Source organism: Mucilaginibacter sp. McL0603 (genome assembly GCF_049992945.1).
Classification (GTDB): domain Bacteria; phylum Bacteroidota; class Bacteroidia; order Sphingobacteriales; family Sphingobacteriaceae; genus Mucilaginibacter.
Map to the genome: position 1 here is coordinate 4,608,110 of NZ_CP188251.1, position 57,671 is coordinate 4,665,780.

A 57,671-nucleotide genomic window follows, 5' to 3' on the forward strand; every position below is an offset into this window, starting at 1 on the left:
TAAGATATTAATGTGGCCTGTTTGTTGCCAATAGGAATTAAAAGTGACTGTATTGGCGTATTCAAGCCGAATAATGAAACTCCGATCTCTCTACCAAGGACAAACTGAAAGCGACCAATCTCAGTCGCTATTCCAGCCTGCCACGGAATAAGTCCCCCATTGCCCGCGGTTACGGCCATCTTAGTTAAGGTTTCGGGTGAGATAAGATATAAAATTGGCCCTGCAATCAGCAAATCGCCTGGGATTAGCCAGAAAGGAAGACGTAGTCTAAAATTATAGGCTGATTGTCCGGGAATAGCCGATGTAATTGAACTTTCATGGTTTTGAATACCCGGATTAACAAACTGGGTTGTTGATGAACCATTTATCTTCCAGCCAAATTGAATATAAACCAGACCATCGCCTGCTTCATTCAATACGCCCTCCAGCCCCAAACCGAAACGTATATTGGCCTCAATTCCTGCCATTGCGCCCGCCTGTGTCTGATTTTTACCAAAACCACCGGATATTGCGTCGCTGTTTAATGCTGAAGATACACCTATAAACGTGCCCATTTCTGAACGGAACCTGGGAAGTTCACCCAAGCCTGTTGCCAGTCCCGGTACAGGGGTTCTGGTTAAAATCTCCCTAATATATTTGAAATCTCCTGTATGAACTGGCATCACATTGTTTTTGCATATGTTTAAAGTATCAGGAAGATTAGTAGAAGAAATTTTATTGTTCTTGTAGTCTAATTGCAATTTACCGTTTGCAGCATCAAGAAACTGTTCAAGGCTTAACCTCACACTAGCAGAAGCAATCGCAGCATCTTCCGGGCGCATATATGCATCCCCCTTGAGGATCATTCTTTTCCCATTCCATGAAACAACCTCAATGCCTTTTTCATTGTAATAATCATGCGTTCCTTTACGAAGAGAAGCATTGCCCCATGTGCCTGCAATATGGCCTGCTGCGAAGGAATCCTCAAGAAAATGCAACGCAAATGCTTCATCAGCAAGAGCAGCCAGGATCAAAGCTTCTTTTTCATCAGCTGGCAGGTTCTCATTTGCATATCTTGCAGCCTTTTGGGTTGCACTGATATGAAACCATGAATAAGCGCCTAAGGCGTTAAGCGGGGCACCGTGTGAAAGACAGGCGGTAAGATATTCTTCCAGGTCGGTATCGAATTTTGGGCGGGCCAAAAGGAAATGAACATTATTGGAGCCGGCCCTTGTAGCATATTCCATATCTGCCCTTTGGAGCTTTATATCTGAATTACGGATGGCATTAATTTCCTGATACCTGGTTTTTGCATTTGCGAGATCTATTTTCAATTGCGCAGCAATATCTGCAACTTTTAATATCCAATCAGAATGTAAAATGGTGTTTAACATGAGCTGTGGCGAACAGCTATGATCTCCGCTGATGGCGGTCCAGGAGGCGTAATCAAGTTTTGCGGGTTTGATGCTTTGCCCCGGATCTATTACCGATTCTGTAAGCCGGTCTGAATATTTCTTACTCGCTTCGGTCCAAAGCCTGTCCAGGATAGCACGATATTCAGGGTTGAGATTTTGGATAGCAAGCAAGGCAATTTGCCTGTGTTCAGGGTAAACCCATCCATAGCTATTTGCCGAACCGAATAAAATAATTGTAAATACCAGGCCGATATAAGTTAGCCCTTTCAAAAAAAAAGTAAATGATCTGAGATACATTTTTTATCGATTTGTCAATGCGCACCGGAACAGCCGCATCAAATAACACATAAAATTATTGAACGGGTATTACAATAAGGGGATATGACAAGTAGGGAAGTGTTCCATATTTGAATATGGAACAGGTATGAATTATTCAGATTCGATTTTAGCAGGGCTTCCCTGTTCCAGGAAATTATAGATCAGCAAGTTTAATAATACAAGCGCCATCCCATAGAAAAAGTCTTCAATAGGAATAGTAAGTAAACGGACCCCGATCATTTCCTCTTGATCATACCAAACTACCGGCTCTGCCAGGCCCGTTCCAGTTAAAAGACCATTTACGATAAAAAAAGGCACCAGCAAAATGATGTAGATACAGTAAAAGCGTATCAGCCATTCAGCCTGTAATATAAAATGAGCAATGGCGATCAGGATCGCCAGGAAAATAAAAGTATAAAAAGTATATACCTGTTCATGGTAGAAACCCGCAAGGAGGACAAGGATAGATACAGCAGACAGATTGATCCAGCCAGCTGTATTTAGCGATAAGTTGACTTTGATATGTTTTATTAAACAATAAAAAGTAAATATGCAGGAAAAGGGTATGCAGATAAAAAACAAAACCTCTTCCAATGGCAGGTTTCCGAACATAATACCGGTAATATAGCGTTGGTTAAAGCCCCACACGCCCAAAAATGTGAAGTAGCTATCCCACATGGCAAAAAGCCATCCGGTAATAATTATGGCTGGAATAAGTGACTTCCAGGTACGATCAAATCGAACACCCGGATGAAATGAGAAAATGAACGGCACCAATACCGAGCAAAGGTCGATCAACAAATAAGTGTATTTCATTTGGCCGCTTTTTGACCGGGCTCCATATAATATTTAAATGGCACCCATAACATGCCAAAACATTCGCCATCGTGCTTATCCAGGTGTTTATGATGCATTTTATGTGCCCGGCGTATCCCTTTCAGATACCAGTTATCGGTATTCCTGAATATACTGAAGCGCTGATGAATAAAAATGTCATGTATCAGGAAATAGCAAAAACCGTACAGCGTGATCCCTATACCTATCCATAAAACCACAGAGACACCATAAGCAGAACCGACTGTAAGACAGGCAATACCGGGCAGTGCAAAGATCAGGAAGAAAAAATCATTACGCTCAAAAAAGCCCTGTTGTTCTTTGCGATGATGATCACGGTGAAGTATCCATAGCAAACCGTGCATCAGGTATTTATGAGTGAGCCATGCCACACATTCCATCGACAGAAAGGCGACTATAATCAAGCCAATATCTATAAGTATCTTCATGATCAAATCAATAAATGATAGGTGTTATTGACCCGACTGAAACATATCTTCAGCCACTCGCTGTATTGATCTGGTTTGCTAATTAATTTTTCTTCGAGCTCAGTCATATTCTGATAACAGTAAGCAGCTACTTCACCCGGATCAGGCACAGGAAGTACATCGCTAAGGCCAACGTACACATGGTCGTACTCATGCTCAATAAGGCCCCCATCCATTTCTACTTTATAGATAAAGCTGAACGCCTCATTCAGTTCACACTTTAATCCCATCTCTTCAAATAATCTACGGTGCGCAGCAGCAAGAGTGTCCTCACCCGAACGGGGATGACTACAGCAAGTATTAGACCATTTGCCGCCCGAATGATACTTATCTGCAGCGCGTTGCTGTAATAACAATTCTCCCTTGCTATTAAATATAAAAACTGAAAAAGCACGATGAAGTTTCCCCTGCAAATGTGCTTCCATTTTTGGCATAATACCGATCACCTGATCCTGTTCATCTACTAAAATTACATTTTCACTCATTGCTTCGGCATTTAATTTCGTCTTCAGCTTAATACTTAATGCTGGTTATATAACCCTTAATTGCATTTTTTAGTTTGGCAGCTTTCATAAGACATTAATTTTATTACGGATAAGAGAATCAAACATCAACAGGAATTTTTGTCCGTTAGATATCCTGAAACGCTCTGATAATATTTCCTTTGCGGTAGACTGCCGTATTTTATTGAAGAGTTTCCTGTAATAGGTGTAAGCCAGGTATACCCCTACTCTTGATGAAGCGGGTAATTGCCTGATACCTTTTAATGCTTCGGCGAATTCGTTTTCTATATCAGCCTCAATCTTTTGCTTTTCTATATCAGTAAAGCGCAATATGTCCACTCCCGGAAAATAGGTCCGGTTAAGCTGGGAGTAATCGGCCTGGGTATCACGCAGGAAATTCACTTTTTGAAATGCCGAACCCAATTTCATAGCCGGGACCTCAAGATGCTTATAAATCTCTTCATTGCCACCGGCAAATACCCGAAGGCACATCAGGCCTACCACCTGGGCCGAACCTAATACATACTCTTCATACTTTTTGGCTGTATAACGGCTTTCTTCCAGATCCATTTCCATACTGCGCAGGAACAGATGAATCAACTGATGATCAATTTCATATTGCCTAACCACGCGCTGAAAAGAATTAAGTACCGGGTTAAGGCTGATCCCCTGCTCTATCGCTTCAAAGCAATCCACCTTAAACTTTTCCAGCAGGTATGGTTTGTTGTAGTCATGAAAACTATCGACGATCTCATCCGCAAGGCGTACAAAGCCGTAGATGGAGTAGATGGGATCATGCAGCCTCCTGTCTAAAAAATAAATACCCAAAGAGAAGCTGGTGCTGTACCTCCTGGTCGTGATCTTGCTGCACTCGGCTGATAGCCGATCAAATCTTTCTTTCATATCGTGCCCTCCAGATGATTCAATAGTTGTCCCGCGGCTATCTGACCGGAAATAATAGCGGGCGGTACTCCCGGACCCGGAACTGTAAGCTGCCCTGCATAAAATAAATTCCCGATCGACTTATTTTTAACGGAAGGCTTTAAATGTGCGGTTTGCATCAGGGTATTAGCCAGCCCGTAAGCGTTGCCTTTGTAAGCATGATAGTCCTGTATAAAATCCTTAATACAATAACTCTTTTTATAATCCATAGAATTACGAATATCTTCAGTAGTATAAGCCTCCAGGCGGTCCATAATTAATTCAAAATAACGCTCACGCATATCCTCGCTATCCTCCAAACCGACCGCCAAAGGCATCAGTATAAACAGGTTTTCATGTCCTGCGGGGGCAACTAAAGGGTCAGTTTTAGAAGCACAGCATACATAAAATAATGGCTTCTGCGGCCAGTTAGGTTGCTTATATATTTCATATGCATGCTGCTGTAAATCCTCATCAAAAAACAAGTTATGATGCCTTAGCTTATTTATCTTCTTTTTTACTCCAACGTAAAAAATCAGGGCTGATGGTGCCATCACACGTTTGTCCCAATATTCTTCGGAATAGTTACGATATTCCGCACTCAATAGGTTTTTCTCCACGTAGTGATAATCGGCAGCAGCGACCACACCTGTATAAGATTTTATATGTTTTTGAGTTATCAGTCTCTTGATACAGGAGTCTTCGATCATTAACTTATCAACTTCATCATCCGTATGAAATACTACCCCTTGCTCTTCAGCCACCTGCTTCATCGCATCGATCACTTTTCCGAAGCCTCCTTGCGGGTACCAGGTTCCTAAACACAAACCTGCATAGTTCATCAAACTGTAAAGCGCAGGTGTCTGATCAGGCATAGCACCCAAAAAAAGCACAGGAAATTCCATCAGGGCGATCAGGCGCGGATCCTTAAAGTATTTTCTTACGTGTTTGCTAAACGATGTAAATACCTGGAGTTTGAAAAGTCCTTTGAATAGTGAAAAATCTGCAAATTCCCACAAAGACAATCCTGGTTTATAGACAAGCTTGCCCATTCCTGTTTTGTATTTGTAGGATGCCTCTGTCATGAACTTCTTTAGCTTGTCGGCGCTGCCCTTTTCAATGGACTCAAATAACTCTACTAACTGATCAAAACTTGCCGGAACATTCAGTACATCATTTTTACCATAAATTATCGAAAAACCAGGATCAAGCAGCTGCAATTGATAAAAATCCGATGGCTTATGACCAAAATCTGCAAAGAACTTCTCAAAAATTTCCGGCATCCAATACCAGCTGGGCCCCATATCAAAAGTATAGCCATTATTGGTATGATATTGCCTGGCGCGGCCACCTATCGTTGTATTTTTTTCAAAGACATCCACACTACAACCTCCTTTTGCCAGGTAAGCGGCCGCGCTGATCCCGGCGAAACCGGAACCGATCACCGCAACTTCAGGGCGTTTATTTTGCAGGTTAACTGGCATAAGCGATAGCATGAGTGCTTTGTTCAAAGTCAAACAAATTGCGGAGCCAATATACTGATTTACCTAAATCAAGGCCGGAAATCATCCTCGTATTACCAGAAAGATATATCGGACTATCATTAAACACATTTTTTAAGGCTTCAATATAATCAGCTCCTTCTTTCAGAAAACTGAATCTGTGCTGTATTTGCCAGGACGATATAAGCTTTGAAATCTCATAGATTATAAAATTTAATTTCAAGTTTTGGCAGACTGCCATTTACAGGCGACCTCTTGCCAGCCTATCATGAATAAAAGCGGTATTTTCACTATATCTAAAAGGATGTATATCCAGTGAATGTCTTTACCCTGCCGCTGATGCCCTGATATATATTGGGTTGCCCGGATATCTAATTGCGGTAACAGCCAGACAGTCTCTGCCAGGAGAATTATGCCAGCTATTATAATAAAATACAGTACCGGCGTACGCGGACGATCAACGAAACAAGTTATTACGATCAGCAACAAAAAGGCCCATTCGCATTTATTCAATACACTAAAAACGATCCGGCCTATTTGTACACCTTGTGCTACGGTGATGCCCGGTGCGGTGAATTTTAGTGGTGCTTCCATAAAGCTGATCGCCATAAAAAAGCCAAGCCAGAAAATAGCTGCTATTCCCCGGATCGCTTGTGATCGCTGGTTATTCATTCATTGTGATATTTAAACAATTACTTTATCGGGACCGCCACTCATTTTCCCTAATTTATAAACGAACATTGCTGCCATTAGTCCCGCCCTGTTTTTTGTATCCTCAGCCACCGGGCCTTCAAAATGGTTATCTATGGTTGCGGCAAATAGTTCAAGCCAGCGATCGAAATGTGGTTGCGCGATAGGCAGTGGTGCGTGTTTAGCAAATGGATTTCCTTTAAAACCGGCTACACCAAACAAAGCAGCATTCCAAAAGGCATACATTTTATCCAGATGAGGCTGCCAGTCGCCGGTGATCACTGAAGAAAACACAGGGCCTATCAATTCATCTTTGCGAACCTTGCTGTAAAATTCATCTACAAATAGTTTTATGTCTGTTATATCTTCAACGTCTTTCATATATAGAGTATTTTAATAGCTTTTTATCTTTTACGGAGGTAAAAAATTACTTCCTAAGCGAGGTAATGCTTATTCATTTGGTTTCATAAGTCAATTACCGGGAATAAATTAGTGACGATGCATCATTGGACCGGCGCTTATTTATCAAAAGACCAGTTATTAAGGGTGATCATCAGGTCCTGAATAATTTATTATCAGAAATAATTATTTTAAAGCAGCTAATGCGATATCGGCAACGTCATTTAACGCATTTTTATCAGCGCCGGAACGCGCAATAACTCTTAAAGCGTTGATGTTACCAAAAAGAAACCGGGCATAAGCACGGGCAGTATTCCTGGTTGAGAACTGTCCCATCTGTTGCCCTTTTTCTATTGTTGTTGTCAAAGCGTCCTCAACACTTTTATTATTATTGTGTACCAGCGCACCTATTTCCGCATCCTGCCCGGCCAGTTCAACAGCTGTATTCACCATAAAACATCCTTTTGCGGTAGTATCTTCGTTACTTTCTTTTATAAGAGCTGCAAAAACCTTTTTGATGGCCTTTTCAGGGTCATCAGCTTTAGCCAGCATAGTGATCACGGCAGCGGTTTGCTGCTCCTGGTATTTTTTGAGTGATTTTTGAAAAAGTGTTTTCTTATCCTTGTAGGTATTATACAGGCTGGACCGGTTGATCTTTAGTTCATCAACCAGGTCCTGCGCTGATGTAGCATTATATCCCTTTCTCCAGAAAAGGTTAACTGCCTTTTCTAATAACTCTTCTTCATCAAATTCTTTATTCCTTGCCATAATTCAATCCTCACAAATTTACATATCTGCACCGGCATTCGGGTTTTATTTAGCCAGGAAGAAATCAAGCAATGCCTGCTGCACCTGCGCAGTTTGTTCCTGTACTAACCAGTGACCAGCATCCTTAATTACAACTCCTGTTACATTAACAGCAGCCACCCTGATATGATCTGCAAAAAAACCACCGGTACTGTGGTCACCGCCCATTGCTAAAACCGGCATTTCCAGCTTGTGTTTAATTAGCTCGTGGTTGTCAATCACATCCTGATTAAAAGCGGCAAACCAATGGAAGCTTCCTGTAGTTGCACCAGGTTTTGAGTAGGCGCGGATAAACTCTGCAGTTTCTTCTTTAGTGAACGGATCTTTAACATAGCCTACAACCGGCCAGAAGTTAGTCAGGAACAAGCCTTCTCTCCCTTCAACCAATTTGCCTGAAGCGGGCCATGAATAAAAACCCCACCACCATGCTTTAGCCGAATACTCACTATAGATAGGTTCAACACCGGGTATAATGGCATCCAGTAAAGCCAGTTTTTTTACTTCTGTGGGATATTGTGCAGCATATGCATAAGCTACCATCATACCAATATCATGACCGGCAATATCGACTTTGTTATAACCTAACTGTTTTACTAATTCATGTATATCGCTGGCCATTGTTTTCTTGTCATAGCCGCTATCTGGTTTATCGGATTCACCTAAACCTCTCAGTTCCGGTGCGATAACAGTAAAGTGTTTTGAAAGTTCCGGTAACAATCGGTTCCACATGTACCAGTTTTGACCGAAACCATGAACCAAAACCAGGGGTTCGCCACTCCCTCCTATTACGTAATGAATGTTGATCCCATTTACATGGGCCGTTGCACTTTTAAAATTTGCCGGTGGCGATGCCGGTTTAGCATCAGATTGTGCATACGCATTGATGCTTAAAATCATTCCCACCAGGAATGATAAGCCGAGGATTGTTGATCTTTTCATTTTTTTTTAATTGTTTTAGAGTGAATGGATGTCCTTATTTGAAACGAATGTTTCAAATAAGGACAAAAAAATTAATATATTACTGCGTTTACTGTTAAGCCACCGTCGGCGGTAATTTCTGATCCGGTGATGAATGAAGATTCATCTGAAGCAAGGAATTTCACTACATGGGCAATCTCTTCGGCTTTGCCAAAACGGTTAAGCAATATCTTTTCACCTAATACTTTGCCGAAACCGTTTACCTGTTCTTCGCTCAGTCCCAATTTTCCATAAAGAGGCGTTTCAATAGGGCCAGGAGAAACAGCGTTTACACGTATTTTACGGGAAGCTAACTCGCGGGCCAATACTTTATTGATCGATAATACAGCGGCTTTGCTGGCTGCATAAACACTGCTATCGGGCATAGCCAGAACAGCATTTACTGAGGTATTGAAGATAATTGAACCGCCATCATTAATTATTGGCAGAAATTTTTGAACAGTGAAGTAAACACCTTTTACATTCGAGTTCATGATCTGATCATAGTGTTCTTCCGTAGCAGATTCAACAGGGGCGAAACTTGCCAAACCGGCATTTAAGAACAGGATATCCACCCTGCCAAATTTTCCTTTTACTTCAGCAACTAACTGATCGATCTGTTCTAATTTACTTTGATCAGAAACAATGCCTGTTACGCCAAGCTCGTTTGCCGCTTTTTCGATAGCTGTTTTGTTGCGACCTGTTATGATCACTTTTACACCTTCTTCGGCTAGTTCCTTTGCAGTTGCGTAACCTATACCGCTATTACCACCTGTAACTACGGCTACTTTGTTTGTTAAATTTTTCATTTTCTTTTAATTGTCTTTGATGATTGACAGTACAAAGGTATTATTTTGAAATGATCGTTTCAAAATAAATTTATAGTCTTATTGTCATATTGTTAATAGTTGTTTTTCATAGGTAAATAAATAGATTGTTATTACTCATTCGGGATGCTTACCGAATGCAATTGCTAAACGATTCCAGGAGTTCATAGCAACGATTGCCAGTATGATCTGTGCGGTAACTTTTTCGCCAAATAACTCAACTGCCTTGTCAAATACGGCATCGCTAACACCATGCTGTGAAATAAGCGTTATTTCTTCGGTAAGTTCTAATATTGCCTGATCTTTTTCACTGAACCAGTTTCGGGCTTCGCGCCAGGCACTCATTACAAATATTCTCTGCTGATGTTCACCATATTTAAGGGCGTTTTTGGTGTGGGCATTAAGGCAATAGGCACAGCCATTGATCTGCGATGTACGTATCCTGATCATTTCGTGCTGGATAGGATCCAGTTCGCTATCTGCCAATATTTTATCGAACTCTAATAAAGGCGTATAAGCGCCTGGCATTGCAGAAAGTAAATTAAACCTGGTTTTCATAGTATTGATACATTAAAGAAAGACTGACAGCTGAACTCAACAATACAAAGTTGCTTTAAATAACTTATTGTTTCAATGTATCAATTAAGGATTAAGTAGTATGGATCATATATCTGGTTGTTCTATTAACTCAAACAAGACATTAAAACTGAAGCATTTGAACAATGTCTAAGCTTATTCAGCGCTTTTTCCTTTAGTCTGCCTACATGTTCTTTTGTAATGTTGAACCTTTTGCCAATTTCCTCAAGGGATAGCGGAGAGAAGGTACCTAAACCAAAAAACAATACCAACAATTCTCTGTCGCGCTTACTCAATACTTTTAGTGAATGCTGTATTTCCGTCGTAACAGATTCATGCACAACATACCGATCTGTACATAATTCATTATTTTGCAGAATATCTAATAAGGTATGTTCGTCATCTTCTCTAAAAGGCTCATCTATGGATTGAAGATTGTAATTGGATTTGGTTAACATCTCCGCAACTTTTTCGGGAGATATTTCCAGGTATTCGGCCAACTCTTCAACGGATGGTTTACGGCCATGATCCTGCTCTAATTTTGCAAGTGCTTTATAAACCTTGCTCAATAATGTAAGCTGGTTATAAGGTAAACGTACCATCCGTGCGTGCTCGGCAATGGCTGTAATGATAGATTGACGTATCCACCATACCGCATATGAAATAAATTTGAATCCTTTTGTTTCGTCGTAGCGTTTGGCAGCGATCATCAGGCCCATATTGCCCTCATTGATCAGATCGCCCAAAGTAAGACCCTGGTTTTGATACTGCTTTGCTACCGATACAACAAACCGCAGATTAGTTTTGGTTAAACGTTCCAATGCTGCGTGATCACCCTCGCGGATCTTTTGGGCAAGCATTACTTCTTCCTGTGTTGTTATCAAATCTATCTTATCTATCTCGTTGAAATACTTATCCAACGACTTGTACTCCCGTTGGGTAATACTTTTTGATATAACTAATTGTCTCATAGTGAATGGATTTAATATAGGCTAAATGCTTTTATCTATATTTTGTATGCTTAATGTTTCCTGTACCATATACAGATGGGCTATGAATTGGGTGGTAATGTTTACCTAACAAATAAACCAGGCAAAATGTAATGGCAATAAGTACATTTCTTACTGCCATTTGTGAATTAAAAATGTGTTTTATAGTTTTCTTCTTTAAATAAACATGTCCTGTGCTGGTCATAAAGCAATTCATTTAATTTGTGGGTATCGCAGTTTACATCAAGACGTTATTTTTGCAAAAGCTTCTAAATAGCCTGCAGCTACCTGTATGGGTTTCGGATTTTCAGCATCGGGGATAGCCGGTTTCTTTTCTTCTTCTTCTTCATTCTTACTGCCGAATGCAATTGACATGTATATAATGCCAGCTGAGCAGATAATCATAACGAGGTGGGTAAAAACAAAAATCATTTCCATCTTTTTTTCGTTTAGCAGATCCCTATAATATTAACCTTCCCGCTCTTTCTTATGCCAAAGCAGTGCCATTATATCAACATATTGATTATTAATTATTTACAAAAAACACGAACTATATTTAATCGCTTTATTTCGTTAGTTCGCTAAAATTTAAACGAAATATGGTAGCACCGGAAGCTTTGTTTTTGCTTAACAATCACAATTTAGGCCCATACACGCCTTATAGGAGATCGTATAAGTTTTATAGGGTATGGCAATCATCAGGATATTATGTAATAGGAAGTGGTGATTTTTTGCAACAAAGGGTAATTTGGACTTACACCGCAAACGCTTCTTTGTTATATTTATTCCGATAGTCTAAAGGGGTTAATCCGGTGATCTTTTTAAACACCTCACGAAAAGCTTTCAAATCTGTATAACCTACGTCATACATCACTTCATTAATGGTTTTTCGACTTAGCTCTAATGCTTTTTTTGCTGCTTCTACTTTCGCACGTTGCAAATATTCAACCGGTGTATTGTAAGTAGCTTTTATAAAACGTCTGTCAAAATTCCTTCTGCCTACACCCAACCTGGCTGCCAGGTCTTCTATAGATACCTTTTTATCTACATTACTTTCGATAAATAATTGTGCTTTTTTTATTTCTTCATCCTGGTGGTCTTTTAACCCGGTAAACATTGTAAAGGTGGATTGGCAGTGACGGTCAATATCCACTTCAAAAACTTTTGAACAAAAAATAGCTACATCTCTGCCACAATATTTTTCAATTAAATATAAAAGCAGATTTACAAATGAAAGTGCGCCACCATTAGTATATATCCGGTGTTCGTCGGTAATGATCTTTTCAACAACAAGATTTACCTCCGGAAACATTTTTCTGAAGGTATCGGCTGCCATCCAATGGGTTGAGCAGCTTCTGCCATTTAAGAGTCCTGTTGAAGCAAGTAAAAACCCACCAACACACATACTGGCTACCTCGGAACCACGCCTGTAATGATCAACTATCCATGGTAATAAATGTTCATTGGCAGCTAAAGTTGCTGAGAAATTCCATCCCATAGCGGGGATAATGACCAAATCTGTTTTGGTTACCTGCTCCAAACTTACCTCAGGTTTAATTGAAAATATTCCGCCATCTATGCTTAGGGTCTTTGTGCCAACCAATTGAACGGTGAACATCGGTTTCCTGCCGTTATCCATCATATATTTATTGACCCTATTAAATGCTTTATAGGATCCAATAATATCGATCAGGCTTCCATCACCTTCGGGAACCAAAATAGAGACGTGTTTCATCATAAACAAACCTACCAAACATCCTTGTCCAAATCAACCCCTAACAATGTCTAATTTGCACATTACCAGTTGCTGGCAAAGGCAATACCTTTGTTTTATAACAAATCAAACAAAAACCAATAAGATGAGAAACACGATGTATTGGGTTGAAATACCTGCAAAAAACTTCGACAGGGCAAAAAATTTCTATGAAACTATTTTTGGCATAACAATGAATTTGGTGCCTATACCAAGAGGTAAGTATGCTATATTCCCCCTCGAGATGGAAGGACAGGGTGCGGGTGGTGCAATTGTTGAAGGCGATGGTTATGAACCCAATGAAAAGGGCGCAATCATTTACATGGACCGCGGTGAAGATCTGAGCATACCGCTTTCGAGAATTGAAAAAGCTGGTGGAAAAATTCTTCTTCCTAAATCAAAGAACGGTGCAAATGGCGAGTTCGGGTTTATTGCTCATTTTATTGACTCCGAAGGAAACAGGATGGGACTTCATTCAAATATTTAGGAATTATTGATCTTTGCTTTTAAACTAAGCACAAAGTAAAATGACCGATATAAAGAAACTTTCTCCTAAAGCAGTGGCCGACAGGGAAACAGGCATCATATTGGCAATGGCAGATGTTGCAGGATTACCAGAACAAGTTTTTAATGCGCTGATCACAGATGAAGTTGAGACATGGTGGGGATTACCTGAAGTTTACCTTATCAGAGACTGGAAGGCAGACCTCCGTGCAGGTGGTACGTGGACCTTAAATGTACTACTTCCGGATGGTACTGCATTACCTGCAAGCGGAGAATTCATTGAGCTTGCAAAGCCTCACAAAATTGTTATAACACGCAGGTACGATTGGGATTACCCGGTACTTGGCAGACGCGATACCAGGGTTACTTATCTCATCGACCCGATTGATAGTGGCACACGCTTAACTGTACGCCACGAAGGCTTCATTGGCTGTAACCAGGCAGCTTACGACCACACAGAAGGCTGGGAACGTTACCTCGAATGGCTCGGTGCTTACCTGAACTAAGTTAAAAGGAGTACCACCTTAAATACTGCACCCATTCAATTGCTTCCTGAAAAAGACTTATGAGGCAGATTAGGTAATTATTATAAATATTACAATAAATTAATACTGTGCAGCCTCATCAATTTCGGTAAAAATACTATTTTTACCCCCAATGCTTTGTCTTCAAAATATTTGTGAAAAATTGCAGGTCAAGTTTCGTTGAATTAAGGGAACGAAGGGGCTAAGAACGGATACAATAATTTTGTGAAATAGATTATCCCGGTTCCAATTTTCATGCCGAATTCCCGTCAAAATGGGTCGTGATTTATTATTGGTCTAATAAAATTTCATGCTGAATATCTGGCGGTGTGCCGATGAACTATAATTACTTTTTATAATATAAAACCCCTTCAGATGCTATTCAACAGTTTTGTTTTTGTCAAGTTATTCATAGTTACTTTTTTAGTCTTTTACATTCCACAATTAAAAAAATATCAGATACCCATTTTAATTATTTCAAGTTTGATATTTTATGGCTATAACCAGCCTATTCTATTGTTGCTTTTATTGTTCTCTGCTGCTATTAATATCACTACAAGTTACCAGGTTGTTTATGGTAAAGAGCGTTTAAGGAAGTTTTATGTGACCTCGGGTGTTATCATCAATATTGCTTTGCTTGCTGTTTTCAAGTATAGCCCGCTTATATCCGCTACATTTTTCCCTGCTACAAATGATATTGGTCAATTCCTTTTAACCATACCCCTACCTATAGGTATATCGTTTTATACATTTGAGGGGATCAGTTTATTGGTTGACGTTTACTCGAATAAGCATAAGGATTACCTGACGATTGATAAATCAGTTACAAAGCATTCGATAAAGACCTTATTTTTTATCTCATTCTTCCCGCATCTGGTTTCGGGACCGATATTAAAAGCCTATGAGTTTTATCCGCAGATAAAAGAAAAACATTTCCCGGATATCAAATGGGAAAGTGCCATAAAAACGCTGATCCTCGGGTATTTTTTGAAGACAGTAGTGGCAGATAATCTAAGCACGCAGACCTTCTGGATCACCTATCCTTACTTTATTGGTTATTCGCCGGTAAACCTCATCTTCATGTTATTCGGCTATAGCTGCCAGATATTTGCAGATTTTGCAGGATACTCCCTGATAGCGATAGGATTAGCAAAATTGCTGGGCTTTGACCTGATCCAAAACTTTAACTTTCCATATATCTCTACCTCGTTTTCCGAATTCTGGAGAAGATGGCATATCTCGCTGTCTACCTTTCTTAAAGAATATTTATATATCCCGATGGGTGGTAACAGGAAAGGGAATATCAGAACTTACGCGAACTTGATGATCACCATGATTCTAGGTGGATTGTGGCATGGAGCAGCCTGGAGTTATTTAGTATGGGGAACGTTCCATGGGTCGGCACTTGCGGTTGAAAGGTTTGTTGGCCAGGTAACCAAGCCGGTAAAACAAACCACCCTGCTAAAAATAGCAAAAGGCTTTATGGTATTTGGTTTTGTAACCCTTGCCTGGTTGCTTTTTAAACTGCCGAATTTTTCATATGCGTTAGAATATCTTAAGTCTATCGGGAAAAACAAGAGTATACCCAATGAGTATATCCTGCTGTTTTTAATCGTTATATATTCGCTTCCGGTTATCCTGTTTCATTTATTTTATGTATTTAAGGTCAATCAAACCAAAGTATTCTATAAATATCAGTACCTGATATACGGTTTTTTATTGTTCATGATCATTGTTAACAGCGGCCCTTCCGGATCATTTATTTACTTCCAATTTTAGTATGATAAAACGTATAGCTATTACCACACTGATATTACTGGTTGGATACACGTTGATTATTCATTTCCATAACAATGCCTTCAACGCAGGCCAGTACAGTGAACAACGAAATATTATGAAAGCCGAGCGCTACCTGTATGGTAATACCGATACTTTAAAAGGTGTTATTGTCGGCTCATCATTGACCGAAAGGGTATTGGTGGATAGTATCCGTGGAATATATAATTTATCTTTTGGAGGATATGGCCCCCAGGATGGTTTGAAGATACTGTTAATGAAAAAAAAGATACCACCATTTGTTTTCGTTGAAACAAATTTTTCGGCTAACCGTGTAAGGGAGGATTTTCAGAAAAATTTTGACCCCGCTTTTGAGTATCCCGAAAAATTACACATACCTATACTACGGTCAGAAAATCAACCTGTATCTTTTGCTTTAGGAGCGTTCAGAAGCAGAAAAAAAGCGAAGAAGATTATTGATATCAGCATGAATAATACGGAGAACAATCCTCTTTTTACGACTATGCTGAGTAAACAGGAGGATCTGTACAATCATCCGGATACCAACAAGATGAAAAAGACTTTTTTAGAATTAAAGGCTTACGTAAATGCAATAGAGAAAAGAGGTTCAAAGGTGTATTTTTTACAAATGCCTGTGAACAAAGCACTGCTTGATCTGCCGTTATCTAAGGCAATACGGGCAGCATATGCCCGTAATTTTCCGGATGCCAAATATGTCCCTATTCCTGACAGCCTGACTTCAAATTTTGAAACGGCTGATGGTATCCACCTTAATGAATACTCTGCCTGGGTACTTGCCAGGTATTTTAGGGATTATTTTTATAAACTGGAGAGTAAATAATTGATCAACGCAATTAGAACGCTGTGTTGCCGCCTAAAATTAAAACTGATTTATTTTTTCACCGACCCAATCCCGTCATTCACCGACTTCATTTAACAAGATCAAACAAGTCATCCACGCGGGTGCTGATCACAAATGATAAAGAAAAGATAGATGGTTTTTACAACCAAAGCTGGATGATGACCATAGTATTAAAAAACTATATCAACTTGCTTGAAGATCACCGTATATATTGTACTCATCTTATCGCTTATCTAAAAAAGAATTATAAGATTGATTAAAGGCAATTATTGTAAACAAATCATTATTGTACGATCTCGTCAGTTTCGGTAAAAATGTTATTTTTGTCCCTAATGCATTGTTTTCAGAGTGTTTGTAGAAATTTGATCTAGTACTGATAAACTACAATAGCTTATAACCTAAACCCCGTCGCATGCTATTTAACAGCTTTATTTTTGTTAAGTTATTTATAGTTACCTTCTTAGTCTTCTACATTCCGCAATTAAAAAAATATCAGATACCTATTTTAATTATCTCCAGTTTGATATTTTATGGCTATAACCAGCCCGTTTTACTTGTGCTTTTGTTGTTTTCGGCAGCTATCAATATCACTACGAGTTACCAGGTTGTATATGGTAACCAGGGGTTAAGAAAGTTTTATGTAACCGCTGGTGTCATTATCAATATTACTATACTCGCTATTTTTAAGTATAGTCCGCTTATATCCGTTACATTTTTCCCTGTTACAAACGATATTGGTCAGTTTCTTTTAACCATACCCCTGCCCATTGGGATATCGTTTTATACGTTTGAGGGGATCAGCTTGCTGGTTGACGTCTATTCAAATAAACACAGAGATTACCTCACAATTGATAAGTCCGTCACACAACATTCTATAAAGACCCTGTTTTTTATCTCATTCTTCCCGCACCTGGTTTCGGGACCGATATTAAAAGCCTATGAATTTTATCCGCAGATAAAAGAAAAACACTTCCCGGATATCAAGTGGGAAAGTGCCATAAAAACGCTGGTCCTCGGGTATTTTTTGAAGACGGTAGTTGCTGATAATCTGAGTACACAAACCTATTGGATTACCTATCCCTATTTTATCGAGTACTCGCCGTTAAACCTCATCTTTATGTTATTTGGCTATAGCTGCCAGATATTTGCTGATTTTGCAGGATACTCACTGATAGCGATAGGACTGGCAAAATTACTGGGCTTTGACCTGATCCAAAACTTTAACTTCCCGTATATCTCTACTTCTTTTTCTGAATTCTGGAGAAGATGGCATATCTCACTCTCTACTTTTCTTAAAGAATATTTATATATCCCGCTTGGTGGCAACAGAAAAGGCAATATCAGGACCTATGCCAATTTAATGACCACCATGATATTAGGTGGTTTATGGCATGGGGCAGCCTGGAGGTACCTGGTATGGGGAACATTTCATGGATCGGCGCTTGCTGTTGAAAGGTTTGTGGGCCAGGTAACCAAGCCTGTTAAACAAACTACCCTGTTAAAGATTGCAAAAGGCTTTATTGTATTTGGTTTTGTGACCCTTGCCTGGTTGCTTTTTAAACTGCCTCATTTTGAATATGCAATAGAGTACCTTAAGTTTATTGGTAAAAATAAAAGTATATCCAATGAGTATATCATGTTGTTTTTAATCACCATGTATTCGCTCCCTGTTATCCTGTTTCACTTATTTTATGTGTTTAAGGTTAACAAGACCAGGTGGTTCTATAAGTACCAGCACCTGTTTTATGGTTTTTTATTGTTCATGATCATTGTTAACAGCGGACCTTCCGGGTCATTTATTTACTTCCAATTTTAGTATGATAAAACGTATGGCTATTACCACGTTAGTACTACTGGTTGGATACACATTAGTTATTCATTTCAATAATAATGCTGTTAACGCTGGCCAGTACAACGAACAGAAAAATATCATAACGGCCGAGCGTTACCTGTATGGCAATACCGATACTTTGATGGGCGTTATCGTTGGTTCATCATTGGCAGAAAGGATTGACGTGGATAGCATAGGAGGCATATACAACCTCTCTTTTAGAGGAGGCGGGGCACAGGATGGCCTGAAAATTCTGTTAATGAAGAAAAAGATACCGCCTCTCATTTTTGTTGAAACAAATTTTTCGTTTAACGAGGTAAAAGAAAGCTTTCAGAAAAATTTCGATCCCGGTTTTACTTATCCCGAAAAACTGTATATACCTATCTTGAGGTCAGGGGATCAACCCTTATCCGTAATATTGGGAAAGCTCCGAAACAGGAAAAAGCCGAAGAAGGTTATTGATACCAATATGAATAACACGGAGAATGGCACCTTTTTCAAAGCAATGATTGATGTACAGAAGCATGCATACAGTCATCCGGATACCAACATGATAAAAAGGAGTCTTTCGCAATTAAAAGCTTATGTGGATGCGGTTGAAAAAAGGGGTTCGAAGGTATATTTTTTACAAATGCCCGTGAACAAAGTACTGCTGGACCTGCCATTATCTAAGGCGATACGGGCAGGATATGCCCGTAATTTCCCGGATGCCAAATACGTCCCTGTACCTGAAAGCCTGATCTCGATCTGCAGAACAGCTGACGGTATCCACCTTAATGAATATTCGGCCTGGGTATTTGCAAAGTATTTTAGGGACTATTTTAATAAACTGGATAATAAGTAATTGGATTATTTATTTTTCACCGACTCAATCCCGTCATTCACCGACTTCATTTATCATTTAACAAGATTTAACTTTTATTCGCCTCGTTATCGCCTTAGTTTTGAGTCACATTAAAATTTAAGGCCATGAACTTTCAACCAACTGTAATCCCAAATAACGAAGATCATCTAAACGTGAACTCTGTTTTCAGCAGTATCGAGAAGACCATCCTTTCAAAAGATTTTAAAGGCGGAAAGATCAACAACCTGTTTGGAAGCACAGAGCTTGACTTTACCAATGCAGACATTATAGGTACAGCTATACTGGATATTTCACAGGCCTTCGGCGAAACTACAATAGCAGTACCAGCCGATTGGCGCATAGAAACAGACCTGTCGCAACTTTTTGCAGTGGTAGACGATTACCGTAATAATAAATATCAAACCAAAAATTCTGATAAAGTGCTGGTGCTAAAGGGCACTTCTATGTGCGCGAATGTTGAGATCCATAACGGGTTGGATCTGTAAACTCTTATATACCTGGTGCTGAACCTATTCTCCAGTATGTCACCTCCCTGATCAATCGATCTCCGATTGAAATTAATAATACTTGCCGAATATTTTTGCCTGTAATAAATCCTTTTATTATCGTATTTGTTTACGCCAATATCCTTGATCATGAAAAGACTTATTCTATTTCTATCACTGTTAAATTTTGCCGCACAAGCGCAGGAAAAAATTGAATGGCCAGGTGACAAAAAGGCTGCTATTGTACTCACCTATGATGATGCTTTGCAGTCTCAATTAGATATAGCCGTGCCACAACTGGATGCGGCCCATCTGAAGGCTACCTTTTTTCTGACGGGAGATATTGATAAACAAACCATACCCAAATGGCGTGCATTAAGTAAAAAAGGGCATGAATTGGGGAATCACACCATCTATCATCCCTGCGCAAGCGGGAATGACAACCCTGTTATTTCTGATAATTATACTGTTTATGAGATGATCCGCGAGATAGATGTAATGAACCATTTTTTGTATGCCGTTGATGGCAAAACCACCCGCACTTATGCCTATCCCTGTACTGAAACCACTGTTGGCAATGGTAAAAGTTATGTTGATACACTCAGAAAATATGGCCTGGTTAAGTATGCGCGTGTAGGAGGTGATATGGATGCGGTGATCACTAATTTTAAAAACCTCGATCTGCTGCAAATACCATCCTACGGAATAGAAGACAATGCAACGGGAACTAAGCTCATTGCTTTTGTTAAACGGGTTGAGCAGAGCGGCGGCATGGGTATATTGATGCTTCATGGTGTTGGCGGCGATTATCTTACCATATCTGCCGATGCACACCGGGAGCTATTGGATTATTTAAAAAAGAATAAAAAAAACATCTGGGTAACCACCTTTCAGCAGGCAATGGATTATGCTACCAATGTTGACAAGGCAAAATAATACCATATACTGATACGCATTTAACATAAAATCCTCAATTGGTAACAATGCTTATATAAAGCGCTTTTTAGGTTTACATTTAGGGCTTATTGATTTATATTGGCATTTCAATTCCAAACTAAAACCTGCATGAGATCTTTTTTTATCACTCTTTTTATATGCTGCCTGTTTCTTCAAAGCCAGGCACAGTTAACTATTGCCAGAATTTTTGGCGACCACATGGTGCTGCAACGTAACCAGGACGTACCCGTTTGGGGATGGGCCGACAAGGGTGCTAAAGTCATTATTAATATCAACGGGCAATCTGCAAGTGCAAAAGCTGATGAACAGGGTAACTGGAGGGTGATATTAAAACCGATGCCCGCCGGTGGTCCTTATATCATGAAGGTTACATCAGGAAAAGAAAAAGTAATCTATAGCGATGTGATGCTGGGCGAGGTTTGGCTTTGCTCTGGTCAGTCGAATATGGAATTGCCTTTAAAGAGCGTTCTCGGGTTTAAAGCTGAACAAAAGATCGCTGCACAACAGCCTATACGTCACTTCAAGGTGCCTAATAAGATGAGTTTGGAACCTGAGAAAGACCTGGCCGGCGGTCAGTGGGTAAAGGCAGATACCAATACCGTTGCTGATTTTACTGCTGTAGGCTACTTTTTTGCAAAGAAGCTGGCACAACAGCTGCATGTTACTGTGGGACTGATCAACAGCAGTTGGGGCGGGACACAGGTAGAGGCCTGGATAAGTAAGGATGCCCTGCTGAATAATCCAGAAATGACCGATGCTGCAAAAAAACTTCCTGCTACATGGGATGATGTTAAAAAAAGGCTCGATGGCCAGTTAAGGAATTATGCCTATCGTGGCAAAGAGGTGGTTAATTATACGCCTGAACAATTGGCGGCCCAGCCTGCTTCATTCTTTGATGCCTGGCAAAAAGGCAATGCTCCCGGTGCGTGGGAATGGCAGGGATTATACTCTTACCGCGGTCAGGGGTATATGCAGCGGACTGTTAAGCTGGATAGCGTTTACTCTACACGTAAATCAACCCTGCGTTTAGGGCAAAGCGATGCTGATATGGCCATTTATATCGACGGAAAATTGATCAGCAATGGTGCAATGCCTGCCAATGCACAATTTGAACTGCCTGCCGGGACATGGAAAAACGGTGATAACAGTCTGCTGATACAACTGCAATCGCAACAAAAAAATCCTGCATGGTTTGGTGTAGGCTTAAACGGTGCGGGTAATGACTTGTATGTAAGCTTCCCGGATACCACAGTAAACCTGGCAGACGATCACTGGCACAATATGCCCGATCTGAGCAAACCCTATCATTTTGATTACCTGCCAAACAATACCGGCTATACGCTTTATAATGCCATGATCAACCCTTTGATACCTTATGCCATTGCCGGGGCAACCTGGTACCAGGGAGAAGCCAACGTTGAAAGGGCTTTTCAATACAGAACTTCCTTCCCGCTGATGATAACGGACTGGCGCAATAAATGGAAAAAGGATATGCCCTTTCTGTTTGTTCAACTGGCTTCATTTGGCGGTTTCCAGGGTAGCGATAAGGGCAGTAACTGGGCCGAGCTAAGAGAATCACAAACTATGACGTTATCCCTGCCTAACACCGGCATGGCGGTTACTACTGATATTGGCGATGCTTATAATGTTCATCCAAGAGACAAATACGATGTAGGCTTAAGGCTGGCGAATAAAGCGCTAACCATGACCTATCATCTTCCCGGTTTTTATGAGAGTCCACAGTTTAGTGCCGCAGTTTTTAAAAACGGCTATGCCGAAGTAAGTTTTACACATGCTGATAGTGGACTCATTATAAAAGATAAATACAACTACCTGAAAGGCTTTGAACTGGCAGGGGCCGACCATAAATTCTACTTCGCACAAGCGACCATCGTTGACGGCAATAAAGTTAAAGTATGGTGCGATCAGGTAAAACAACCCGTAGCCGTACGTTACGCCTGGACCGACGCCCCCATCGATGCCAATCTTTTCAATAAGCAAGGTTTCCCGGTTAATTCGTTCCGTTCGGATAATTGGAAAGGGTTGTCAGATAACAAGAAGTTTGAATAATGTATTCCTGCCTGTAGTTACAAACTACAGGCATAGGCGTTCGAAGTTTATAAACTTCGAACAGCGAAGCAAAGCATAGTTCAGAAATTTAGGATATGGCTTACTTTAGGTCCATTGATCTTTTGAAATCCTAAAGTTCCATAAAATTCGCTTGCAGCAGGATTATCAGTAAACAGTCGGAGAACAGTAAAATGCTGCCGCCCTGCATGAATGATGGCGTTCATCAATATAGTCGCGTAACCTTTTCTCCGGTGAGCCTCTTGAATATATAAATGACGAACCCGCCCGATATTTATATCTTCGACATAGGGATCGCGATTTATACCGCCTATGGCGATCAGATCTGTTGCTAAAACCAGTCCCCATAATTTTTCACCTGGCTTTAAGAACTTATTTATACCGGTGTTCCAATCATCGATTGTCCTTTGTATGAAATCATACCCGTTGATTTTCGATTCATTTAACAAACTGTGAACCAGGAAAAAATTCAGATCTGTAAATTCTATTAGTTCAGCGTTATCTGTTGATGACATCTTTAAAATTTAAATACGGGGTTTGATCAGATCAAGTTGAACTGCCTTAAATGATGCGTAAAATGTTTATTGTGCCAGATCACCCATTCATTATGATTCATTGGCCCAAAACCGCCGTGGATACACGTGATGCCAGGCTCTTTAAAATGGCGGTCAAACTCATCCAGCTCCATCATTAGCTGGTTAATGGCCGCTTCGATATCCGGGTATTGGTATTGCTCGGGCAGATCGCCTAAAAATACATTCTTCGGAATTTGGGCATCGGTATAGATCATCACCCGTTTACTCCGTTCGGCTTTTTCGGCAGATACATCGCAGGTGGGTATCTTTTTGCCGTTAGTCCATTGCACCTGGTCTACCAGATGTTCTACCATTTGTTGAGGTGTCATTTTGCCCCAAAGCGGTACGGTATCAGGCTCAAGTGTCATTAATAGCCTGCGCAGTTCTTCACGGTTATTTATATCAATGGATTGGTTCATTTTTGAAACAAATATAAAAAGTATTGTGTTTGTCCGTTCGTTATTAAGTTAACGTGAGTTCGGGATAATCGATGTACGTTACATCATCAATAGTTTGACCCATAGGGTCTACCGCTTTGTAGAAGCTAAGAAAAGCATTCTTTTGCCTCGTAGAGGTTACCCTCCGCTGGCAATATGCGGGGTTCCCGGATAAGGGTAGCCTCTACGAGGCAAAAATTCTTACTGTTGATCTTCGCTACAAAGCGGTAGACCCTATGGGTCAGTAATTTAACCACAATATAATGCCCGCTCTTATATCGAACTCACGTTGAGTTAATGTAATATGGACACTGCCGGACAAATCTTCCTCAAATCAATTAGTACTTATTTGTGTTAATACAATCAAAACAAATGTATTTTTATGCAAGACAATTCGTCTGCATTCACCTTTTTAATACCCCTTAACTACTGGTTATGCCTTCACCATCCGAAAACGAACTAAAGAAAAGAAAATTCTGGAGATTTTTAACGCTATTAGGTCCCGGTCTTACCACGGGTGCTGCGGATGATGACCCGTCGGGTATTGCTACTTACTCGCAAACGGGAGCAAAATTTGGCTACGGTCAGCTTTGGACTGCCCTGTATATGCTGCCTTTTATGGCTGCCGTGCAGGAAGCCTGTGCCCGTATTGGCCTGGTAACCGGCAAAGGCATAGCTGCCGTGGTGAAAGAGCATTACAGCAAACGAGTATTATACGCGGTGGTAACACTGGTGGTGGTGGCTAATACCATCAACATAGGCGCCGATATTGGCGCTATGGCTTCGGCAGCGGCGTTGCTGATACCTATTCCTTTTGCGGTTTTAACCTTACTGTTTACAGCTACCATATTGATACTGGAGATATTTACCAATTACAAAGTTTACTCGAGGATACTCAAGTGGCTGGCACTGGCGCTGCTGGCCTACCCTATTACGGCGTTTATTGTGCATCAGCCCTGGGGTACTGTATTAAAAGCCAGCGTTGTACCGCATATCGAGTTTAGTTTTGCTTTCCTGTTTATTATTACCGGGGTGTTGGGTACTACTATTTCGCCCTATATGTTTTTTTGGGAAGCATCACAGGAGGTAGAAGATCAGAAAGAAAAGCATCCGAACCACAACGGTAAACCCGTTGTAAGCCGCAACATTATTCACCGTATGCGACTGGATAATAATGCCGGGATGATCATCTCGGAGATCACTACCTGGTGCATTTTACTGGTTGGTGCTACCGTTTTGCACCAAAGCGGAGTGAAAGATATTAATACCGCTGCCGATGCTGCCAAAGCACTTGAGCCATTGGTTCACTCCTTCCCCAACGCTGGTTTTTTGGCAAAGCTGATATTTTCCATCGGTATCATCGGATTGGGAATGCTGGCTGTGCCTATACTATCAGGTTCAGCTGCTTATGCGGTATGCGAAGCATCTAACCAGAACGCCAGTCTGAATTTTAAACTGAAACAAGCTCATGGCTTTTACGGGGTGATCACCATTGCCACTATCATAGGCTTGATAATCAATTTTGTAGGTATCGACCCGGTTAAAGCACTGGTTTATGCTGCCGTGCTGAATGGTGTGGCTGCCGTCCCTCTGTTGTTTTTGATATTGAAGATAGCCCGTAATAAGGCTATTATGGGTGAGTATAGAAGCGGGTTGTTATCCCACACTTTACTGTGGATCACCTTTATTGCCATGGGTGCCGCTGCGGTGGCTATGTTTTTTACGATAGGGAGGTGATTGGAAGTTGATTAGGTTAGATTGGGTTAGATTGGGTTGGATTAGGTTAGATTGGGTTGGATTGGGTTGGATTAAGTTGATTGAGTTAGATTAAGTTGATTAGGCTTTAATTAATGAATAGGTTGAATTGTTAATCAGAATAAATAACCTAATCAACTCAATCAACTACTTAACCCAATCAACTAACATTCAATCAACTACTTAACCCAATCAACTTAATCAACCAGCACTTAACTCAATCAACTACTTAACCCAATCAACTTAATCAACCCGACCTGCTACACGATCTTAACCCATTGACTTCGCCAGCCCGGTGCTTCGAATGGATCTGCGAAATACTGGGTTTCGTGCACTACCTTACCGTTACTGAACTCCATAATACTTACTGTGTATGCCGGTCGGCCCTGGTAGGTGATGATGTATTCTGTTACCCAGAGATCACCTTTCCCAACTATCCGCCTGACATTGAAGCCTGACGGTTTACCCGGGTGATGACTCCGCAAGGCCTGCAAATTGTTTCGTCCGAATATTCGCTCGCCCGACTGCGGGTAATCACAGATGGCATCATCAGCGTAAATATCATGTTCGGTGTTTACATCACCATCTGCTGATGCCTGCCAGTGCGTATTTAAAGCGTCACGGATTTGTGCTTCATTTTCCATGATGGCTCCCTCCTGTTATTCGGCTGCTGCTTTCCCATTCATTGCCAATACAGCCTGGGGTGATAGCGGGAAAAAGTTGTTAAATATATCTGCTGTTTTACCTACGTGTATTTCGTATTCGTTGTTCTGCATGGCGGTAAGCATGTCTTCAGCTACTTGTTTTGGAGGGATGCCATTGGCACCACCAATTGCGCTTGAGAATTCAGTATCTACCAGTGGTGGCATCAGCTCAAATACTTTTATTGGTGTTTCTTCCAGCATGATGCGCAAACTGTTGGTGTAGGAGTGCAGTGCGGCTTTGCTGGCGCCATAGGTAGGCAGACTGTTGGCCCTTGCAGCAAATGCTACAATGGATGAGACATTGATGATAGCAGCTTCTGATTGTTGTTTTAACAATGGCAACAGCAGTTCATTCAGACGGATGATGGATAGGTAGTTGGTCAGTATTTCTTCGCTGGCTTTTTCGAATGCGTTGATGCCGGGTTGGGTCATGTCGTAGTAGTTGGCGCTGCCTGCGTTGTTGATCACCACGTTAAGTTTTGGGAAATCTTTGTTTAGCTGTGCTACCAGTTTTTCTACGTCTTCGGCGTTGGATACGTCGCTTACTATGGCGCTGGTGTTTTTTAGTTTGGAGATGGCTTTGGCCATTCTTTCCTGGTTACGACCGGTGATGATGACCTGGTTACCGTTTTCTGAAAATAGTTTCGCCATTTCGAACCCGATACCGGCACTGCCGCCGGTGATGAGGATGGTGTTATTTGATGTTTTCATTTTTATTCCTTTTGATGTGTATTGTTTCCTTAGATATTTTTTGTTTCAATTAATATTCCGTCCCGCTCAATTGCCGCGGGGGCTGTTACTTTACCTTAGATGCAAAGTAACCAAACATCAAGTCAGCCGACGCTTGCTTCTTTGTCGCACGGGCCTTTGCGCTGCAAATCAGCCAAAACCTGGGCTGCAAAACTTTGCCCCACTTCGTTCCCTCCGACCATCGCTTCAGCAAATATTGCTATGCCCTGCAGCCGCACTTACCCAGCATCGTTTTGCCTGATTTCGGCCGAAGCTGGTCTGCTGACGGGCGCGTTTCATTTCGTGTTTGTGCTCCTTTTGCTCATCCCTGGCCCTCGCTTTTACTCACCCGGTCATTTCCGCCTATTGGCGGATCGACCACCCTCTCTTCGCTGCGCGGAAAGAGGGGATTAGAAAATATTAATAAACTTTTTTCCCTCTTTGCGGCTTGCCGGAGAGAGGGTCGACCAGCGTAGCGTAGTCGGGGTGAGTCAACTCTGCTGCCGCCGGTGATGAGGATGGTGTTATTTGATGTTTTCATTTTTTATTTTCTTTTGATATGTTTTCTTTTTTGTTGATTGGGTTGATTGAGTTGGATTAAGTTGATTAGGTTTTAATTAATGAATAGGTTAAATTGTTAATCAGAATAAATAACCTAATCAACTCAATCAACCACTTAACTTAATCAACTCAATCAACCACCCCTTAGTGATCCTGCACAATAACATTTGTAGTCTTCCCCTTGTTCCGCTTTACTGCAAATAATAGTAAAGGGAGGGTTATGGCAAACAATAATCCGATCAGTAAATACGAATCGAGGTAGCTGAGCAGGGTTGATTGCTTTACTACGGCTATATCGATGGCGTCGACGGCCAAGCGTTTGGCGTCCCAGAGGGTTTTGCCTTTGTCCTGGAAATAGGTGGTGTAGTGGGTTATGCGATCGTGCACCAGGGGGTTGATGTCGGTGATGTTGGCCAGCATGTCGGTACGGTGCAGTGCGGTGCGCCGGGCTGAGTAGGTGTTGACGATGGATATCCCAAACGACCCGCCCAGTTGCCGCATCATGTTATTTAACGCGGTTCCCTGCGGAATATCGGCCTGGGGTAATGACGATACTGCCAATGAACTCAGCGGAACCGTCAGCAGCGCAATCCCGACCGCGCGGATGATGAGCGTTAGACTGATGGTACGCGCCGAAGTATCTAAACTCATGAGCGACATTTGCCAGTTGAAAAAGATGAACAGCACAAAACCCACTGCAATCAGGATGGTCGGTGATACGCCCTTTTGCAACAATCTGCCCGAGCCGACCAGTGCTACCAGTGCCAGTATGGCGCCCGGTAATAGTAATAACCCGGTTTGCGATGGCGTGAAGCCTAATAAACGCTGTGCAAATACAGGGGTGAGAAATACGGTGGTGAACAGGCCCAGTCCGCTCACAAATGTCAGGACGGCGGCTATCATGAGGGTGCGGCTTTTGAATACCCTGAGGTTGACGACGGGGTTGGGTACGTGCAGCTCCCACAGTATAAAACCGGTTAGGGATATGGCGGCTGTAACGGCCAGCACTACAATGTAGGTGGCAGCGAACCAGTCGTCGGTTTGGCCGCGTTCGAGGATGGTTTGCAGGCTGCCTACGCCTAGGGTGAGCAGGATAATGCCCAGCCAGTCTATCTTTGGTTTGCTGCTGCCGTTGCCGTTGACTACCCGGTTGGGCGCTTCGGGCAGCAGGAAGTAGCAGGATATGGCGGTGGCTATACCGATGGGTACGTTGATGTAAAATATCCAGGGCCATGAGTAATTTTCGACAATAAAGCCGCCCAGCGTTGGACCAATTGTAGGACCAATAAATATACCGATGCCGAATAAGGCGCTTGCCAGTCCCAGTTTTTCTTTGGGGAACTGCTCGTACACCACGGCTGCCGAAACTGACAGCAATGCACCGCCGCCCATCCCCTGCCAGAACCTGAAGAATACCAGCACCCAGATAGACCCTGCCTGCCCGCACATGTAGCTACAGAACACGAACAGGATAATAGACCCAATATAATATCTGCGCCTGCCGAGCAGGTTGGTGAGGAAGCTGGTCATGGGGATGACGATGACGTTGGCGATGGCGTAGCTGGTGATCACCCATGCCGTGTCTTCGAGTGTGCTGCCCAGGTTGCCACTCATGTAGTTGAGGGCCACGTTTACTATTGATGTATCAATCAGTTCCATTATGGCGGCACCTATAACGGTTACTATCAGTAGTTTTCTTGCAAATCCGGTCATAAATTATACCAATCGGTATTTTTAGTGATATACTAAACCCTTTAAATATTCAGCAGAAGCCTATTTGTGCTGATGAATATTATGGTACAATATTACGGCATAAATTATACCAAATGGTATTTTTTATGTCATAAAATATGGTTGTCATTGCGATCCGCCAATAGGCGGAGGCAATCGCGAACTGTGCAGGGCGGGGTTATTGTCTGAACTGTGATTGATTTGATTAAATGATGACTATGATTGACTGCAAACTGCCAACTCCTAACTGCCAACTGAATTAGGGCAGTTATTGTCTGAACCTTGATTCTCAGGATTAAATGATGACTATGATTAACTGCAAACTGCCAACCCTTAACTGCAAACTAAATTAGGGCGTTCCCGCTGATAGAAGCGGGCGGTCCGCCAACTGGCGGACGGTATTCACTGCAATCCTTAACGCGGAGTACATTAGATTTAAGAGTAAATGTTGCTTTACCATTGAACATGTGGTTGGTAGCATCATCCTTTACAAATTCAACCTTGTAGGTATCTTTATCCCATATTTCTAAAATGACGCCCACCATTCCCTTTTTAATTACCGGGTTGATATCTTCAGTTAATATTACAGATTGATATTGTTTAAACATACCTATTCCCATTAATAAACCTGATAGACCACCGCATGAAAAATAGGCATAGCCCGATAGCCATCATGATAAGCCCATTGGTGAGGAAATAGGCAGTGATAGATTTGAAAAGATCGCCAGGTGAAAGAAAAATTTGTTTTAGATAATGCCAACCAAGTAAACCATATCTCATTAGTAAAAATATCACTACAAAAACAATCACCGAGTTGAGCCAATACCACTTATTTTTTAATGATATCAACAGCGAAATAACGAAGCCTGTAAAAAATCCTACCGGCCCACCTAAATTTATCCAAAGCGTCTCGATATATATTCTGTTGTAACCAAAACGCTTTATTATAGCTAGCATCTTGCTGTTGTCAGTACTTTTAGTGCTCATATAAGCTTTTGAAAGTTCTATATCATGCAGAAAAGCAAGTTGCTGAAACGCATAAATAAAAAACCAACAAGCGATAAAGTGTATCACCATCAGTCGCCAGTTTAGTTTGGATAGGAAATTGGATAAGGTCATTGTGAGTGTTTGGTAAGGTAAATATAAGCATTTTTCATACTGTCCGTCCGTTAAGGTGTAAGTACACAAGGCGAACAGCGACAACGAGGATTTATTCAAATTGCTTTAATTCAGGCGGCTTCATTTTAATTGGATCGTCATTCACGTCAATCATTATTGGTGGGTCAATAACAAGATCAGGGTGGCCTCCATGAATCCACTGCCAATACTTGTACCCGAGTTCATCTTGATAAAACACATGAATGTCAATCTCTTTTTGTTGCAAAACGTTAAAGACATCTTCTTTCAAGATCGGTATAGGCCGTCTTATGGTCGGGTATTCAATTTTATCAATAGAATTGAACGCGTTGTCATAACCATCTCCAACATTGACAGTTTCTAAATCTACAGCTACATTCTCTTTCAATATAAGATTGAATTCGTTAAAGACGCCCGACTTAACTAACTCAAATTCAGGTCTTATGTCATAAATGAATTTCAGTTGTTGGAGATAGGTTATTTTTCTTTGCTCCTCGGTAACCGTTTGTTGTTCAACTGTTAACTTTCGTGTTTCCCTCAGCGTTTGGTAAATAAGATAACCGGTTATTCCTGCTGCGGCTGCTGCTGCCCATTCAGCAACGTTTCCCCAATCAATAGATTCTAAGCACATAGTTCAAATATACTTATAGTCAAGAGCACCATTCTAATGTTTGCAAAAAATGGGTGTTTTAACGGTATGCTAACTATCAAATAATCAATATATTTAAATTCCAAATCTCAAATCACAATAAAACCAATGGAGTTCAATAAATATCAAGAAGAAGCTGTTAAAACCCGACAGACTTTTCCAAAAGAACACGACATAATAGTTCCATTTCTAGGTATTGTAGGTGAAACTGGATCGGTAATTTCAGAATTAAAAAAGAAAATTCGAGATGGGGAATCATACACAGCTTTTAAAAAAAACCTAACTGAAGAATTAGGTGATGTTTTATGGTACATTGCTAACATCGCTTCTCAAAATGATCTTTTCTTGGAGGATATTGCTAAAAAAAATATAAATAAGATACATGATAGATGGCTTGATGACGGCAATGAGAATTTTATAATATTTGATGATAATTACTCAGTAAATGAGCGCTTTGAGCCAGAATTCGAAATTACTTTTAAGGAATATAACGACAAAGGGAAACTAAAGGTTGAAATTCTTAAAGATGGTCAAAGAATTGGTGATCCAATTACCGATAACGCCTATGAAAGTGATCAATATAGATTTCATGACATCTTTCATTTTGGTTATATCGCATACTTGGGTTGGTCACCCGTCATAAGGAAACTACTCAGTAATAAACGAAAAAGCGAAGACACAGTTGATGAAGTTGAAGACGGGGCACGATCTGCAATAACTGAAGAACTGATAACATTATTAATTTTTACTCATTCTCAAAATCATCAACTATTTAAATATACTGAAAGAGTTGATACAGATGTTTTGGATTTGGTACAGAGATTAGTCGCTGACATTGAAATTAGGGACGTACGTAAGAAGCAATGGGAGGTTGCAATTTTGGGCTCATATAAAGTTTTTCATGACCTGGTTAAAAATAATGGAGGACGGGTAAATGTATCTCTTAAAAATCGCAAATTAACTTATATGGGGAAAAACTAATGGCTCAAATATTTACGTTAAATACCTGCTTTGATGCATGGCACGCTGTTTCAAATATGCTTTTGATAAATAATAGTGGTGATAATTTATTAATTGAAATACTTGACCCCTGCAATTACATTGAATTAGATGATTGGATTGCAAGATATAGTCCAAATTTGGTTACAAATCAAAATAAAGATCAGATAAACAATATAATAAATACTATATTCCCATATAAGCTTGCTTCAAGAGTCGAAGATCGAGAAGACTTATATAATAGATATATTTCTATTTATAGAAGATCAAGACGCATGCATAATCAAAAATGGGGAACTTATTTTGAAAGACTGATTGAGTTCCCTAATTCAAACAGATTGGGAACAACCCAAAACCAATTGGAGAATGCCATAACCGCATTAAATGGCAATTCTAATTCTAAACATTATATAACTTTTCACCTAACTGCGGCAAATATTGAGTCTAATATTCGTCCAATAGGTGCGCCTTGTTGGCAATTTGGTGAAATATCAAAGAATAACAATTCCTTAGATTTAATTGCCGTTTACAGGAATCACGACTATTTTCATAAAGCATTTGGAAATTACATTGGCCTTTCTAAATTACTACAATATATTTGCGAACAAACGGATTATGAGCCTGGGAAATTAGTAATTCATTCGACTCACGCCTATTATAATTCAACAACATCAAAATTTAGAAGGCTAATAAATGGAGGACCTATTTAATAATGGCGAAGCTGAAAAGGATTTTAATTCACTGTGTACGGACGTAAAAAACTGTGTTTTATGTCACCGCATGAATAATAGTCAAAGAATTCTTAGTCGAGCGTCGGGGCCTTTATCTTCTAAACTAATGTTCATTGCGGAGGCACCGGGCAGACTTGGGGCGGATCAATTAGCAATTCCTCTACACGGAGATAAGACAGGCCACAATTTTGAAGAGTTACTTAAATTTTCCGGTCTTGATAGAACAGAAATTTTTATAACAAATGCTGTTCTGTGCAATCCAAAAGATGCTGACGGGAATAATTCAACACCACTAAAAGAAGAAGTAATTAATTGCTTAAATTTCTTAAAAAAACAAATTGAGCTAGTAAATCCAGATATAATTGTTGCACTTGGGGCTACTGCATTACACGCATTGTCTCTTATTGAACAACATAATCTTTCTTTAAAAAAAGATGTTAGAACCATGAATGAATGGTGGGGAAGAAAGCTAATTCCATTATATCATCCTGGCCAAAGAGCTATGCTCCACAGAAGTTTTGCAAATCAAAGATCAGATTATCAGTTCGTTCATGACAGTTTCAAACATTTATATCAAAAGAAAGCAAAGCCCAAGAATATATCCATTATTAAAGAGGATATATTGGCCATAGTCTCATACATCCTTAGCAAAAATGAATTGACATATTTTGCACTTCATAAAATATTTTATTTAATTGAATATAATAGCTTTATAAAACTGGGCTACAGATTAACGAATGCTTATATCATAAGGCAGAAAGATGGCCCATATTGCACTGATTTACATATTAATAGATTAAAGAATAGTATCCCAGATTTGCAAACTAGATTTATTTCAAAAACTAGTTTTATTATTTATAAACCATCTGATATTTTTAACATGGATAATGATTTCGGTAATATCCTTTCCTCTGAAACAATTAATATAATTGATAATGTATTAGATAAATACGGCAAAAAAAGCAATGCTTCGCTTAAGCGAGCCGTGTATTTTACTAGACCTATGAGAAATATTCTATATTATGAAAGCCAGAATAAAATCAATCTTTATAATACTCCGATAGAATTTGTTAATGGATTAGTTCAATAATATTTCTTTAATTATCAAATGGTTTTCTTTACTGATCTGTTACAGATTTGGTCATTATTGTTGTTCTAATGATTTTGGACCAGCTTCCTCCACAGCAACTTGCAATTTTCCTTTTGTATAATACTTAGCTAATACACTATATATTTCTTCGCTATAAAAACCTTGGCCTGCCCCTGTCGGATTTTGTATATCCAGATACCTTATTCTGTATAAGTTACCATCTTTTTTGGCTAAACCCATAATATCATGGTAGCGCCTATTTTGTTTTAAATCGCTGAATATTTGACATGCTTTTTTGTAAACCATTTTACTAGACTGAGTAAACACAGTTCGAAACAAACTCTCCTCGTCAACTCTAATAAGCTTAGCACTTTCATCATTAGATATTCTAACATTACTTAGAACATTTTCAAGAGCAACTGTTTCTAATGTTTTGTCTTTAGTAAGAGCAGCTACTATGTCTGCATTTTTTACTCTTTGTTCATTAACAAGCGACATCGTGAAAGTATACAATATTGGTTCTTCAATGCCTTCATCTTTTAATTTGGTTGTTGATACTATGACACTAGATATAAATTCTCGAACCGCAGTAGATGATTCCTTGAGGTTTGATTTATTGGAAAGGAAATCTATGGGTGATACTGGTGGCTTAAATCCAACTGGCAATAATATTAGATTTGCTTCTTCGCACAAGTCTATACCAAAGTGTCTGAGCAAAAACCTGCAATACAACTGAACACTTTTTGCAAATAGACTGTATAATACGGGATTAATATTATCATCATAGAAATGAATATATTGGCATCGATATTCATAAAGGCGTTCAACGCTTTCTGCTTCAAGTAGGAAACTATTATCCAATGAGCTTTTAACACAAGCTATACATTCTTCAAATGGCTTTGTTGAACCATCATTTAGAATAAGTTTGACATCGGGCCTAAATGCTGCTATAAATGCCTTCAATAGCAATTCCCAGGCATTTATTAAACTAATCGAACATACTTGGTACCTGTATGAAAAAATTGGCTTGTTATGAATTTCAATAGCAGCAAACAGAGCCTGTTTACTATTATTAATCAAGGGATCAACTAATGCCGACACTTATATAAGTATTTGAATCTAAGATACTTAAATTTGACCAATCAACAACCCGTGAAAACACCCTATTTTACGTAGCGCCGCGGTCAAGTAGGCAAGGGCATTTCAGCCCCAAGTCTCTCACAGAACCGTACGTGATACTCTCGCATCATACGGCTCCTATCATACAATCACTTATACAATGTCCAGTAATAAAACATGCCCGGATAACTTACTTTCATTTCTTTTATCTGTAATGTCTGAACCCGAATTTTTCGAATTCTTTGAATTACCTGAATTCTGTTAATTCTTAAATTCTATGAATTCTGGTTAAGACAAAATGAAAATATCCATTCCCGTCCAAACCGCATCAACCTAAAAACCGAAATTAATATTTTTGATCTGCGTTAAAGACATTCTTTGGCTTTCGGCATTTTATAAGCACACCTATTTGCCTGTCAGTTATATTGTATTTATTCTTTAGATCATCGGCAGTTAAAATATCCAGGGAGATAAATACTTCATCATTAATAGCAGTCAGGTCGCCTTCGAATTGTTCTGTTTTTATTTTGTCATTTACGATATACAGAAAAGAGCTATCTGATTTCGCTGCCGAATAAAGACTATCATAGGCCGCAGATTTTCTTTTAAAATAAGCAGAATATATTCGTCTGGCCATTGATTTAGTTAGTATGATAACTGCGCCATCCGTAGCGGTATCACCAAATTTTTTTGTTGCGTCAGTGTCTGTTAGAACTTCAAGACTAGCTATTGTATTAGGGCTGAATTTTTGGAAGTCGGCACGTGTGATTTTTACGCTGTCTATGATAAATATCGGATTAGGCCCAAGTTTATGCAGTGGATTTTCGTCTTTATCGTTTTGCGCAAATGCAAATAGAGGAAGGAGTAAAAGTGATAATAGCAAAGATTTCATTTCGATGGTTTAAGTGACCTAAATATATTGAGAATATTTGAATTGTTAATCCCATAATTAACCCCGGCCATATTACATCAACAGTCGTGGCAACGCCCTACCCTTTAAGCACCCAATTACATCCTACCACCAGGCAGGTTTTAGCACCCCTGCAAAGTACTGACAGTGGTTTGTCAGTACCCAACAAAATACAATAAATTGATTATCAGTATGTTCACAGATGTTCATGAGCGTTCATGCATTTTGTGAACGTGAACATAGGCCATACTTTATCTGCGAAATCAGCGAAATCACAAAAACGGCAAAGCCATCTTGAACGCCATTGAGAAAACAATCATCAGTGAAAAATCAACGGTTCAGAAACGTTTCTGGAACAGGATGGGGTAGTTAAAGTTGAGTTCTTTTGCGCCGTTGTCTTCGAGGTAGCCCATCATATCCAGCTGTACGGTGGAGATGGCATCGTTAAGTCCGTTGCTGATCTCGTCGGCCTGCTGCTTGGATTGGTATATTATTTTTATCCTTGTGGGCAGGCGTTTATTGGCGTTGTAGCAATCCTTAAGATACCCGGTAAGCAGGTCGGTTAGGATATCGGCATTGGGCTGATCGTTAGATGTAGCGGCTATTACTTTATTTAGTGCGGTTATTTTAAAATCGGTGTCAACGTGGATAATTATAGGGTCAACCAGGTCGACCTTTGCGCCGGGTTGTATGGTTCCGGTTGTATTGCTGCCGTGCTTTGATTTGTCGTTCCCCGTGCAATCAGCCATGAAAAACACAGAGGGGAACAGCAAAAGATAAACAAGACGGTAACGACCATTATGTGCATTCATAGCATCATTTTTTGCGGTTGTGATAAAATGGTTGGTATTTAAACGGAAGTTTGGGGAAATGGTTACTGTTTTTGGGGTGGCGGTTGGCGGGGGGCGGTTGGCAGTTGGTTGGCGGGCATGAAAAAGGCCGGTACTCTTGGTGAATACCGGCCTTTGTATATGGGTAGTTCTTGTCGCTTGTTGAACCCCTCCCTACCCTCCCATGGGAGGGAATCGCGCTGGCTGAGGCTTTTTTATTTCTGCATCATTTAAGTGGTGTGTTGCTGTATACGTGGTACTCGCCGGGGAGCATGGTGGTGTTGTAGGGCAGCGAGGTTACGTTGATGGTGGTGCCGGTGATGTTATCCGTCCAGGTGCCGGTAGCGGGGAAGGCCACGCTTACGGGTTGTGGTACTACATCAAAGTTGCCGGTTACTTCTACGTTGGTGCCGTCGGTGCCTTTTAGCTGTATCCATTTAAATGCGCCGGTTAAACTATAGCTAAAATTGGTGGTGGTAAATACCGGGTTGTTGATCTTCCACTTGATCATTTTGGCATAAAGGCCGAACAGGTGGGCGCGGTTAGGGTCTTGCATGTATTCCCAATGGGGGTCTTTGTCGCCTAATCTGCCGCCGTTATCTATGCTGATGTCGTAGCCGCGTTCGCCAAATTGCCAAACCATTTTTGGTCCGGGGGACGAGAACATGAATGCGGCACCCAATTCGTCGCGTTTGAGGCCTGTGGGCAGATCCTTAACATTATAGCTGCCGGAGCTGTTACCGTAAGCGCCATTTTTGAATTGCAGGCGCTCCTGGTCGTGGCTTTCAAAATAGGCCACCAAACCATATGGCGCGGTAAAGCCGTAGCCATCATAAAATAAGCCTGATATATCCCATACCGGACCAGTTGGGTATCCCATAGTAGCCTGCTCGCCGGGGGTGCTGAGGTTGGTCCACATCATCATACCTTCGCTGGCCAGTTCAGATTCTTCCTGGTTACCGGCAAAGTATTCAAGTATCACATAAAAATTAGGGTCGATGCTTTTCATGTAGGTGTTATAATTCTTCCATATAGCTACGCGACTTGCATCATAAGCTGCCCAGGCATCTTCACTGCTTCCTGAGTTGGTTTGGGTGAAGCCTTTAGCCTGGTCAAAGCGGTAGCCATCTATGTGGTATTCCTGCATCCAGTACTTCATTACGTCTTTGGTAAAATTCTGTGTTGCTGTGCTCTGGTGGTTCATCTGGTAGCCGACGCCATCAGGGTGCATAATGGTTACATCCAGCCACGGGTTATTAGCTGCAGGGGCATTGGCTCCGGAGTTCCAGTACATCTGTGCCAGTGGGGATGAACCGAATTGATCTTCTAAAACAATATCCTGTACCACAGCTATACCTTTTGCATGGCAGGCATCGATAAAGGCTTTGTAGTCATTCGGGGTACCATAGTATTTATCCAGCGCAAACATAAAGTTGGAGTTGTAGCCCCATGAGTCGTTGCCTTCAAATTCGTTTACGGGCATTAGTTCGACGGCGTTAACACCAAGTCGGACTAAATAATTTAAGGTGTCTGTTAAAGTTTTATAAGCGTGGGTTCCAACGAAGTCGCGCACCAGTAACTCGTATACCACCAGGTTCTTAGGAGCCGGACGAGTGAAATTGGTAGTCTTCCAGGTATAAGCCGGGGCACTGTACCAGAAGGTACTCACAATACCGGTTTGGCCGGATGGATAGGCCTTTAAATTGGGATACACCGAAGTGGGTATCGATGGATCATTAGCCGGATCAAGCACTTTATTGGTATATGGGTCGGCTACTTTAAGGTTGCCGTCTATGAGGTATTGGTAAGCGTATTCTTTACTTGGGTCGAGGTTATCGATCTGTACCCACCAGCGTGTACCATCCTTTGAATTCTTCATGGCGGAGGCTGTGTTGGCGGTCCAGTTATTGAAGTCGCCTATTACTGATACCGAAGTTTTACTTGGCGCATACAGGTTGAATATCACCGATTTACCGGCATTTATAAAGGTGACACCGTCGTTGGCTCCGGTGGGTGGGTCTACTCCTACTGGATTTCCGGTAACGTTCCCGGAATTATTGCCGGGTTTAGATTCCTTCTTGCATGAAGTACCAGCTATTAGCATTACCGCGAACAGTAACAGGTAAAAAAATCTTTTCATATTGTCTTTTCGTGTTTAAAATTGGCTTCTAAATTTAAATCGATTTTTTCATTTAAGGCCAATAAGGAGAAAATAAAATATGGAGAGAGGTAGTTTTAGTGCTTATTTGCCTTTACCTGTAAACTTTTCAATCACTTTAAATAGCTCTTTCAGGTCGAATGGCTTATGGAGATAAGCATCTGCCATACCGGCTTCGGCAACCTCTTTTACATTACTTACTGCCGAAACTATCACAATAGGTATATGACTGGTAGCAGGGTTTGTCTTTATTTGCTTGCTTAGCTGTTCGCCATTGGCATCGCTTTTCCAATCGCTCAACCAGTAATCCAGTAAGATCAAATCGGGTTTATGTTTATCCAGGTGCTTAATTATACGGGCGTCTTCAGAAGATACTACTTCGTATTTTGCATCTTCAAGCGCATAAACTATGGTTTCACGGATGTCCCGGTCATCTTCAATCACCATAATTTTTTTGCTCATGATCTTAAATAAAATAGGTTAAAATTGATATTGTTTATGTGCTGACATGGTATAAACAATAGAAGGTGCCCATTTTGTTTTAGATGCAGCTTCTTTTAAATTAAAAACCCGTGAAATAATTGGAAGTAATTAAAAATATCAATCCTGATCAACTCCGTAGAAACAGGCGCGGCAACGTGGCTCATAACTTTCCTTTTCGCCTAATAAAATGGTACCGGCATCGGGCACCAAACGATAAGAATACAATGCGGGGTTACCGCATTTAACGCAAACTGCATGTACTTTGGTTACTGACTCGGCAATAGCCATCAATTTAGGCATGGGACCAAAGGGTTTCCCTTTAAAATCCATATCCAGGCCTGCTACAATCACCCGGACTCCTTTGTTAGCCAGTATAGTACAAACATTCGGTAACTCATCATCAAAAAACTGGGCTTCGTCAATACCCACCACCTGTACATCACTTCCTAACAATAATATAGCCGAAGAAGAATCAACAGGTGTAGATTGAATTGAAGTGGAATTGTGAGATACAACAGCTGTTTCATCATAGCGGGTATCCGTTCTGGGCTTAAATATTTCAACAGTTAACCGGGCTATCTGGGCACGTCTTAACCTACGTATCAACTCCTCGGTTTTACCCGAAAACATTGAGCCACAAATAACTTCGATACTCCCTCCCAATTCATTTCTGCGCTTAAAAACATCTTCGCTAAACAGCATTTCAAACTCCTTATAACCGGCAAATATCACAATTTAATGTTACTTTTGATAAGTATTTGTAACATACCGCTATGAAGCAGCAGGAAGTTTTTAAAAAGATCGGTATCATTATAAAAGAGTTGAACGATCAGTATAATTATTTGGTTGAGAATGAAAATGAGCTGAACGACCTTGAACTTGAACTCTTTGTGGCAAATGCCCGTTTCCTGGCAGACCACTCCGAGGTATTGCAGAAGCTCAATTTGCAAAACACACCACCTCAGAAATTTATACCTGTTACTGAAGAAAAATATTTTGAGCCAGTTGTACAACAAGTACAACCTACTGCGGAAACTCAGCCTGTAAAAGAACAACCGATTGCTGCATTACCACCTGATACGCCTGCTGAGCCTGTAAAACCTAAAACATCGGCTGTTGACACTAATAAAAACCCGGTACCGCATATCGATTTGAGGGGCGATGATACCGGTACAGATTATTCTTATATAAGGCAGTCAGAACCTGAAATAATCAGGCATGAACTCACACTGGATGATATACCCAATTGGGAGAATGAGGATGAAGAGCCGGAAGAGCCTCTTGAAGAAGAAATATCAGAGCCGGAGGAAGAAGTAGTAGCAGAAGTACCTAAGCCCGTTGTTGAAGCGAAAAATGAATTAATACGATCTGCTAACGAGATCAAACCGATTGAGCAAAAAGAAACTAAGGTTGTTGAACATAAGAAAGAGGAACCGAAGGAAGAAACTCTTACTATTAATCAGAGGATATCGGCTCAGCTAAAAAATGCTGGCAGCAGGATAGCTGAACATGTAAATGGCCAGCCTATCACTGATCTTAAACAGGCAATCACTCTGAATGATAAGCTTCTTTATATTAAAGATCTGTTTAATGGTTATAACCTGGCTTACAGCGAAGCAATTGATATTTTAAATCGCTTCAACTCGTTTGATGAGGCTGACAAATTCCTAAAAACCAACTACGCTGTTAAAAACAACTGGGAAAGTAAACAAGCTACAACCGACAAATTTTACAAACTCCTTACAAGGCGATATTCTTAAACTTTAGGTTATAATCTAAATTATTCCCATACGGTTTGAATCCAGCTTGATCAGCACAAACAGCATAATGGTGAAGCTGAGCAATGACGAACCTCCATAGCTGATAAGTGGTAGCGGAATACCAATGGAAGGCACGATCCCAATGGTCATACCCACATTGATCACTACGTGAAAGAATATAACTGAGGCAACACCATAAGCATATACACGCGAAAATGGCGACCGTTGTCGTTCAGCGATCCTGATGATCCGCAATACAAGGAACAGATACAGGCCCAGTACCACTGTAGCACCTGCAAAACCCCACTCCTCGCCTACTGTACAAAAAATAAAATCGGTACTTTGCTCGGGTACAAATGAGTATTTAGTTTGTGTGCCCTGCATATAACCCCTTCCCCAAAACTTACCCGAACCAATAGCTATTTTAGATTGGTTAACGTTGTAACCTTTTCCTTTAATATCACTGGTAATACCTAATACAATATCGATACGTACCTTCTGGTGCGGCTTAAGAACTTTGGTATAAAGAAAATTAACACTAAAAACAAAAGCAATACATATAGCAAGCCCGGTGATTATTACAGGGAGTGCCTTCCTGTTACGTCTGAAAAGCAATACAATTATTAGTGCCAGAACAATAAGCCCTACGACTATATAAATTAAATTATTGAGCTTTAATGTGAGTACAAATAATGCAATAAATAACCCTTCAAGTATTAAAAAGTAAGGTGAGATACCTTCGCGGTACAAAACAAACAGTAATGAGCTAAAAACAAGTGTTGAACCTGCATCAGGCTGAAGCATGATCAGCAACATCGGAAAACCTATGATCGCCCCGGCAATCAAAAACGACCTTGGATCGGTTACCCGTACATTTGTTCCACTTAGATATCGTGCTAAAAGCAAACAGGTAGCAAATTTGGCTATCTCGGAGGGTTGCAATCTGAAACCACCACCCAATGATATCCAGGCCTGGTTACCACCTACGTTGCGCCCTACAACTAAAACCACCACAAGCAATACAACAGCTATACCATAAAATACAGGTGCAAACGTGCTAAAAAATCTACTTTCGAGTAATAGAATGACAATACCGGTAACTATTCCTACAACAATATAAATAAACTGCTTACCATAATTGGTATCCAGGTCCATAAAACCGGGATGCCTTTCATCAAATACTGCCGAATGGATATTTAGCCAACCAATAGTACATAATGCCAGGTAAACGAATACAATGGCCCAATCTACATTGAAAAAGAAGCCGCGTTGCTGCTGGTTATTATTCATCTTCCCTCCGCTTTATTGGATATGCCGATGCTGTATACTTATTTTTACTTTTTTGCTGACCTGGTTTTAAAGCTGCTTTTTTAACACCGCTATCTGGTTTTGCATGCTTAAGTGAGTCTTTGGCTGATGCCTTAGGTTTTGGTTGTTGGTTATACATATCCAGGTCCGGAAGTCTGTTGGCATTAATAAATTCCTGAGTGGTAATACCAGACTCACGAACAGAAATACTATCCTTCAGATACTTTTCAACTATAAAACTGGCAATAGGCGCTGCCCACTTTGCACCTTCTCCTGAATTTTCTACCACCACAGCAATCGCAATCTTTGGATTATCCCGCGGAGCAAATGCCACAAAGACTGAGTTGTCTTCACCATGTACCTGTGCCGTACCAGTTTTACCACACATAACGATGCCGGGTATTTTGGATCTGAAAGCCGTACCATGATCAACCACAGCCTGCATACCATCGATAAGCGGTTCAAAATAGTTTGAGTCTATACCTACACTATTTTTCACCTTATACTCCGCCCTAATCACCTCTTTATCTCCAATTGCTTTAATTAAATGAGGTTTGTAGTAAAATCCATGATTGGCAATTGTACACTCAATATTTGCAAGCTGTAAAGGCGTTGCTTGTAATTCTCCCTGCCCGATAGCTAACGAAATAACAGTACTTGAGCGCCAGCCACCCGGATGATATATCTTATCATAATATTTAGAAGTAGGCACATTCCCTTTTCCCTCGCTTGGCATATCCAATCCAAGTCTTGAACCGAGACCGAATTTACAAACATTATCTCTCCAGCCGGAAAAGGTAGTTGAAGTGTTTTTAGCACCATAAAAATTCATCAGCTTTTCAAATACCATTGAAAAATAGCCGTTACAAGATTCGGCTACAGCGCTGCTCAGATTGACCAGCCCATGCGCTTCCAAGTGAAAGCACGGCACCTTATGGTTACCTGCCCAATAATACCCCGGGCAATAATAGGTTGTTTGTGGGGTAATGATCCCTTCTTGCAAAGCTATTAAAGCACTAAGCGGCTTAAAGGATGAGCCCGGAGGATAGTAGGCCTGTATCGGCCTGATAAAAAATGGTTTATAAGGATCTTTGTATAATGCAGCAGCATTATTTCCTCTTTCGCGTCCCACCAGACGATTGGGGTTGTAAGTGGGGCTGCTTACATAGCAAAGTATTTCTCCGGTTGAAGGCTCAATGGCTACGATACTGCCAACCTTATTTTGCATTAGCTTTTCACCAAGCCTTTGTATGCGCTTATCTAATGATGATATCAATCTTTCACCGGCCATGGCAGTAGTATCATAAGCTCCATTAGCATAATGCCCTTTGGGCCTGTTGCGTGAATCGACCATTAAGTTTTGTACACCACGGCGTCCACGAAGCACATCTTCATATGACCTCTCGACACCGGTAACGCCTATATAATCCCCGGGATGATAATAACCGCCCGACTTCTTCATGTCCCGATCGGTTACCTCCCCAATGAAACCTAAAAATTGCGCAGCAACGGAATCCGGATAGGTACGTAAATACCTAGTGGATGAAAAGAAACCCGGGAACTCTGATAACCGTTCCTGGAAAGCTGCATAGGTTTGCGCGGATAATTGTTTCTCGAAAACGGACGATAAATTGGGAGAATATCTGATTGCTTTTTCAAACCGCTTATCAAAATCGCCTTTATCTATTCCTAATAGTCTGCAAAACTCAAGTGTATCAAATGGCTTTACCTGCTTGGGTATCACCATAACATCATAAAAAGGCTCATTTTGAACCAACACCTTCATGTTACGATCCATAATGGGACCGCGGGCAGGGTTTAGGTAAATTCGCCGCAGCACGTTACCTTGCGCATATAAAAGGTACCTGTCATCTATGATCTGTATATAGAACAGCCTCGCCAGCAATATAAGGATCAATGTTATAAATGTGCCCGCAATAATATAGCGTCGTTCAAAAAAACTGTTCATTTACGCTCTTTCTTTCTGTAAAATAAAAATCCTGAAAGCAACATTAAAAATACTGTAAATATAGAACTCAGCACAAAGCGGCTTAGTGTATATGGCATTTCGGAAAAACGAAAAACTTCAAGATTAAACAGGAAAAAATGGTGGGCAAGAGTGAGTATTAAGGCGTAAGTAAAAAACCAGCGCAGCCCCATTACATTGAGGGTAGGTTCGGGTTCGTTATCAAAGCCGTCTTTTTGTACGGTAATGCTTATAAATAATATCCTTACTAAAGCGAGTAACACACATGAAGCTGCATGCAAACCCGGTGTATCATAAAAAGAGTCAATGGTTAGTCCTAAAATAAACGACAAGGCAAACAGCATTACATTAGGTATCTCAAAAGGCAGCAACAGGATAAACATAATATACAGATAAGGCGTAGACAGGTTGTACAGGGTGATATTTTTTAATAAAAACACCTGCAAAAAAACCAGTATCAAAAACCTTAACAGGTTAACAAGAATCGTTCTACTCATCTTTCTTTTGTTGGGCCTCCAATCCCGCCTGCTCTTGAGCCAGTTTATTGATCACTACATCCACATATTGTAATTTGCTGAAATCTACTGCGAGCCGTACTTCCATATTCAAAGCAAAACCACCTGCTTTGGTATGCAGGTTACTCACTTTGCCTATAGGTATCCCTGCCGGGAAAAGAGAGTACTCTGAGGTTACTACCTGTTCCCCAAGTTTTGGCTGTGCATTATTGGATACATCTTTTAAATAACCCTTGTGTGGGTCAAGATCATCGCTCCACTCAATATATCCTATTTCCTTATTTTTTGCCAGCATGGCACTAAATCTTGAATCTTTATGAAGCAGGGATTGTACTATGGATAAATGTTCACCCACAAAAACAACCTTTCCTACCAGGCCAGAGCTGCAAATAACACCCATTCCCTTAGCAATACCCTGTCTGCTGCCGCGGTCAATCGTAATGTAATTATTACTGCGGTTTATTGAGTTATTGATGACTTGGGCTACAACATAGGTATACTGCTGCTTGTATATTGTATCATCCACCTTACGTTTGCCCAGGGTATCAACATAAAACGAGGTCTTTAACTGGTTGCGCAACCGGGCATTTTCATTAGCCAGGCTATCATTGATTTCGCGCAGGGACAGGTAATCATACAATTCATTTACATGGGTATATAAAGCACCCGTTACCTTGTTGGTTGAATTGATAAAACTTGCCTTCTGGAACGAGTTGTACTTAACGTAAATAGCAAGCGAACTGAATTCGAAGATCAGAAATAAAAAGAATGCGTTATACTTAGTGATAAATATCAGGAGGTTACGCATCGGGTATCAGATTTGAGATATGAGATTTGAGATGTGGGATAATTAATTACAAGAAAACATCCTTATGTTAAATATAAGCTAGCCTTGTCTCAAATCTCATATCTAACATCTCAAGTCTTAATTACTGCATTAAGAATTTAAAATTACCAATATTTTTAAGTGCGGTTCCAGTTCCGCGAACTACAGCACGCAAAGGATCTTCTGCAACGTGAACAGGCAGTTTAGTTTTAGCTGCAACACGTTTGTCAAGTCCGCGAAGCAATGCACCGCCTCCTGTTAAATAGATACCGGTTTGGTAAATATCCGCAGATAATTCGGGCGGAGTAATTTCCAGTGCTTTTAATATCGCTTCCTCTATTTTAGAGATTGATTTGTCAAGGCAGTGCGCTATCTCAGTATAAGATACCATGATCTGTTTTGGCACGCCTGTCATCAGGTCACGTCCCTGTACTGCAAAATCCGCAGGTGGATCAGCAAGCTCAGGTAAAGCTGCGCCAACTTCTATCTTAATTTTCTCGGCAGTACGATCACCGATCATGATGTTATGCTGACGACGGATATATTGAACAATATCTGAATCAAAGTTATCACCCGCAACACGGATAGATTGATCGCACACGATACCTGATAAAGCGATAACCGCGATCTCAGTAGTACCACCACCGATATCGATGATCATATTTCCCATTGGCTCTTCTACGTCAATCCCGATACCTACAGCAGCGGCCATAGGCTCATGTATCAGGTAAACTTCTTTTGCTCCTGCAATTTCTGCCGAGTCGCGCACCGCACGTTTTTCTACTTCGGTAATACCTGATGGGATACAGATCACCATACGCAGGGACGGGAAGAACCAGCCCTTACCGCTGTTGATCATTTTTATCATGCCTCGGATCATGTGTTCTGCAGCGTTAAAATCTGCGATAACACCATCTTTCAACGGGCGCACTGTGCGGATATTTTCGTGGGTCTTACCCTCCATTTGCATGGCCTGACGTCCAATGGCGATCACTTTGTTTGTTGTTCGATCAAATGCCACGATAGATGGTTCGTCGACAACTACTTTGTCATTATGTATTATGAGGGTATTAGCAGTACCTAAATCGATAGCTATTTCTTGTGTGAAAAAATTAAATAGACCCATTGGTGTTTATTTCAATAAAATAGGATTTATAAAGTTGCAATTAATTATACGTAATAAATGTAAAAGTTGTTATTTAAAAAGCGTTAAAATACACAACTTATTACGTTTTATTTATAATTAATGTTTAAAATGGCGTATCCCGGTCATTACCATGGAAATACCTTTTTTGTTGGCCATGTCTATCGAGTCCTGATCCTTAATGGAACCGCCTGGTTGGAGCACTGCTGTGATGCCTGCTTCGGCTGCAATTTCAACACAATCATTGAACGGAAAAAATGCATCGGAGGTCATTACTGCGCCATTCAGATCGAACCCAAACTCTTTGGCTTTAATGATAGCTTGCTTAAGCGAATCAACCCTTGAGGTCTGTCCTACGCCGCTTGCCATCAGCTGATTATTCTTAGCAAATACGATGGTATTTGATTTGGTATGTTTAACTACTTTGTTTGCAAAAAACAAATCTTTCAATTCATGTTCGGTTGGCTGTTTTTCGGTAACAGTTCTCATTTGGTCTGGCCCTTCTATTACCAGGTCTTTATCCTGTTCGATCACGCCATTCAACAAAGTTTTAAATTGCTTTATAGGCAATTCAACCGGCTGGCGTATCAAAATAATACGGTTCTTTTTCTCTTTGAATACCTGAACAGCTTCATCCGTATAAGCCGGTGCTATAAGCACTTCGAAAAATATCTTGTTAATCTCCCTGGCTGTATCTGCATCGATCTCCTCGTTAGAGATAATTACGCCTCCAAAAGCTGATACCGGGTCGCATGCCAAAGCATCAATCCAGGCTTCTTTTATAAACGAACGGCTTGCTATTCCGCAGGCATTGGTATGTTTTAAGATAGCGATGGTAGGCTCAGTAAATTCGTCGATCAAGGCTACCGCTGCATCGACATCTACAAGGTTATTATAGGAAAGTTCTTTACCATGCAATTTTGTGAACATAGCATCCAGGTTGCCATAAAAAACACCTTGCTGATGCGGGTTTTCGCCATAACGTAAAACCTGGCTTTTTTGAATACTTTGCTTAAATACAGGAAGCTGCTCGTCCTGGTTAAAATATTCAAATATTGCAGTGTCGTAGTCTGAAGTAATATTAAATGCTTTTTGAGCAAATGACCGGCGCTGATCAATGCTTGTTGTGCCATTTTGGGTTTTCAAAATCTCGCCCAGTTCCAAATAATCGTCCTTTGAAGCAAGGATCACTACATCTTTAAAGTTTTTGGCTGCTGCACGGATTAGTGAAATACCACCGATATCGATCTTTTCAATCACATCATCCTGTCCGGCACCTGATTTTACAGTTTCTTCGAAAGGATAAAGATCAACAATTACCAGGTCAATTTCAGGGATCTCATATTGTGCCAATTGCTGCTCATCGCTCTCGAAATTTCTTCTTGCCAGAATACCACCAAACACTTTGGGATGTAATGTTTTTACACGACCGCCAAGGATGGAAGGATATGAAGTCAGATCTTCGACAGCTATTACATCAGCACCTAAATTGCGGATAAAAGTTTCCGTTCCTCCGGTTGAATATATTTTTACTCCAAGGCGTTTCAGCTCATGGATGATAGGTTCTAGATTGTCTTTATAGTAAACTGAAATTAAAGCATTTTTTATTTGAACAGGATGGCTCATCTACACGTTATTTTTAAAGCCGCAAAGGTAGTGATTTGGGATTAGAGATTAGAGGGTAGAGGTTAGTTTTTTTTCGCTTTATAGATTAGTGATTAGTTAATTACAATTTTGAAGCTGAAGATTGTATTTATTGAACCACAAGCTCAAATTCGTTATTAATTATTAGCCTGCTTTCTTAAATAACTTATATAACCATTTATCATTTTCATACACTCCTCACAATCTCTTTTTAGATTTTCAAGTGTCTGACTATCGATATAATTATTATCAAATGCAACAATTAGGTGATCTATTGTTTCACCTGCGGAACCCCTTGCGTTGATTAAGAATTTGGATGCATCAAGATAATGAAACCTACTGTGACCTTCAGCAATATTGTTTCCTATGGATCTGGATGATCGAATAATTTGGTCTGTTAACCGGTATTTCTCTTCGATAGGAAATGATTTAACTAACTCAGTTATCGTATTTCTTAATATTCGTGATTTTTTCCAAACCTCAAGCTCAGTAAATGACGCCATTTATTTTTTATACAATTTTATTTAGTGATATCTAACTAATCTCTAATCAACTGACCTCTGATCTCTATAATCAACTTTTCATTTTACGCAGCAAACTCTCAATCACCCTTGGGAAATGTTGATGCTCCAACTGTTGGCCTTTGAATTTGATCATTTCCAAATTATCATCGGGCTCTATTTTGAAGCGCGACTGGTGCAATATCTCGCCCTCGTCAAATTTCTCGTCTACGAAATGAATAGTAATACCTGATTCTTCTTCTTTAGCATCCAGAACGGCTCGGTGCACGTGGTCGCCGTACATGCCTTTACCACCATATTTGGGTAATAGTGCGGGGTGCAGGTTGATTATTTTATTGGGAAAGGCTTTGAGCAATGATGGTGGTACCAGCCATAAAAAACCAGCCAGTACGATGAGGTCGACCTGCAGGTTTTTCAGTAGCTTAATTACATCGTCGGAATTATAAAACTCATTACGTGTGAATATGTGCGATGGGACCTCGAAATTGTCGGCACGCTGCAACACGTAGGCTTGCGGATTGTTAGTTAGTATCAGTACAACCTCGGCTTCGGAGCTGCGTTTAAAATGCTCCATTATTTTCTGAGCATTTGAACCAGAACCGGAAGCAAAAATAGCAATCCTCTTTTTCATTAGAATATGTTGTTTTTTTTAGCGGTGATAAGGTTATTGAACTTTGTTCAATTCTACACACAATGTTTATCCTTTTTTTAATTATAGCGATAACCTATTTAACCGCCTTTTGTTCACTCGGGTATCCTTAATACTATACGCAAAGTAATACAAAACGTTCACACACAGATAGAACGACTCAAATATAAAATTTTGATGTCTCTAAACAACACATCATTGAGTTTTTTGACGAACAAATCCATATTGTGTAACATTACGCTTCTGTGTTGGAGAATAAAAAGTTTCCAAATCGCCTGTTTGCAACACTAATGAATATTGTCCCAGGTTCATGATTTTAGCAGTCTGAAATGGCATAGATTTTTTTGTAGAACTGGTGGAATCCTGGCAAACCATATCAGAATTAAAAAAAAGTTTATCCGAAGTAAATGACCAATGCCCGCTTGATTTTTGTGCGATACAATCAAAATTGGTATAGGTGCATGTATTATCCATGTTAAACTTAAAAAGCTGGATTGAATCACAGTTGGTATTGAGTGTATCTGTAGAATCAGGGACGGCACCGGTGTAATGAGTTACCCATACAGAAGAAAGCTGCCAGTTACCATTAGTAATAAGCGTTTGCAGATAATCCTGTTCGCTTTTTTTGCATGAATTACTTGTCAAGCCAATAGCTACAAAACAACAAAGAAAGAATAATGGAAATTTAAATTTCATTTGATTTGGCTACAAAAATAAAAAATCCCCGCTAAAGGGTGCCAGTCGACGAATATATAACTATAAAAATTACCATTTAGTTTATGAGCCTGAATTAGCTTTTGAAAAAAATTAATATGGTTTTATAATTACAAAAAATCCGTAGCTATGTTATTAAGTTTGCCACACATTTAATCAAAACTAAAACTTATGATAGCAGCAAAAGGCTATGCGGCACCAAAAGCGAAAGTCCCTTTGGAGCCCTTTAAATTTGAGCGTCGCGAGGTTGGCCCTCATGATGTACAAATAGAGATACAATATTGCGGTGTTTGTCACTCTGATATTCACCAGGTGCGCGACGAATGGGGAGGCTCTATTTTCCCGATGGTACCCGGACACGAGATCGTTGGCAAGATCACCAAAGTTGGTGACCATGTAACTAAATTCAAAGTAGGCGAAACAGCAGGAATTGGCTGTTTTGTTGATTCATGCCGTCACTGCCCAAGTTGCCTGGCAGGATTGGAGCAATATTGCGATGTAGGCATGATTGGCACTTACAACTCACTCGATAAAGGAGGTAGCCCTACTTACGGCGGTTACTCAAACCAGATCATTGTTGATGAAAATTATACACTGCATATTTCGGATAAATTACCGCTTGCAGGTGTTGCGCCATTGCTTTGCGCAGGCATTACTACCTATTCACCCATTATGGAATGGAAAATGGGCAAGGGCCATAAAGTAGGTGTTGTAGGTTTAGGCGGACTTGGCCACATGGCTGTAAAATTGGCAGCTTCAAAAGGTGCAGAAGTAACGGTATTAAGTACCTCTCCATCTAAAAAAGCCGATGCTGAAAAATTAGGCGCCCATCATTTTTTGGTGACTAAAGATGCTGAACAAATGAAAGCAACTGCAGGCACATTAGATTTTATCATTAATACCATTTCGGCTCAGCATGAGTACAATGATTACCTGCCATTATTGAAACTGGACGGTACCATGGTATTAGTGGGTGTTCCGCCGGAAGCACCGCAAGTGGCTGCATTTAACCTTATTATGAAACGCAGAAGGATTGCAGGTTCGTTAATAGGCGGTATCAAAGAAACCCAGGAAATGCTGGATTATTGCGCCGAGCACGGCATTACTTCCGATGTTGAAGTGATTAATATTGACTATATTAACGAAGCTTACGAACGTATGATCAAAGGTGATGTGCGTTACCGCTTTGTGATTGATATGGCGAGTTTGTAATTTAGTTGATTAGGTTAGATTAAGTTGAATGGTTGATTTGGTTAACTATTCAACTTAATCTAACTCAATCAACTTATTCAACCAATCAACTATGCTTATTCCTTTTGAAAAACTAAAATCTGAATTTAAGCGGGTTTTGCTGTCTCTCAATTTTGAGGAAGGTGATGCCGAGCAAAGTGCTACCATTTTTGCTGAGAACAGTCGTGATGGTGTATATACGCATGGACTTAACCGTTTCCCAACTTTTGTTCAGTATGTAAAGGATGGGCTTATCATTCCTAATGTAAGGCCTACAAAAGAAGGCGGTTTCGGTGCTATTGAACAATGGGACGGGCATCTTGGTGCAGGTACACTAAATGCTACTTTCTGCATGGACAGGGCCATCAATCTGGCAAACGAAAATGGAATAGGCTGCGTAGCCATTAAAAACACTAACCATTGGATGCGTGGCGGTACTTACGGCTGGCAGGCTGCGGAAGCGGGTATGATAGGCATTTGTTTTACTAATACCATTGCCAATATGCCGCCATGGGGTGGTATCGATGCACGGTTAGGCAATAATCCTTTAATTATAGCTGTACCCCGTAAGGACGGACACGTGGTATTGGATATGGCCATTTCGCAATACTCATTCGGAAAGCTAAATCTTTATAAATCAAAAAATGAGCAACTGCCTTTGCCCGGCGGGTATGATAAAGATGGTAATCTGACTACTGACCCGGCTGCCATTATTGAATCACTACGGCCCTTACCGATTGGCTTCTGGAAAGGTTCAGGACTGTCATTAGTACTGGATCTGTTAGCAACGGTTCTGAGCCAGGGGCGATCAACAGCAGATGTTACCGATGGTGGATCAGAATCAGGGGTATCGCAGGTTTTCATTTGTATAAAACCTAATGCGGGTGTAAGGACTGAGATGATCATTGAAACCATCCTCGACTATACCAAAAGCAGCAGGCCCGAAGGTGAGGGAAAAGAAATACTTTATCCCGGAGAAAACACCTTAAGAACGAGGGAAAAAAGCTTGAAAGAAGGCGTTTGGGTAGACGAAAAGATATGGGCGAAGGTAACCCAGCTATAGTCTTGAGTCGGGAGTCTTAAGTTCTAAGTCAAAAAATGGACAAAATCTGACTTATGACTTACTACTAAGGACTATTGACTTAACAGAATCCGGATAATAATTCCGCCCAAAAACCTACCTTTAGCCTTTATGGTAGCATATCAATCTCTCGCCCTACCGGATGGACGTAAACTAAGCTTTATAGAGTACGGGAAAAAAGATGGCTATCCGGTTATGTATTTCCATGGCACTCCATCCTCTTGTCTTGAGCCTTTGATGATAGGTGCAGAAGCATTTATGAAGCATAATATCAGGGTGATATCGCCCAGCAGGCCTGGCATGGGTCGGTCAGATGTTCATAAAAATCGCACTTTTATAACCTGGACACAAGATACACTTGCACTTGCCGACCACTTAAAACTGGATAAGTTTGCCATACTTGGCTATTCTGGTGGTGCGCCATATACGTTAGCTTGCGCTTTAAAAATACCTGAGCGGCTAACATCCGCTGTAATTGTCTCTGGCGCCGGGCAAATGAACCAGCCAGAGGTAAAAAACAACCTTGATTTAAAGCATCGCATTTTTTGGAAGGTGGCCGACAAATTTCCCATCTTACTGCCTCTTATGCTTAAGAGGATGAGAAAATACAGGGAAATGCCGGATGAGGACATTATGGCCCGTGCAGAAAAAAATATGCCCAAAGCCGACTTCGAGGTCTTTAAGCAAAATGACAGGCTAACATTATCAAAAAAAGGTATCGATGAAACTTTTCGTGACGTGAAGGGCGTAGCGATGGATGTGCGGCTCCCTATCCGTCCGTTAGGATTTAATTTAGAAGATATAAAATTCCCGATCACATTTTTTCATGGCAAGGAAGATAATACCGTACCCATTGAAGTAATCGAATGGATGGTTCCGCGGATACCTAAAGCCAAATTGGTTACTTTTCCATATGATGGGCATATGTCTGTTTTATGTGGGCATTTTGATAAAATTGCGAAAGCATTGTTAAAGAAGTAATAAATTAGCTATTAAAAATAGATGGAATTATTTTTATCTTTGATAAAGAAAAAGGACGAAAGCAATGAAATCAAATATTTCTGCCAATGAGGGTTCGTTTAAAACTCACCGGGCGTATTCTCCAGAAGAGATATTAGCTGCTGGTGGTGCCACTGCTTTCGGTCACAAAACAAATAAAAACAATTTAAACCTAATCAAAGCTCTGGAAAATACTCCTGTCGCAGAGGCTTTTACGAAAGAAGAGTGGGACAACTTAGTTTCCGAGCTTGATAATGACAAATAATGAATCTTTTACTGGATACTAATATCATTCTGCATATTATTAGGGCAAAGGATTTCACAGGAATTATAAATTTTATTAATCCAGATAATTCACCGATATATCTTTCAATTGTTTCAGAAGCTGAAATTAAATCATTAGCACTTCGGAAAAAATGGGGGACAAACAGACTTCATTTGCTTGATGTCTTTTTAGATCAGGTCAATATAGTTGAGATCAATCAAGCGTCTGTGAATATTTATGCCGAAATTGACGCATACTCACAACGATCAAATAAAAGCTTTGACAAATACCCTTTTGACACCCCACGTAATATGGGAAAGAATGATTTATGGATTGCTTCGCTTTCAGCCTTATTAGGCCTAAGGTTTATAACCACAGATGCTGATTTTGATCACCTCCACAATATATTTTTTGAGATTAAAAAGATAAAATCGACAGAGTTTCTCCCCTTCTTCTGAGAGAAAACCTCCATCTTTATTCTATCAATCCCTCAAACTTTTCCCAAAAACCATCTTTAGGCAAAGGCGCCACAATTTCAACAGGCTCTTTTTTGATAGGATGAATAAAACGTAGCCTGCGGGCATGGAGGCAGATACTGTTTTTCAGGCTTCCACGGGGATAGCCATATTTATTGTCTCCCACTATCGGCGTACCCAGGGTGGATAATTGCACCCGTATTTGGTGCGGGCGACCTGTAATGGGGTTAACTTCTATTAAATAATACCCTTCCAGTTCACCTGCTAATTTGTAATTCAATTCTGATCTTTGACTGCCCGGCACTTCATGATCATGCGCTTTAGTCACATTTTTCTGTGGATTTTTCACCAGCCAGTGTATCAAATTGCCTTCTGATGGTTCGGGGCGTTTGCGCACTACAGCATAATAGGTCTTTTGTATTTCCCGGCCTTTAAAAAGCTGGTTCATACGGTCGAGCCCTTTACTGGTTTTGGCAAACAAGATAACACCGCTTACTGGTCTGTCCAAACGGTGGACCACCCCTAAAAAAGCGCCGTTGGGTTTATCATATTTTTTGGCGATATATTTCTTTACTTTCTCATCCAGCGACTCATCCCCTGTATCATCCACCTGCACAATATCACCCGCACGTTTATTCACTGCGATCAGGTGATTATCCTCGAAAAGAATATCCTTATCGGTTATTTCCTGGCTAACATATTTAATATTGACTTTGCCCATCAGTTGTTCATAGTTGGTGGTTCATAGTTCATAGCAAAAGTTTACAGTTTCGGGTTTGCAGTTGACTAAACACTTCCCGCCCATGAACCATCAACCACCAACCATGAACAAATTATCATTTTCACATCTGCATATCCGCACATCTGCACATCAATACTGTTCTTTCTCATTCGGGAAATCTTTCGACTTCACATCGCCTATATAGTTTTTAATGGCATCGTTCATTACATCATATAGGTTGGCATATTGCCTCAAAAACCTTGGCTTAAACTCCTTATTAATACCCAGTACGTCATGCAGTACCAAAACTTGTCCGTCGCAATGACGACCAGCCCCTATACCTATAATAGGTATGTGCACACTTTCCGTAACTTCTTTTGCTAACTGTGCGGGTATCTTCTCCAATACAATGCCAAAACAGCCCAGTTCCTGTAGTTTCAAAGCATCTTCACGTAATTTTTGTGCTTCGGCTTCTTCCTTCGCCCTTACAGTATAAGTGCCAAATTTGTAGATAGACTGCGGTGTTAATCCCAAATGTCCCATTACCGGGATGCCTGCTGTAAGTATGCGTGTTACTGATTCGGCTATTTCAACACCACCTTCTATTTTTACGCCGTGCGCACCGGCTTCTTTCATAATACGAATGGCAGAGTTAAGCGCCTCTTTCGAGTTTCCCTGATATGAGCCAAACGGGAGATCAACGATAACCAGCGCTCTTTTTGCAGCCCGTACCACAGATGAAGCATGATAGATCATCTGGTCTAATGTGATCGGCAAAGTGGTCTCGTGCCCGGCCATTACGTTGGAGGCTGAGTCGCCCACTAAAATAATATCCATACCGGCCGCATCAACAATAGCAGCCATAGAATAATCATAAGCGGTAAGCATGGCTATCTTCTCGCCATGATTTTTCATTTCCTGCAAAATGTGGGTGGTAACTCTTTTGATCTCTTTATTTACAGACATGCTGGTGGTTTTTATGGAGAACAAAGGTAGAATTTTATTATTTCGGATTTCGGGATTTCGATTTCGGAATTATGAAAATCTTTAATATCAATAAATAATAGATTGATTAGAAAGGTACCCAAACTTAACCAGGTCCTCCGATTCTGACAAAGGAATGATCTTTTCATCCTTAATTAAATAAAACCTGTCCGAGGCATCTAAAATATCAAGGTAATAATGATCTGTTATTATAAATCCTTTATGTGATTTGTACTCAGTAAGTTTTTCTTTGATCAGATCTTTATACAAAGGTTCTACCATCGAGAATGGTTCATCCAGCAAAACAAAATGATGATCAAGGTTTAATACCAAAAGAAATTGCAAATATCGCTGTTGTCCAAGCGACAAGTTTCTAACCCGTTCATTTTGAACATTACCTATTCCATACGCACTGTATATTCTATCCTGCTTGTTTTTATCTCTTATGTAAATAGATATTAGATCATTTACTTTCAACCCCTTTGGTAACATAATTTCCTGGGGATGATAGCCAATAAAATTATTAAAAGAAGCACTTTTTCTTATCAACAGTTCATCAAGATGAAGCATAATATTATCCGGCTTTAATGCCCCAAAAAGAATCTTGAAAAGAGTTGATTTACCCGTTCCGTTTCTGCCAAGAATACCAATTACTTCACCGGTCTTGCATTCGATACTTGTATTTGAAAATATATTTCTATCTCCAAAGTTGTGCGAAATAGATTTTACCTGTAACGTATGCCCCATATTGTTATCAGGATAATTGAAGATGCGGCCAGGTTAATTATAAAGGTTTTCAACTGCAAGCTCCTTTTTGACAAACCACAATTAATATAAAAGTAGTATTCGATATTTTGGAAATACTTATAAGCCATAAAGGAAGCAACAACTCCTACCGTTCCAAAAAGCACAATGAATTCGACGATGCTGGGTGTTATGATAAGAAACAAAATACAGAAAACCACATTGTATTTTGTGACATCCAAATAATACTTAAAAAACAATCGTGACATTAAGTGATTTTAGATTAATTACATAAACGCAGGAAACATCGATTCCTTATCAATTGGAATGTTATAAAATCCAAAATCTCACTTTCTAATTCCGAAATAAAATCCTATTTTTGCGGCGTGAATCCGGTAGTTGCCCGCAACACTTCTTTCAACTGTTTTCACGGAGCTTCACCCCAGTTGAACCGGCACATAAACTATTCATTTTTTTATTGTTATGATCACCAACTTCACCAAGTTACCCGCAGTATTATTACTGGCTGATGGAACTGTATTTTATGGCAAAGCTGCCGGAAAGATAGGAACAACTACCGGCGAGATCTGTTTTAATACCGGGATGACCGGCTACCAGGAAATTTTTACTGATC

The 57,671-nt window shown here is 40.4% G+C and carries 61 protein-coding genes (2 of these 61 running past the window's edge); 20 read left to right on the forward strand and 41 right to left on the reverse strand.

What is annotated here, in order from left to right:
• The 15 genes from ACPPVU_RS21060 to ACPPVU_RS21130 form a co-directional block, all read right to left on the reverse strand.
• Window positions 1-1,691 carry the 5' portion of a hypothetical protein gene (locus tag ACPPVU_RS21060; protein WP_426668710.1) on the reverse strand. It extends 220 nt beyond the left edge of the window, so the window shows 1,691 of its 1,911 coding nt (coding positions 1-1,691); the start codon lies at window positions 1,689-1,691; its stop codon lies beyond the left edge, outside the window.
• Between the two features lie 132 nt (window positions 1,692-1,823).
• Window positions 1,824-2,528, reverse strand: a complete 705-nt coding sequence (locus ACPPVU_RS21065) for a lycopene cyclase domain-containing protein (RefSeq protein WP_426668711.1) — start codon at window positions 2,526-2,528, stop codon at window positions 1,824-1,826.
• Window positions 2,525-2,995, reverse strand: coding sequence for a sterol desaturase family protein (locus ACPPVU_RS21070; RefSeq protein WP_426668712.1), 471 nt, complete (start codon window positions 2,993-2,995; stop codon window positions 2,525-2,527). The genes ACPPVU_RS21065 and ACPPVU_RS21070 overlap by 4 nt, the downstream gene beginning before the upstream one ends.
• A 2-nt stretch (window positions 2,996-2,997) precedes the next feature.
• Window positions 2,998-3,519: an isopentenyl-diphosphate Delta-isomerase gene (gene idi / locus ACPPVU_RS21075; protein ID WP_426668713.1), complete on the reverse strand. Its 522-nt coding sequence runs from the start codon at window positions 3,517-3,519 to the stop codon at window positions 2,998-3,000.
• A gap of 84 nt (window positions 3,520-3,603) precedes the next feature.
• The gene (locus ACPPVU_RS21080) at window positions 3,604-4,440 is read right to left on the reverse strand and encodes a phytoene/squalene synthase family protein (RefSeq protein WP_426668714.1); all 837 of its coding nucleotides are present in this window, start codon (window positions 4,438-4,440) and stop codon (window positions 3,604-3,606) included.
• Window positions 4,437-5,969: a phytoene desaturase family protein gene (locus tag ACPPVU_RS21085; protein WP_426668715.1), complete on the reverse strand. Its 1,533-nt coding sequence runs from the start codon at window positions 5,967-5,969 to the stop codon at window positions 4,437-4,439. The genes ACPPVU_RS21080 and ACPPVU_RS21085 overlap by 4 nt, the downstream gene beginning before the upstream one ends.
• A gap of 210 nt (window positions 5,970-6,179) precedes the next feature.
• Window positions 6,180-6,632: a hypothetical protein gene (locus ACPPVU_RS21090; protein WP_426668716.1), complete on the reverse strand. Its 453-nt coding sequence runs from the start codon at window positions 6,630-6,632 to the stop codon at window positions 6,180-6,182.
• Window positions 6,633-6,644: 12 nt separating this feature from the next.
• Window positions 6,645-7,031 (reverse strand): group III truncated hemoglobin, encoded by a 387-nt coding sequence (locus ACPPVU_RS21095; RefSeq protein WP_426668717.1) that lies wholly within the window; start codon window positions 7,029-7,031, stop codon window positions 6,645-6,647.
• A 204-nt stretch (window positions 7,032-7,235) separates the two neighbouring features.
• A complete protein-coding gene (locus ACPPVU_RS21100; RefSeq protein ID WP_426668718.1) occupies window positions 7,236-7,817 on the reverse strand; it encodes a TetR/AcrR family transcriptional regulator in 582 nt (193 codons plus the stop codon).
• Between the two features lie 45 nt (window positions 7,818-7,862).
• Complete coding sequence (locus ACPPVU_RS21105; protein ID WP_426668719.1) at window positions 7,863-8,795, reverse strand: alpha/beta fold hydrolase; 933 nt, start codon at window positions 8,793-8,795, stop codon at window positions 7,863-7,865.
• A 71-nt stretch (window positions 8,796-8,866) separates the two neighbouring features.
• The gene (locus ACPPVU_RS21110; RefSeq protein ID WP_426668720.1) at window positions 8,867-9,622 is read right to left on the reverse strand and encodes an SDR family oxidoreductase; all 756 of its coding nucleotides are present in this window, start codon (window positions 9,620-9,622) and stop codon (window positions 8,867-8,869) included.
• A gap of 135 nt (window positions 9,623-9,757) precedes the next feature.
• Window positions 9,758-10,198 carry a carboxymuconolactone decarboxylase family protein gene (locus ACPPVU_RS21115; protein WP_426668721.1) on the reverse strand — a complete coding sequence of 147 codons (441 nt, stop codon included), beginning with the start codon at window positions 10,196-10,198 and terminating at the stop codon, window positions 9,758-9,760.
• A 125-nt stretch (window positions 10,199-10,323) separates the two neighbouring features.
• Window positions 10,324-11,187, reverse strand: a complete 864-nt coding sequence (locus ACPPVU_RS21120; protein ID WP_426668722.1) for a sigma-70 family RNA polymerase sigma factor — start codon at window positions 11,185-11,187, stop codon at window positions 10,324-10,326.
• Between the two features lie 261 nt (window positions 11,188-11,448).
• The gene (locus ACPPVU_RS21125; protein WP_426668723.1) at window positions 11,449-11,643 is read right to left on the reverse strand and encodes a hypothetical protein; all 195 of its coding nucleotides are present in this window, start codon (window positions 11,641-11,643) and stop codon (window positions 11,449-11,451) included.
• Between the two features lie 316 nt (window positions 11,644-11,959).
• A complete protein-coding gene (locus ACPPVU_RS21130) occupies window positions 11,960-12,943 on the reverse strand; it encodes a GlxA family transcriptional regulator (protein ID WP_426668724.1) in 984 nt (327 codons plus the stop codon).
• 121 nt (window positions 12,944-13,064) lie between these two features.
• Between ACPPVU_RS21130 and ACPPVU_RS21135 the strand changes: the two genes are divergently transcribed.
• The 9 genes from ACPPVU_RS21135 to ACPPVU_RS21175 all read left to right on the forward strand — a co-directional run bounded on the left by ACPPVU_RS21135 (window position 13,065) and on the right by ACPPVU_RS21175 (window position 22,853).
• Complete coding sequence (locus ACPPVU_RS21135; RefSeq protein WP_426668725.1) at window positions 13,065-13,445, forward strand: VOC family protein; 381 nt, start codon at window positions 13,065-13,067, stop codon at window positions 13,443-13,445.
• Window positions 13,446-13,485: 40 nt separating this feature from the next.
• Window positions 13,486-13,968 carry an SRPBCC family protein gene (locus tag ACPPVU_RS21140; protein WP_426668726.1) on the forward strand — a complete coding sequence of 161 codons (483 nt, stop codon included), beginning with the start codon at window positions 13,486-13,488 and terminating at the stop codon, window positions 13,966-13,968.
• A 393-nt stretch (window positions 13,969-14,361) separates the two neighbouring features.
• Window positions 14,362-15,765, forward strand: a complete 1,404-nt coding sequence (locus ACPPVU_RS21145; RefSeq protein WP_426668727.1) for an MBOAT family O-acyltransferase — start codon at window positions 14,362-14,364, stop codon at window positions 15,763-15,765.
• 1 nt (window position 15,766) lies between these two features.
• Window positions 15,767-16,624, forward strand: a complete 858-nt coding sequence (locus ACPPVU_RS21150) for a hypothetical protein (protein WP_426668728.1) — start codon at window positions 15,767-15,769, stop codon at window positions 16,622-16,624.
• A 433-nt stretch (window positions 16,625-17,057) separates the two neighbouring features.
• Window positions 17,058-18,461 carry an MBOAT family O-acyltransferase gene (locus ACPPVU_RS21155; RefSeq protein ID WP_426668729.1) on the forward strand — a complete coding sequence of 468 codons (1,404 nt, stop codon included), beginning with the start codon at window positions 17,058-17,060 and terminating at the stop codon, window positions 18,459-18,461.
• 13 nt (window positions 18,462-18,474) lie between these two features.
• Window positions 18,475-19,320, forward strand: a complete 846-nt coding sequence (locus ACPPVU_RS21160) for a hypothetical protein (RefSeq protein WP_426668730.1) — start codon at window positions 18,475-18,477, stop codon at window positions 19,318-19,320.
• A 125-nt stretch (window positions 19,321-19,445) separates the two neighbouring features.
• Entirely contained in the window at window positions 19,446-19,826 is a 381-nt protein-coding gene (locus tag ACPPVU_RS21165; RefSeq protein WP_426668731.1) for a LiaF domain-containing protein, read from the forward strand.
• A 150-nt stretch (window positions 19,827-19,976) separates the two neighbouring features.
• Window positions 19,977-20,762, forward strand: coding sequence for a polysaccharide deacetylase family protein (locus ACPPVU_RS21170; RefSeq protein ID WP_426668732.1), 786 nt, complete (start codon window positions 19,977-19,979; stop codon window positions 20,760-20,762).
• Between the two features lie 129 nt (window positions 20,763-20,891).
• Window positions 20,892-22,853, forward strand: coding sequence for a sialate O-acetylesterase (locus tag ACPPVU_RS21175; RefSeq protein ID WP_426668733.1), 1,962 nt, complete (start codon window positions 20,892-20,894; stop codon window positions 22,851-22,853).
• 80 nt (window positions 22,854-22,933) lie between these two features.
• On the opposite strand, the gene ACPPVU_RS21180 is transcribed toward ACPPVU_RS21175, so the two are convergent.
• Window positions 22,934-23,386, reverse strand: coding sequence for a GNAT family N-acetyltransferase (locus tag ACPPVU_RS21180; protein WP_426668734.1), 453 nt, complete (start codon window positions 23,384-23,386; stop codon window positions 22,934-22,936).
• A gap of 26 nt (window positions 23,387-23,412) precedes the next feature.
• Window positions 23,413-23,865 carry a hypothetical protein gene (locus ACPPVU_RS21185; RefSeq protein WP_426668735.1) on the reverse strand — a complete coding sequence of 151 codons (453 nt, stop codon included), beginning with the start codon at window positions 23,863-23,865 and terminating at the stop codon, window positions 23,413-23,415.
• 453 nt (window positions 23,866-24,318) lie between these two features.
• Here ACPPVU_RS21185 and ACPPVU_RS21190 point away from each other — a divergent pair, with 453 nt between their 5' ends.
• Complete coding sequence (locus tag ACPPVU_RS21190) at window positions 24,319-25,620, forward strand: Nramp family divalent metal transporter (RefSeq protein ID WP_426668736.1); 1,302 nt, start codon at window positions 24,319-24,321, stop codon at window positions 25,618-25,620.
• A 278-nt stretch (window positions 25,621-25,898) separates the two neighbouring features.
• Here the strand turns inward: ACPPVU_RS21190 and ACPPVU_RS21195 are convergent, their stop codons facing one another.
• From ACPPVU_RS21195 to ACPPVU_RS21220, 6 genes are all read right to left on the reverse strand, one after another.
• Window positions 25,899-26,282, reverse strand: a complete 384-nt coding sequence (locus tag ACPPVU_RS21195) for a hypothetical protein (RefSeq protein WP_426668737.1) — start codon at window positions 26,280-26,282, stop codon at window positions 25,899-25,901.
• A 15-nt stretch (window positions 26,283-26,297) separates the two neighbouring features.
• Window positions 26,298-27,053 carry an SDR family oxidoreductase gene (locus ACPPVU_RS21200; RefSeq protein WP_426668738.1) on the reverse strand — a complete coding sequence of 252 codons (756 nt, stop codon included), beginning with the start codon at window positions 27,051-27,053 and terminating at the stop codon, window positions 26,298-26,300.
• Between the two features lie 723 nt (window positions 27,054-27,776).
• Window positions 27,777-29,345 carry a DHA2 family efflux MFS transporter permease subunit gene (locus tag ACPPVU_RS21205; RefSeq protein ID WP_426668739.1) on the reverse strand — a complete coding sequence of 523 codons (1,569 nt, stop codon included), beginning with the start codon at window positions 29,343-29,345 and terminating at the stop codon, window positions 27,777-27,779.
• 362 nt (window positions 29,346-29,707) lie between these two features.
• Window positions 29,708-29,971: a hypothetical protein gene (locus ACPPVU_RS21210; RefSeq protein ID WP_426668740.1), complete on the reverse strand. Its 264-nt coding sequence runs from the start codon at window positions 29,969-29,971 to the stop codon at window positions 29,708-29,710.
• On the reverse strand, window positions 29,964-30,482 hold the full coding sequence (locus tag ACPPVU_RS21215) for a hypothetical protein (protein WP_426668741.1): 519 nt from the start codon (window positions 30,480-30,482) through the stop codon (window positions 29,964-29,966). The genes ACPPVU_RS21210 and ACPPVU_RS21215 overlap by 8 nt, the downstream gene beginning before the upstream one ends.
• Before the next feature lie 91 nt (window positions 30,483-30,573).
• A complete protein-coding gene (locus ACPPVU_RS21220) occupies window positions 30,574-31,131 on the reverse strand; it encodes a hypothetical protein (protein WP_426668742.1) in 558 nt (185 codons plus the stop codon).
• Between the two features lie 126 nt (window positions 31,132-31,257).
• Between ACPPVU_RS21220 and ACPPVU_RS21225 the strand changes: the two genes are divergently transcribed.
• The 3 genes from ACPPVU_RS21225 (at window position 31,258) to ACPPVU_RS21235 (ending at window position 33,969) form a co-directional block, all read left to right on the forward strand.
• Window positions 31,258-32,130, forward strand: a complete 873-nt coding sequence (locus tag ACPPVU_RS21225) for a MazG nucleotide pyrophosphohydrolase domain-containing protein (RefSeq protein ID WP_426668743.1) — start codon at window positions 31,258-31,260, stop codon at window positions 32,128-32,130.
• Window positions 32,130-32,858: a thymidylate synthase gene (locus ACPPVU_RS21230; RefSeq protein ID WP_426668744.1), complete on the forward strand. Its 729-nt coding sequence runs from the start codon at window positions 32,130-32,132 to the stop codon at window positions 32,856-32,858. The genes ACPPVU_RS21225 and ACPPVU_RS21230 overlap by 1 nt, the downstream gene beginning before the upstream one ends.
• 70 nt (window positions 32,859-32,928) lie before the next feature.
• Window positions 32,929-33,969 carry a uracil-DNA glycosylase family protein gene (locus tag ACPPVU_RS21235; protein WP_426672213.1) on the forward strand — a complete coding sequence of 347 codons (1,041 nt, stop codon included), beginning with the start codon at window positions 32,929-32,931 and terminating at the stop codon, window positions 33,967-33,969.
• Window positions 33,970-34,023: 54 nt separating this feature from the next.
• Here the strand turns inward: ACPPVU_RS21235 and ACPPVU_RS21240 are convergent, their stop codons facing one another.
• From ACPPVU_RS21240 to ACPPVU_RS21265, 6 genes are all read right to left on the reverse strand, one after another.
• A complete protein-coding gene (locus ACPPVU_RS21240) occupies window positions 34,024-35,070 on the reverse strand; it encodes a DUF3644 domain-containing protein (RefSeq protein WP_426668745.1) in 1,047 nt (348 codons plus the stop codon).
• 364 nt (window positions 35,071-35,434) lie between these two features.
• A complete protein-coding gene (locus tag ACPPVU_RS21245; RefSeq protein ID WP_426668746.1) occupies window positions 35,435-35,980 on the reverse strand; it encodes a hypothetical protein in 546 nt (181 codons plus the stop codon).
• 356 nt (window positions 35,981-36,336) lie between these two features.
• On the reverse strand, window positions 36,337-36,810 hold the full coding sequence (locus ACPPVU_RS21250) for a hypothetical protein (RefSeq protein WP_426668747.1): 474 nt from the start codon (window positions 36,808-36,810) through the stop codon (window positions 36,337-36,339).
• A 244-nt stretch (window positions 36,811-37,054) separates the two neighbouring features.
• Entirely contained in the window at window positions 37,055-38,968 is a 1,914-nt protein-coding gene (locus ACPPVU_RS21255; RefSeq protein ID WP_426668748.1) for an alpha-amylase family glycosyl hydrolase, read from the reverse strand.
• Window positions 38,969-39,070: 102 nt separating this feature from the next.
• The gene (locus ACPPVU_RS21260; protein WP_426668749.1) at window positions 39,071-39,448 is read right to left on the reverse strand and encodes a response regulator; all 378 of its coding nucleotides are present in this window, start codon (window positions 39,446-39,448) and stop codon (window positions 39,071-39,073) included.
• 138 nt (window positions 39,449-39,586) lie between these two features.
• Window positions 39,587-40,171 carry a thymidine kinase gene (locus tag ACPPVU_RS21265; protein WP_426672214.1) on the reverse strand — a complete coding sequence of 195 codons (585 nt, stop codon included), beginning with the start codon at window positions 40,169-40,171 and terminating at the stop codon, window positions 39,587-39,589.
• A gap of 71 nt (window positions 40,172-40,242) precedes the next feature.
• On the opposite strand from ACPPVU_RS21265, the gene ACPPVU_RS21270 reads away from it, so the two are divergent.
• On the forward strand, window positions 40,243-41,229 hold the full coding sequence (locus ACPPVU_RS21270; RefSeq protein WP_426668750.1) for a hypothetical protein: 987 nt from the start codon (window positions 40,243-40,245) through the stop codon (window positions 41,227-41,229).
• Window positions 41,230-41,244: 15 nt separating this feature from the next.
• Here the strand turns inward: ACPPVU_RS21270 and rodA are convergent, their stop codons facing one another.
• From rodA to ACPPVU_RS21315, 9 genes are all read right to left on the reverse strand, one after another.
• Window positions 41,245-42,519 carry a rod shape-determining protein RodA gene (rodA, locus tag ACPPVU_RS21275; RefSeq protein WP_426668751.1) on the reverse strand — a complete coding sequence of 425 codons (1,275 nt, stop codon included), beginning with the start codon at window positions 42,517-42,519 and terminating at the stop codon, window positions 41,245-41,247.
• Entirely contained in the window at window positions 42,512-44,506 is a 1,995-nt protein-coding gene (mrdA, locus tag ACPPVU_RS21280; RefSeq protein ID WP_426668752.1) for a penicillin-binding protein 2, read from the reverse strand. Before mrdA ends, rodA begins: the two co-directional genes overlap by 8 nt.
• Window positions 44,503-45,021, reverse strand: a complete 519-nt coding sequence (locus tag ACPPVU_RS21285) for a rod shape-determining protein MreD (protein ID WP_426668753.1) — start codon at window positions 45,019-45,021, stop codon at window positions 44,503-44,505. Before ACPPVU_RS21285 ends, mrdA begins: the two co-directional genes overlap by 4 nt.
• On the reverse strand, window positions 45,014-45,847 hold the full coding sequence (gene mreC / locus ACPPVU_RS21290; protein WP_426668754.1) for a rod shape-determining protein MreC: 834 nt from the start codon (window positions 45,845-45,847) through the stop codon (window positions 45,014-45,016). The genes ACPPVU_RS21285 and mreC overlap by 8 nt, the downstream gene beginning before the upstream one ends.
• A 121-nt stretch (window positions 45,848-45,968) precedes the next feature.
• Complete coding sequence (locus ACPPVU_RS21295; protein ID WP_426668755.1) at window positions 45,969-46,991, reverse strand: rod shape-determining protein; 1,023 nt, start codon at window positions 46,989-46,991, stop codon at window positions 45,969-45,971.
• 117 nt (window positions 46,992-47,108) lie between these two features.
• Window positions 47,109-48,635, reverse strand: a complete 1,527-nt coding sequence (gene purH, locus ACPPVU_RS21300; RefSeq protein ID WP_426668756.1) for a bifunctional phosphoribosylaminoimidazolecarboxamide formyltransferase/IMP cyclohydrolase — start codon at window positions 48,633-48,635, stop codon at window positions 47,109-47,111.
• A gap of 155 nt (window positions 48,636-48,790) precedes the next feature.
• A complete protein-coding gene (locus ACPPVU_RS21305) occupies window positions 48,791-49,156 on the reverse strand; it encodes a four helix bundle protein (protein ID WP_426668757.1) in 366 nt (121 codons plus the stop codon).
• 70 nt (window positions 49,157-49,226) lie between these two features.
• Window positions 49,227-49,805: a phosphoribosylglycinamide formyltransferase gene (purN, locus tag ACPPVU_RS21310; RefSeq protein ID WP_426668758.1), complete on the reverse strand. Its 579-nt coding sequence runs from the start codon at window positions 49,803-49,805 to the stop codon at window positions 49,227-49,229.
• A 213-nt stretch (window positions 49,806-50,018) separates the two neighbouring features.
• Window positions 50,019-50,519: a hypothetical protein gene (locus ACPPVU_RS21315; protein ID WP_426668759.1), complete on the reverse strand. Its 501-nt coding sequence runs from the start codon at window positions 50,517-50,519 to the stop codon at window positions 50,019-50,021.
• A gap of 189 nt (window positions 50,520-50,708) precedes the next feature.
• Between ACPPVU_RS21315 and ACPPVU_RS21320 the strand changes: the two genes are divergently transcribed.
• The 5 genes from ACPPVU_RS21320 (at window position 50,709) to ACPPVU_RS21340 (ending at window position 54,570) form a co-directional block, all read left to right on the forward strand.
• Window positions 50,709-51,749, forward strand: a complete 1,041-nt coding sequence (locus ACPPVU_RS21320; protein WP_426668760.1) for an NAD(P)-dependent alcohol dehydrogenase — start codon at window positions 50,709-50,711, stop codon at window positions 51,747-51,749.
• 91 nt (window positions 51,750-51,840) lie between these two features.
• Window positions 51,841-52,830, forward strand: coding sequence for a 3-dehydro-L-gulonate 2-dehydrogenase (yiaK, locus tag ACPPVU_RS21325; protein ID WP_426668761.1), 990 nt, complete (start codon window positions 51,841-51,843; stop codon window positions 52,828-52,830).
• 129 nt (window positions 52,831-52,959) lie between these two features.
• A complete protein-coding gene (locus ACPPVU_RS21330; protein ID WP_426668762.1) occupies window positions 52,960-53,829 on the forward strand; it encodes an alpha/beta fold hydrolase in 870 nt (289 codons plus the stop codon).
• A gap of 64 nt (window positions 53,830-53,893) precedes the next feature.
• Window positions 53,894-54,112, forward strand: coding sequence for a hypothetical protein (locus ACPPVU_RS21335; RefSeq protein WP_426668763.1), 219 nt, complete (start codon window positions 53,894-53,896; stop codon window positions 54,110-54,112).
• Entirely contained in the window at window positions 54,112-54,570 is a 459-nt protein-coding gene (locus tag ACPPVU_RS21340; RefSeq protein WP_426668764.1) for a type II toxin-antitoxin system VapC family toxin, read from the forward strand. The genes ACPPVU_RS21335 and ACPPVU_RS21340 overlap by 1 nt, the downstream gene beginning before the upstream one ends.
• Before the next feature lie 16 nt (window positions 54,571-54,586).
• Here ACPPVU_RS21340 and ACPPVU_RS21345 read toward each other — a convergent pair whose 3' ends face one another.
• From ACPPVU_RS21345 to ACPPVU_RS21355, 3 genes are all read right to left on the reverse strand, one after another.
• The gene (locus ACPPVU_RS21345; protein WP_426668765.1) at window positions 54,587-55,309 is read right to left on the reverse strand and encodes an RluA family pseudouridine synthase; all 723 of its coding nucleotides are present in this window, start codon (window positions 55,307-55,309) and stop codon (window positions 54,587-54,589) included.
• 150 nt (window positions 55,310-55,459) lie between these two features.
• A complete protein-coding gene (panB, locus tag ACPPVU_RS21350) occupies window positions 55,460-56,275 on the reverse strand; it encodes a 3-methyl-2-oxobutanoate hydroxymethyltransferase (RefSeq protein WP_426668766.1) in 816 nt (271 codons plus the stop codon).
• A gap of 87 nt (window positions 56,276-56,362) precedes the next feature.
• Window positions 56,363-57,040, reverse strand: coding sequence for an ATP-binding cassette domain-containing protein (locus ACPPVU_RS21355; protein ID WP_426668767.1), 678 nt, complete (start codon window positions 57,038-57,040; stop codon window positions 56,363-56,365).
• A 480-nt stretch (window positions 57,041-57,520) separates the two neighbouring features.
• Between ACPPVU_RS21355 and carA the strand changes: the two genes are divergently transcribed.
• Window positions 57,521-57,671: the start of a glutamine-hydrolyzing carbamoyl-phosphate synthase small subunit gene (carA, locus tag ACPPVU_RS21360; protein ID WP_426668768.1), read on the forward strand. Its footprint extends 959 nt past the window's final position; only the first 151 of its 1,110 coding nucleotides appear in the window; it begins with the start codon at window positions 57,521-57,523; its stop codon lies off the right edge, out of view.

Bases quoted from the DNA above. Each gene is read 5' to 3' on its own strand.
- yiaK (WP_426668761.1), top strand. From the start codon at position 51,841: ATGCTTATTCCTTTTGAAAAACTAAAATCTGAATTTAAGCGGGTTTTG.
- ACPPVU_RS21245 (WP_426668746.1), bottom strand. From the start codon at position 35,980: ATGAAATCTTTGCTATTATCACTTTTACTCCTTCCTCTATTTGCATTT.
- ACPPVU_RS21340 (WP_426668764.1), top strand. From the start codon at position 54,112: ATGAATCTTTTACTGGATACTAATATCATTCTGCATATTATTAGGGCA.
- ACPPVU_RS21185 (WP_426668735.1), bottom strand. From the start codon at position 23,865: ATGAACCAATCCATTGATATAAATAACCGTGAAGAACTGCGCAGGCTA.
- ACPPVU_RS21345 (WP_426668765.1), bottom strand. From the start codon at position 55,309: ATGGGCAAAGTCAATATTAAATATGTTAGCCAGGAAATAACCGATAAG.
- ACPPVU_RS21250 (WP_426668747.1), bottom strand. From the start codon at position 36,810: ATGAATGCACATAATGGTCGTTACCGTCTTGTTTATCTTTTGCTGTTC.
- ACPPVU_RS21260 (WP_426668749.1), bottom strand. From the start codon at position 39,448: ATGAGCAAAAAAATTATGGTGATTGAAGATGACCGGGACATCCGTGAA.
- ACPPVU_RS21115 (WP_426668721.1), bottom strand. From the start codon at position 10,198: ATGAAAACCAGGTTTAATTTACTTTCTGCAATGCCAGGCGCTTATACG.
- ACPPVU_RS21265 (WP_426672214.1), bottom strand. From the start codon at position 40,171: ATGCTGTTTAGCGAAGATGTTTTTAAGCGCAGAAATGAATTGGGAGGG.
- ACPPVU_RS21095 (WP_426668717.1), bottom strand. From the start codon at position 7,031: ATGAAAGACGTTGAAGATATAACAGACATAAAACTATTTGTAGATGAA.
- mreC (WP_426668754.1), bottom strand. From the start codon at position 45,847: ATGCGTAACCTCCTGATATTTATCACTAAGTATAACGCATTCTTTTTA.
- ACPPVU_RS21160 (WP_426668730.1), top strand. From the start codon at position 18,475: ATGGCTATTACCACGTTAGTACTACTGGTTGGATACACATTAGTTATT.
- ACPPVU_RS21255 (WP_426668748.1), bottom strand. From the start codon at position 38,968: ATGAAAAGATTTTTTTACCTGTTACTGTTCGCGGTAATGCTAATAGCT.
- ACPPVU_RS21130 (WP_426668724.1), bottom strand. From the start codon at position 12,943: ATGATGAAACACGTCTCTATTTTGGTTCCCGAAGGTGATGGAAGCCTG.
- purH (WP_426668756.1), bottom strand. From the start codon at position 48,635: ATGAGCCATCCTGTTCAAATAAAAAATGCTTTAATTTCAGTTTACTAT.
- ACPPVU_RS21200 (WP_426668738.1), bottom strand. From the start codon at position 27,053: ATGAAAACATCAAATAACACCATCCTCATCACCGGCGGCAGTGCCGGT.
- ACPPVU_RS21065 (WP_426668711.1), bottom strand. From the start codon at position 2,528: ATGAAATACACTTATTTGTTGATCGACCTTTGCTCGGTATTGGTGCCG.
- ACPPVU_RS21125 (WP_426668723.1), bottom strand. From the start codon at position 11,643: ATGGAAATGATTTTTGTTTTTACCCACCTCGTTATGATTATCTGCTCA.
- ACPPVU_RS21100 (WP_426668718.1), bottom strand. From the start codon at position 7,817: ATGGCAAGGAATAAAGAATTTGATGAAGAAGAGTTATTAGAAAAGGCA.
- ACPPVU_RS21235 (WP_426672213.1), top strand. From the start codon at position 32,929: ATGAATAATAGTCAAAGAATTCTTAGTCGAGCGTCGGGGCCTTTATCT.
- ACPPVU_RS21285 (WP_426668753.1), bottom strand. From the start codon at position 45,021: ATGAGTAGAACGATTCTTGTTAACCTGTTAAGGTTTTTGATACTGGTT.
- ACPPVU_RS21270 (WP_426668750.1), top strand. From the start codon at position 40,243: ATGAAGCAGCAGGAAGTTTTTAAAAAGATCGGTATCATTATAAAAGAG.
- ACPPVU_RS21140 (WP_426668726.1), top strand. From the start codon at position 13,486: ATGACCGATATAAAGAAACTTTCTCCTAAAGCAGTGGCCGACAGGGAA.
- ACPPVU_RS21080 (WP_426668714.1), bottom strand. From the start codon at position 4,440: ATGAAAGAAAGATTTGATCGGCTATCAGCCGAGTGCAGCAAGATCACG.
- ACPPVU_RS21305 (WP_426668757.1), bottom strand. From the start codon at position 49,156: ATGGCGTCATTTACTGAGCTTGAGGTTTGGAAAAAATCACGAATATTA.
- ACPPVU_RS21105 (WP_426668719.1), bottom strand. From the start codon at position 8,795: ATGAAAAGATCAACAATCCTCGGCTTATCATTCCTGGTGGGAATGATT.
- ACPPVU_RS21170 (WP_426668732.1), top strand. From the start codon at position 19,977: ATGAAAAGACTTATTCTATTTCTATCACTGTTAAATTTTGCCGCACAA.
- ACPPVU_RS21165 (WP_426668731.1), top strand. From the start codon at position 19,446: ATGAACTTTCAACCAACTGTAATCCCAAATAACGAAGATCATCTAAAC.
- ACPPVU_RS21070 (WP_426668712.1), bottom strand. From the start codon at position 2,995: ATGAAGATACTTATAGATATTGGCTTGATTATAGTCGCCTTTCTGTCG.
- rodA (WP_426668751.1), bottom strand. From the start codon at position 42,519: ATGAATAATAACCAGCAGCAACGCGGCTTCTTTTTCAATGTAGATTGG.
- ACPPVU_RS21190 (WP_426668736.1), top strand. From the start codon at position 24,319: ATGCCTTCACCATCCGAAAACGAACTAAAGAAAAGAAAATTCTGGAGA.
- ACPPVU_RS21355 (WP_426668767.1), bottom strand. From the start codon at position 57,040: ATGGGGCATACGTTACAGGTAAAATCTATTTCGCACAACTTTGGAGAT.
- ACPPVU_RS21315 (WP_426668759.1), bottom strand. From the start codon at position 50,519: ATGAAATTTAAATTTCCATTATTCTTTCTTTGTTGTTTTGTAGCTATT.
- ACPPVU_RS21210 (WP_426668740.1), bottom strand. From the start codon at position 29,971: ATGTTTAAACAATATCAATCTGTAATATTAACTGAAGATATCAACCCG.
- ACPPVU_RS21135 (WP_426668725.1), top strand. From the start codon at position 13,065: ATGAGAAACACGATGTATTGGGTTGAAATACCTGCAAAAAACTTCGAC.
- ACPPVU_RS21205 (WP_426668739.1), bottom strand. From the start codon at position 29,345: ATGACCGGATTTGCAAGAAAACTACTGATAGTAACCGTTATAGGTGCC.
- mrdA (WP_426668752.1), bottom strand. From the start codon at position 44,506: ATGAACAGTTTTTTTGAACGACGCTATATTATTGCGGGCACATTTATA.
- purN (WP_426668758.1), bottom strand. From the start codon at position 49,805: ATGAAAAAGAGGATTGCTATTTTTGCTTCCGGTTCTGGTTCAAATGCT.
- ACPPVU_RS21180 (WP_426668734.1), bottom strand. From the start codon at position 23,386: ATGTCATCAACAGATAACGCTGAACTAATAGAATTTACAGATCTGAAT.
- ACPPVU_RS21155 (WP_426668729.1), top strand. From the start codon at position 17,058: ATGCTATTTAACAGCTTTATTTTTGTTAAGTTATTTATAGTTACCTTC.
- ACPPVU_RS21120 (WP_426668722.1), bottom strand. From the start codon at position 11,187: ATGAGACAATTAGTTATATCAAAAAGTATTACCCAACGGGAGTACAAG.
- ACPPVU_RS21335 (WP_426668763.1), top strand. From the start codon at position 53,894: ATGAAATCAAATATTTCTGCCAATGAGGGTTCGTTTAAAACTCACCGG.
- ACPPVU_RS21110 (WP_426668720.1), bottom strand. From the start codon at position 9,622: ATGAAAAATTTAACAAACAAAGTAGCCGTAGTTACAGGTGGTAATAGC.
- ACPPVU_RS21225 (WP_426668743.1), top strand. From the start codon at position 31,258: ATGGAGTTCAATAAATATCAAGAAGAAGCTGTTAAAACCCGACAGACT.
- ACPPVU_RS21150 (WP_426668728.1), top strand. From the start codon at position 15,767: ATGATAAAACGTATAGCTATTACCACACTGATATTACTGGTTGGATAC.
- ACPPVU_RS21220 (WP_426668742.1), bottom strand. From the start codon at position 31,131: ATGTGCTTAGAATCTATTGATTGGGGAAACGTTGCTGAATGGGCAGCA.
- ACPPVU_RS21320 (WP_426668760.1), top strand. From the start codon at position 50,709: ATGATAGCAGCAAAAGGCTATGCGGCACCAAAAGCGAAAGTCCCTTTG.
- ACPPVU_RS21090 (WP_426668716.1), bottom strand. From the start codon at position 6,632: ATGAATAACCAGCGATCACAAGCGATCCGGGGAATAGCAGCTATTTTC.
- panB (WP_426668766.1), bottom strand. From the start codon at position 56,275: ATGTCTGTAAATAAAGAGATCAAAAGAGTTACCACCCACATTTTGCAG.
- ACPPVU_RS21330 (WP_426668762.1), top strand. From the start codon at position 52,960: ATGGTAGCATATCAATCTCTCGCCCTACCGGATGGACGTAAACTAAGC.
- ACPPVU_RS21145 (WP_426668727.1), top strand. From the start codon at position 14,362: ATGCTATTCAACAGTTTTGTTTTTGTCAAGTTATTCATAGTTACTTTT.
- ACPPVU_RS21195 (WP_426668737.1), bottom strand. From the start codon at position 26,282: ATGGAAAATGAAGCACAAATCCGTGACGCTTTAAATACGCACTGGCAG.
- ACPPVU_RS21215 (WP_426668741.1), bottom strand. From the start codon at position 30,482: ATGACCTTATCCAATTTCCTATCCAAACTAAACTGGCGACTGATGGTG.
- ACPPVU_RS21175 (WP_426668733.1), top strand. From the start codon at position 20,892: ATGAGATCTTTTTTTATCACTCTTTTTATATGCTGCCTGTTTCTTCAA.
- ACPPVU_RS21230 (WP_426668744.1), top strand. From the start codon at position 32,130: ATGGCTCAAATATTTACGTTAAATACCTGCTTTGATGCATGGCACGCT.
- idi (WP_426668713.1), bottom strand. From the start codon at position 3,519: ATGAGTGAAAATGTAATTTTAGTAGATGAACAGGATCAGGTGATCGGT.
- ACPPVU_RS21295 (WP_426668755.1), bottom strand. From the start codon at position 46,991: ATGGGTCTATTTAATTTTTTCACACAAGAAATAGCTATCGATTTAGGT.